At 73.0% G+C, this 55,730-nt stretch carries 42 protein-coding genes (1 of these 42 running past the window's edge); 21 read left to right on the top strand and 21 right to left on the bottom strand.

Annotated features, from left to right (window positions below; all coding sequences use genetic code 11):
• Window positions 1-127: 127 nt before the first annotated feature.
• Window positions 128-1,039, bottom strand: coding sequence for a CopD family protein (locus tag ABTY40_RS15435; protein WP_352059928.1), 912 nt, complete (start codon window positions 1,037-1,039; stop codon window positions 128-130).
• A gap of 69 nt (window positions 1,040-1,108) precedes the next feature.
• Window positions 1,109-1,324 (bottom strand): EF-hand domain-containing protein, encoded by a 216-nt coding sequence (locus ABTY40_RS15430; RefSeq protein ID WP_309051908.1) that lies wholly within the window; start codon window positions 1,322-1,324, stop codon window positions 1,109-1,111.
• A 73-nt stretch (window positions 1,325-1,397) separates the two neighbouring features.
• On the opposite strand from ABTY40_RS15430, the gene ABTY40_RS15425 reads away from it, so the two are divergent.
• Window positions 1,398-2,036, top strand: coding sequence for a GNAT family N-acetyltransferase (locus ABTY40_RS15425; protein WP_352059927.1), 639 nt, complete (start codon window positions 1,398-1,400; stop codon window positions 2,034-2,036).
• A gap of 323 nt (window positions 2,037-2,359) precedes the next feature.
• On the opposite strand, the gene ABTY40_RS15420 is transcribed toward ABTY40_RS15425, so the two are convergent.
• The 4 genes from ABTY40_RS15420 to ABTY40_RS15405 form a co-directional block, all read right to left on the bottom strand.
• Window positions 2,360-2,863 carry an ATP-binding protein gene (locus ABTY40_RS15420; protein WP_345285746.1) on the bottom strand — a complete coding sequence of 168 codons (504 nt, stop codon included), beginning with the start codon at window positions 2,861-2,863 and terminating at the stop codon, window positions 2,360-2,362.
• Window positions 2,864-2,987: 124 nt separating this feature from the next.
• A complete protein-coding gene (locus ABTY40_RS15415; protein ID WP_352059926.1) occupies window positions 2,988-3,755 on the bottom strand; it encodes an enoyl-CoA hydratase/isomerase family protein in 768 nt (255 codons plus the stop codon).
• Between the two features lie 84 nt (window positions 3,756-3,839).
• Window positions 3,840-5,096 carry a L,D-transpeptidase gene (locus tag ABTY40_RS15410; protein WP_352059925.1) on the bottom strand — a complete coding sequence of 419 codons (1,257 nt, stop codon included), beginning with the start codon at window positions 5,094-5,096 and terminating at the stop codon, window positions 3,840-3,842.
• A 257-nt stretch (window positions 5,097-5,353) separates the two neighbouring features.
• Window positions 5,354-6,583, bottom strand: a complete 1,230-nt coding sequence (locus ABTY40_RS15405) for a L,D-transpeptidase (RefSeq protein ID WP_352059924.1) — start codon at window positions 6,581-6,583, stop codon at window positions 5,354-5,356.
• Between the two features lie 164 nt (window positions 6,584-6,747).
• Here ABTY40_RS15405 and glgX point away from each other — a divergent pair, with 164 nt between their 5' ends.
• From glgX to ABTY40_RS15375, 6 genes are all read left to right on the top strand, one after another.
• Complete coding sequence (gene glgX / locus ABTY40_RS15400; protein WP_352059923.1) at window positions 6,748-8,949, top strand: glycogen debranching protein GlgX; 2,202 nt, start codon at window positions 6,748-6,750, stop codon at window positions 8,947-8,949.
• 148 nt (window positions 8,950-9,097) lie between these two features.
• Complete coding sequence (locus tag ABTY40_RS15395) at window positions 9,098-10,924, top strand: ABC transporter ATP-binding protein (protein ID WP_352059922.1); 1,827 nt, start codon at window positions 9,098-9,100, stop codon at window positions 10,922-10,924.
• A complete protein-coding gene (locus tag ABTY40_RS15390; protein WP_352059921.1) occupies window positions 10,921-12,801 on the top strand; it encodes an ABC transporter ATP-binding protein in 1,881 nt (626 codons plus the stop codon). The genes ABTY40_RS15395 and ABTY40_RS15390 overlap by 4 nt, the downstream gene beginning before the upstream one ends.
• A 460-nt stretch (window positions 12,802-13,261) precedes the next feature.
• Window positions 13,262-15,298 carry a M4 family metallopeptidase gene (locus ABTY40_RS15385; protein WP_352059920.1) on the top strand — a complete coding sequence of 679 codons (2,037 nt, stop codon included), beginning with the start codon at window positions 13,262-13,264 and terminating at the stop codon, window positions 15,296-15,298.
• 78 nt (window positions 15,299-15,376) lie between these two features.
• Window positions 15,377-16,054: a response regulator gene (locus ABTY40_RS15380; protein WP_352059919.1), complete on the top strand. Its 678-nt coding sequence runs from the start codon at window positions 15,377-15,379 to the stop codon at window positions 16,052-16,054.
• The gene (locus tag ABTY40_RS15375; protein ID WP_352059918.1) at window positions 16,047-17,567 is read left to right on the top strand and encodes a sensor histidine kinase; all 1,521 of its coding nucleotides are present in this window, start codon (window positions 16,047-16,049) and stop codon (window positions 17,565-17,567) included. Before ABTY40_RS15380 ends, ABTY40_RS15375 begins: the two co-directional genes overlap by 8 nt.
• A gap of 13 nt (window positions 17,568-17,580) precedes the next feature.
• Here the strand turns inward: ABTY40_RS15375 and glgP are convergent, their stop codons facing one another.
• Entirely contained in the window at window positions 17,581-20,151 is a 2,571-nt protein-coding gene (gene glgP, locus ABTY40_RS15370; protein ID WP_352059917.1) for an alpha-glucan family phosphorylase, read from the bottom strand.
• 367 nt (window positions 20,152-20,518) lie between these two features.
• Between glgP and ABTY40_RS15365 the strand changes: the two genes are divergently transcribed.
• The 4 genes from ABTY40_RS15365 (at window position 20,519) to glgB (ending at window position 28,265) form a co-directional block, all read left to right on the top strand.
• The gene (locus ABTY40_RS15365; RefSeq protein WP_352059916.1) at window positions 20,519-22,513 is read left to right on the top strand and encodes an alpha-1,4-glucan--maltose-1-phosphate maltosyltransferase; all 1,995 of its coding nucleotides are present in this window, start codon (window positions 20,519-20,521) and stop codon (window positions 22,511-22,513) included.
• Window positions 22,510-24,222 carry a maltose alpha-D-glucosyltransferase gene (treS, locus tag ABTY40_RS15360; RefSeq protein ID WP_352059915.1) on the top strand — a complete coding sequence of 571 codons (1,713 nt, stop codon included), beginning with the start codon at window positions 22,510-22,512 and terminating at the stop codon, window positions 24,220-24,222. Before ABTY40_RS15365 ends, treS begins: the two co-directional genes overlap by 4 nt.
• A 231-nt stretch (window positions 24,223-24,453) precedes the next feature.
• Window positions 24,454-25,806, top strand: a complete 1,353-nt coding sequence (locus ABTY40_RS15355; RefSeq protein ID WP_352059914.1) for a maltokinase N-terminal cap-like domain-containing protein — start codon at window positions 24,454-24,456, stop codon at window positions 25,804-25,806.
• A gap of 200 nt (window positions 25,807-26,006) precedes the next feature.
• Window positions 26,007-28,265, top strand: a complete 2,259-nt coding sequence (glgB, locus tag ABTY40_RS15350) for a 1,4-alpha-glucan branching enzyme (RefSeq protein WP_352059913.1) — start codon at window positions 26,007-26,009, stop codon at window positions 28,263-28,265.
• A 24-nt stretch (window positions 28,266-28,289) separates the two neighbouring features.
• Here the strand turns inward: glgB and ABTY40_RS15345 are convergent, their stop codons facing one another.
• The 4 genes from ABTY40_RS15345 to ABTY40_RS15330 all read right to left on the bottom strand — a co-directional run bounded on the left by ABTY40_RS15345 (window position 28,290) and on the right by ABTY40_RS15330 (window position 32,085).
• On the bottom strand, window positions 28,290-30,524 hold the full coding sequence (locus ABTY40_RS15345; protein ID WP_352059912.1) for a HelD family protein: 2,235 nt from the start codon (window positions 30,522-30,524) through the stop codon (window positions 28,290-28,292).
• A 152-nt stretch (window positions 30,525-30,676) separates the two neighbouring features.
• Window positions 30,677-31,015: a thioredoxin family protein gene (locus ABTY40_RS15340; protein WP_352059911.1), complete on the bottom strand. Its 339-nt coding sequence runs from the start codon at window positions 31,013-31,015 to the stop codon at window positions 30,677-30,679.
• Window positions 31,012-31,467, bottom strand: coding sequence for a MerR family transcriptional regulator (locus ABTY40_RS15335; protein ID WP_352059910.1), 456 nt, complete (start codon window positions 31,465-31,467; stop codon window positions 31,012-31,014). The genes ABTY40_RS15340 and ABTY40_RS15335 overlap by 4 nt, the downstream gene beginning before the upstream one ends.
• 78 nt (window positions 31,468-31,545) lie before the next feature.
• Window positions 31,546-32,085 carry an Lrp/AsnC family transcriptional regulator gene (locus ABTY40_RS15330; RefSeq protein ID WP_352059909.1) on the bottom strand — a complete coding sequence of 180 codons (540 nt, stop codon included), beginning with the start codon at window positions 32,083-32,085 and terminating at the stop codon, window positions 31,546-31,548.
• A gap of 68 nt (window positions 32,086-32,153) precedes the next feature.
• Here ABTY40_RS15330 and ABTY40_RS15325 point away from each other — a divergent pair, with 68 nt between their 5' ends.
• Window positions 32,154-33,050 (top strand): NAD-dependent epimerase/dehydratase family protein, encoded by an 897-nt coding sequence (locus tag ABTY40_RS15325; protein ID WP_352059908.1) that lies wholly within the window; start codon window positions 32,154-32,156, stop codon window positions 33,048-33,050.
• Window positions 33,050-33,943 (top strand): aldo/keto reductase, encoded by an 894-nt coding sequence (locus tag ABTY40_RS15320; RefSeq protein WP_352059907.1) that lies wholly within the window; start codon window positions 33,050-33,052, stop codon window positions 33,941-33,943. Before ABTY40_RS15325 ends, ABTY40_RS15320 begins: the two co-directional genes overlap by 1 nt.
• 207 nt (window positions 33,944-34,150) lie before the next feature.
• On the opposite strand, the gene ABTY40_RS15315 is transcribed toward ABTY40_RS15320, so the two are convergent.
• Complete coding sequence (locus tag ABTY40_RS15315) at window positions 34,151-35,503, bottom strand: cation:dicarboxylate symporter family transporter (protein WP_352059941.1); 1,353 nt, start codon at window positions 35,501-35,503, stop codon at window positions 34,151-34,153.
• Between the two features lie 178 nt (window positions 35,504-35,681).
• Between ABTY40_RS15315 and ABTY40_RS15310 the strand changes: the two genes are divergently transcribed.
• From ABTY40_RS15310 to ABTY40_RS15300, 3 genes are all read left to right on the top strand, one after another.
• Window positions 35,682-37,382 (top strand): sensor histidine kinase, encoded by a 1,701-nt coding sequence (locus ABTY40_RS15310; protein ID WP_352059906.1) that lies wholly within the window; start codon window positions 35,682-35,684, stop codon window positions 37,380-37,382.
• Window positions 37,379-38,080, top strand: a complete 702-nt coding sequence (locus tag ABTY40_RS15305; protein WP_352059905.1) for a response regulator — start codon at window positions 37,379-37,381, stop codon at window positions 38,078-38,080. The genes ABTY40_RS15310 and ABTY40_RS15305 overlap by 4 nt, the downstream gene beginning before the upstream one ends.
• A gap of 146 nt (window positions 38,081-38,226) precedes the next feature.
• Complete coding sequence (locus tag ABTY40_RS15300) at window positions 38,227-38,835, top strand: helix-turn-helix domain-containing protein (protein ID WP_352059940.1); 609 nt, start codon at window positions 38,227-38,229, stop codon at window positions 38,833-38,835.
• A gap of 126 nt (window positions 38,836-38,961) precedes the next feature.
• On the opposite strand, the gene ABTY40_RS15295 is transcribed toward ABTY40_RS15300, so the two are convergent.
• Window positions 38,962-39,990, bottom strand: coding sequence for an RICIN domain-containing protein (locus ABTY40_RS15295; protein WP_352059904.1), 1,029 nt, complete (start codon window positions 39,988-39,990; stop codon window positions 38,962-38,964).
• A 251-nt stretch (window positions 39,991-40,241) separates the two neighbouring features.
• Window positions 40,242-41,267 carry an ATP-dependent 6-phosphofructokinase gene (locus ABTY40_RS15290; protein WP_345285465.1) on the bottom strand — a complete coding sequence of 342 codons (1,026 nt, stop codon included), beginning with the start codon at window positions 41,265-41,267 and terminating at the stop codon, window positions 40,242-40,244.
• Window positions 41,268-41,578: 311 nt separating this feature from the next.
• On the opposite strand from ABTY40_RS15290, the gene pta reads away from it, so the two are divergent.
• The 3 genes from pta (at window position 41,579) to pyk (ending at window position 46,480) form a co-directional block, all read left to right on the top strand.
• Entirely contained in the window at window positions 41,579-43,699 is a 2,121-nt protein-coding gene (pta, locus tag ABTY40_RS15285) for a phosphate acetyltransferase (protein WP_352059903.1), read from the top strand.
• Entirely contained in the window at window positions 43,696-44,961 is a 1,266-nt protein-coding gene (locus ABTY40_RS15280; RefSeq protein WP_352059902.1) for an acetate kinase, read from the top strand. The genes pta and ABTY40_RS15280 overlap by 4 nt, the downstream gene beginning before the upstream one ends.
• Window positions 44,962-45,049: 88 nt before the next feature.
• On the top strand, window positions 45,050-46,480 hold the full coding sequence (gene pyk, locus ABTY40_RS15275; RefSeq protein WP_352059901.1) for a pyruvate kinase: 1,431 nt from the start codon (window positions 45,050-45,052) through the stop codon (window positions 46,478-46,480).
• A gap of 73 nt (window positions 46,481-46,553) precedes the next feature.
• Here pyk and ABTY40_RS15270 read toward each other — a convergent pair whose 3' ends face one another.
• The 4 genes from ABTY40_RS15270 to ABTY40_RS15255 all read right to left on the bottom strand — a co-directional run bounded on the left by ABTY40_RS15270 (window position 46,554) and on the right by ABTY40_RS15255 (window position 50,806).
• On the bottom strand, window positions 46,554-47,930 hold the full coding sequence (locus ABTY40_RS15270) for a hypothetical protein (RefSeq protein ID WP_352059900.1): 1,377 nt from the start codon (window positions 47,928-47,930) through the stop codon (window positions 46,554-46,556).
• Window positions 47,920-48,495 (bottom strand): DUF6114 domain-containing protein, encoded by a 576-nt coding sequence (locus ABTY40_RS15265; protein ID WP_352059899.1) that lies wholly within the window; start codon window positions 48,493-48,495, stop codon window positions 47,920-47,922. Before ABTY40_RS15265 ends, ABTY40_RS15270 begins: the two co-directional genes overlap by 11 nt.
• An 89-nt stretch (window positions 48,496-48,584) precedes the next feature.
• Complete coding sequence (locus tag ABTY40_RS15260; RefSeq protein WP_352059898.1) at window positions 48,585-49,253, bottom strand: DUF6230 family protein; 669 nt, start codon at window positions 49,251-49,253, stop codon at window positions 48,585-48,587.
• A 587-nt stretch (window positions 49,254-49,840) separates the two neighbouring features.
• Window positions 49,841-50,806: a tetratricopeptide repeat protein gene (locus ABTY40_RS15255; protein ID WP_352059897.1), complete on the bottom strand. Its 966-nt coding sequence runs from the start codon at window positions 50,804-50,806 to the stop codon at window positions 49,841-49,843.
• Window positions 50,807-51,124: 318 nt separating this feature from the next.
• Here ABTY40_RS15255 and ABTY40_RS15250 point away from each other — a divergent pair, with 318 nt between their 5' ends.
• A complete protein-coding gene (locus ABTY40_RS15250; protein WP_352059896.1) occupies window positions 51,125-51,757 on the top strand; it encodes a TetR/AcrR family transcriptional regulator in 633 nt (210 codons plus the stop codon).
• Window positions 51,758-51,818: 61 nt separating this feature from the next.
• Here the strand turns inward: ABTY40_RS15250 and icmA are convergent, their stop codons facing one another.
• The 3 genes from icmA to ABTY40_RS15235 all read right to left on the bottom strand — a co-directional run bounded on the left by icmA (window position 51,819) and on the right by ABTY40_RS15235 (window position 54,548).
• On the bottom strand, window positions 51,819-53,519 hold the full coding sequence (icmA, locus tag ABTY40_RS15245; protein WP_352059895.1) for a coenzyme B12-dependent isobutyryl-CoA mutase large subunit: 1,701 nt from the start codon (window positions 53,517-53,519) through the stop codon (window positions 51,819-51,821).
• 75 nt (window positions 53,520-53,594) lie between these two features.
• Window positions 53,595-53,927, bottom strand: coding sequence for a DUF3817 domain-containing protein (locus ABTY40_RS15240; RefSeq protein WP_345285483.1), 333 nt, complete (start codon window positions 53,925-53,927; stop codon window positions 53,595-53,597).
• Window positions 53,928-54,038: 111 nt separating this feature from the next.
• Window positions 54,039-54,548 (bottom strand): MarR family winged helix-turn-helix transcriptional regulator, encoded by a 510-nt coding sequence (locus tag ABTY40_RS15235; RefSeq protein WP_309051548.1) that lies wholly within the window; start codon window positions 54,546-54,548, stop codon window positions 54,039-54,041.
• 209 nt (window positions 54,549-54,757) lie between these two features.
• Between ABTY40_RS15235 and ABTY40_RS15230 the strand changes: the two genes are divergently transcribed.
• On the top strand, window positions 54,758-55,730 hold the 5' portion of the coding sequence (locus ABTY40_RS15230; RefSeq protein ID WP_352059894.1) for a glycoside hydrolase family 6 protein. 50 nt of this gene lie beyond the right edge of the window; only the first 973 of its 1,023 coding nucleotides appear in the window; its start codon is at window positions 54,758-54,760; its stop codon lies beyond the right edge, outside the window.

The following is a 55,730-nucleotide window of genomic DNA, read 5'->3' as shown; positions in this document are numbered from 1 at the left end:
CATCAAGACCATGAAGGAGACCGGCGCGGACATGAGCGTCAAGTACAAGGAGACGGCCCGCGGCGGCCTCGCGGTCAACATCATCGAGTGCTGAGCGGTCCTGCCCTCCCCCTGGGGTCCCCGGGTCTCAGGGGGTGAGCCAGTGCGGGTCGGGCACGACCGTCAGGAGCGCCGAGATCACCATGACGGACCCCAGGACCCCCAGCTCGGTGCGGGCCGGCGGCTCGGGATCGCCGCCGGTCAGGAGGCGTGAGCGGGCGGCGAGGGCCATCAGGCTGGCTCCGGCGAACAGCAGCAGCTTCACCATCAGGACGCGGCCGTAGGCGGTGGCGAGCACGGCGTCGAGCGGCAGCCTGCGCAGCGTGGAGACGGTGCCGGTGACGGCGAGCGCCCCGTAGACGCAGGCGGCCATCCGGGCGTACCGGAGCAGCACCTCGCGCCCGCCCGCGCGCAGCCGCAGGGTGCGGAGCACGTACAGGAGCGTGCCGCACCAGAGCGAGGCGGCGGTGAGGTGGACGAGGGTGAGCCCGGTGCCGATGCCGAAGCCGGGGGTCTCGGGGTGGGCGCGCAGGGCCTCGGCGCCGACGGCCACGGCCAGGGGCAGGGCGGCCAGCCCGGGTCTGCGGGAGGCGGCGCACAGGGCCGCGAGGGCGAAGGCGTTGGCCGTGACGAGGAGCAGGCGGCCCTCGCGGAGCCCGTACACGACGGGGAGGCTCAGTCCGCTGACGGCGGCGAGGAGCAGCAGGAGGGCGGCGGAGGCGGCCGCGGCGAGGAGGGCTGCGGGGGCGGACCAGCGGCGGGGCAGGGGGTCCGCCGCGCCGGCGATGCGGGTGCCGGCGAGCTCGCCCACGTGGACGGCGAGGCCGGTCAGGACGAGCAGGCGGAGCAGCGTGGTGGTGCCGGCCGCGGGTATGCGGAGTTCGCCGGTTCCGGTCTGGGCCAGGCCCGCGCCGAGGAGCGCGACGGCGAGGACGGCCGCGGCGGCGAGGACCGCCGCGGTCAGACGGCTCGGCGTACCGAAAGGTCCGGGAAGCGTCACCGGACGATCGTCACCGAGCCCCGGACGGGCGGCAACTCAAGGGGGTGCCGCCCGTCGGAGCGGGCTTGGTCAGGCCTTGCTGTAGTGGCCCCAGAACTCGTCCCAGGACAGCAGGCCGTCGCCGTTGTCGTCGCGCTGCTTGATGAGCGCCTCGGCGACCGTCTCGGTGACGTTGAAGTCGCCCAGCTGCGCCATCACGCTCTTGTACTCCGCGGCGGTGATGAAGCCGTCCCCGTCCACGTCGTACCGGTTGAATGCCGTGCGTGCCGACTCGATGTCCGCCACTGCTTCCGCCCCTTCATGGTGCTTCTCTGACGGGGCCAGATTAGCGGGCGCGGCGCTGCCGGATGATGGGGGTATGAGCAGCGAAGTGGCACGGATACTGGCGGCGGCGGCGCGGGGGGAGTTCCCGCCGCCGGACGGGCGGACGCGGGTGGTGCCGCAGCCGGGCCCGCGGGACGCGGGGGTCCTGGCGTTCACCGCCCATTCCGTGGTCTTCACGGACGAGGACCCGGAGTGGGTGCGGGCGGAGCTGGCGGCCACGGCGGCGGACCCGCTGGCGGCGAGCATGAATCCGGCGTTCCTGGTGGCGCTGATGGCGCGGACGGGCCGGCGCATGCACACGATAGACCTGCTGACGGTGGCGGACGCGCTGCCCGGGCCGCCTCCGCTGCCGCTGCGGGAGATCGAGGACCCGGAGCATCCCCGGGTGGCGCGGGCGCGGAAGTACCGCGACGACGTGCGGGTGTGGGCGGCGGACGGCGGGGTGCTGATCCTGGGCCGGGCGGTCGGGGGCCGCTGGGAGGCGGCGATCGAGGTGGACGAGGCGGTACGGCACCGGGGGCTCGGCCGCGCGCTGGCGCTGGCGGCCCGGCACCTCACCCCGGGTGAGGTGGTCTGGGCGCAGCAGTCGCCGGGCAACGCGCGGAGCGTGCGGGTCTTCCAGGCGGCGGGGTACCGGCCGGTGGCCTCGGAGGCGCTGCTCATCGCCCACTGAAGGCGTCCAGCATGCGGACGATCCCGGGAAACAATCGATGAACCGCATAATCATTCATGGTTTGCAAGGTGAGTGCTGGATGTCACCAATGATTCATCGGCAAACTATCCCGATCTGCCCGATTCTCGCCCGATAAGGTCTTTTGGCGGCAAGGCCCCCCGTCTGCCATAGTCGGGGACACGACCCCCATTGACCCGGGCGAGGTCGACCCGGCGACCGTGGACACACCCCCTTCGTCCACCGGCGCCCCACCAGGAAGCCCCCAGCGCCGCACCACGGCGAACGGGGGCTTCCGTGCGTCCGGGGCGGCCCGGAGGCACCACCTAGCGGTCCGTGACGCGCATCTCGAACCAGGTGGTCTTGCCCCGGGGCGCGAGGTCGGCGCCCCACCGGTCGGAGAGCTTGTCCACCAGGAAGAGGCCGCGCCCGCTGATGTCGAGTTCGCGCACGGGCAGCAGGCAGGGCAGCCCGCGCGAGGGGTCGCGGACCTCGATCCTGATCCGGCCGGGGCGGCGGTGCATCCGCAGGGTGAAGACCCGCGCGCCGGTGTGCCGGACGGCGTTGCCGACGAGTTCGGAGACGAGCAGGACCGCGTGCTCGGCGATCTGCGGGCCGAGGCCCCACTGCCGGAGCACCACGTACTGGGTGAGCCGGCGCGCCAGCCGCGCGGACTCGGGGAGGGAGGGCAGGCCGACGTCGCCCTCGGCCGGGTTGCCGTACAACTCGATCGCTTCGAGGGCCTGTTCGTCCTCCACGGCCGGTGTCCACCGTGCGGCGACGGCGCTGCCGCCCTGCCGCGGTTGTTCCCTACCCTCCAGGCCCGCCATGCCCCCCATCATGGCCGCAGCGGGCGGCCTCCGGGTGCCGTTCCCCGGGAATCGGCACCCTCGGGGGGGACATTTTCCGGACGTACCCCCGGCATATGCCGGGGGCTGTCCGTTCGGGGCGGTCTTATACGAACTTCGCCTTGCCCGGGCCCTCCTCGACGAAGCTCTTCATGCCGCGCTCCCGGTCCTCGGTCGCGAACAGGGCCGCGAACCAGGTGCGTTCGATCGCGAGGCCGGTGTCGATGTCGGCCTCCAGGCCCTGGTCGATCGCCTCCTTCGCGGCCCGCAGCGCCACCGCGGGACCCTGGGCGAGCCGGGCGGCCCAGGCGTGCGCCTGCTCGTAGACCTCGGCGGCGGGGACGACCCGGTCCACCAGTCCGAGGGACAGGGCCTCGTCCGCCTTGACCATCCGTCCGGTGAAGATGAGGTCCTTGGCGCGGGAGGGGCCGATCAGCCGGGAGAGCCGCTGGGTGCCCCCCGCGCCGGGGATCAGGCCGAGCAGGATCTCCGGCTGGCCCAGCTTCGCGTTGTCGGCGGCGATGCGGTAGTCGGCGCAGAGGGCCAGCTCGCAGCCCCCGCCCAGGGCGTAGCCGGTGACCGCGGCGACGACGGGCTTGGGGATGCGGGCGACGGCGGTGAAGGCGTCCTGGAGCGCGCGCGAGCGCTTGACCATGGCCACGTGGTCCATGACCTGCATCTCCTTGATGTCCGCGCCGGCCGCGAACACCTTCTCGCCACCGTAGAGGACCACGGCGCGCACGTCGTCGCGGTCGGTGGCCTCCTGGGCCAGCTCGCGCAGCCGGTCCTGGGTGGCGATGTCGAGAGCGTTCATCGGGGGGCGGTCGAGGCGGATCGTACCGACGCCTTCGGCGACTTCGAGGTTCACAGTCATACCGGAAGGTTAGTGGGCGTTAACGGCGCGGGACCCGGTGCTGTTGCTCACAGCACCGGGTCCCGCGCGGAGTTCAGGGGCGGACTACTTGATCCACTCCGACCAGTCCATGTTCCAGCCGTTCAGGCCGTTGTCCGGCTTGATCTGCTTGTCCTTGGAGTTCTTCACGATCACGACGTCACCGATGATCGAGCTGTCGTAGAACCAGGCGGCCGGCATGGAGCTGTCGCCCGCGCCCCGGCGGTCCTGGAGGCCGACGCAGCCGTGGCTGACGTTGGCGGAGCCGAAGGTGGACGCCGAGGCCCAGTAGTTGCCGTGCACGAAGGTGCCGGAGGTGGACAGGCGCATCGCGTGCGGCACGTCCTTGATGTCGTACTCGCCGCCGAAGCCGACCGTGGCGCCGTTCATCCGGGTCACCTTGTACTTCTCGCTGATGACCATCTGACCGTTGTACGTGGTCGTCGACGGCGCGCCGGCGGTGATCGGCAGCGTCTTGACGATCCTGCCGTCGCGCTCGACCTTCATCGTCTTGGCCTCGGCGTCGACGGTGGAGACCTGGCGGCGGCCGATGGTGAAGGAGATCGTCTTCTTCTGCTTGCCGTAGACGCCCGGGCGGCCCTCGACGCCGTCCAGGTTCAGCTCGACCTTCACCTTGGTGCCGGCCTTCCAGTACTGCTCCGGGCGGAAGTCGAGCCGGTCGTTGCCGAACCAGTGGCCTTCGATCCGCACGGCCGGCTCGGCCGTCACCTTGATGGCCTTCTCGACGGCCTCGGGGTCGGTGATGCCCCGGGTGAAGTTGATGGAGACCGGCATGCCGACGCCGACGGTCGAGCCGTCCTCGGGCGTGTAGTGGCCGATGAAGGTGTTCTTCGGGACGAGGGTCGTGAAGGTGGTGTCCTTCGCCGACTCGCGGCCCTCCGCGTCCTTGGCGACGGCGTGGACCTTGTACTGCGTGCCCGCGGACAGGTGCGCGGTCGGCTCCCAGCTGGCGCCGTCCGCCGCGATCCGCCCCTCCACCGGGGTGCCCTTGGAGTCGGCGACGGTCACGGTGGTGAGCTTGCCCTGCGAGGCGGTGACCTTGAGGGCCCCGCTGGTGGCCACCGAGTCGGCGCCGTCCTTCGGAAGGATCGACACGACGGCCTGCGAGGCGGCGTTGTCGGACCGGGCGCTGCCCCCTGCGGCGTTCGCACCCTTGCCGTCGGCCGCCGGGTCACCGCCGCCGCAGGCGGTCAGCGCCAGCAGCAGTGCCCCCGTCGCGAGGGCTCCCAGGCGGGCGCCCCCACGCCGCCGGCGCAGGCCCGCGCCCCCTACCGATGCCCCCGATATCGGCTGCCCGTTCACTGTGGTCGTCTCCCCTCGCACGGCCCGGCATCGCCACGGCCCCACCCCCGTGCGCAACCTGGCGTGCACACGCCCGCTAGATAATCACACCGCAGGACACGAAACTTCCTCGTGAATGTCACCGTTACGTCGCAGTTGACCTGCCGGTGAACGGTGGGGGCGCGAGGGCCGGGGCGGCACGTCCGGGGGGCGCGGGGAGTGACCGGTGGGAGGGGCGTGAGGGGACGAGCGACCGGGGTGAGGACGGCGACGGGGCGTCAGCGCAGGGCGGAGCCGGCCTTCCAGCGGTTCCAGTCCAGGTTCCAGCCGCCCAGCCCGTTGTCCGGGGCGACCTGCTTGTCCTTGGAGTTGACGACCTCCACCACGTCGCCGACGAGGGTCCGGTCGAAGAACCAGCCCGCCGGGGAGTCGGGGCTGCCGCCCTTGTCGTCCCGCAGCCCCACGCAGCCGTGGCTGACGTTGGCGGTGCCGAAGGTGGACGGCGGCGCCCAGTAGTTGCCGTGCAGGAAGGTCCCGGACTCGGTGAGCCGCATCGCGTGCGGCACGTCCTTGATGTCGTACTCGCCGCCGAAGCCGACCGTGGCCCCGTTCATCCGGGTCACGTCGTACAGCTCGGTGACGACCATCTTCCCGTTGTACGTGGTGGTCTTCGGCGCGCCCGCGGTGATCGGGACGGTGGCCAGGAGCCGGCCGTCCCTGCGGACCTCCATGGTGTGCGCGGCCGCGTCCACCAGGGACACCTGGGAGCGGCCGACGGTGAAGGAGACCTTCTTGCGCTGGATGCCGTACACGCCCGGGGCGCCCTCGACGTCGCGGAGGGCGAGGTCCACGGTGACGACGGTGCCGGGCCGCCAGTACGCCTCGGGCCGGAAGTCCAGCCGCTCGCGGCCGAACCAGTGGCCGGCGATCTCGACCGGCGGCTCGGAGGTGACCCTGATGGCCCGTTCGACGGCGGCCCGGTTCTCGATGGGCCGGTTGAAGCCGAAGGAGACGATCATCCCGGTGCCGACCGTGGAACGGTTCTCCGGCTTGAAGTAGCCGATGAACCGGTGCTCGGGCACGACGGTGGTGAAGGTGCCGTGCCGGGCGGAGCGCCGGCCGTGGCCGTCGAGGGCGACCGCGTCCACGCTGTACTTCGCGGAGAGCGCGAGCCGGGTGCCGGGGCGGGGCCGCCAGCGCAGCCCGTCCGCCGAGATCGCGCCGGGGACCTCGGCCCGCTGGGCGTCCTCGACCCGGACGACGGTCACCCGTTCCAGGCGTCCGCTGTCCACCCGTACTTCGACCGGCCCCTCGGCCGGGACCCCGCGGCTGCCGTCGTCGGGGGTGATCCGGATGACGTCTCCGGGGGCCCGCGCCTTGCCCGGCAGGGAGATGCCGGCGCCCCCGATCCCGCCCGTTCCGGTGCAGCCCGCGAGGCCCGTGAGCGCCCCCGTCAGCAGTCCCGCCACCACGAGGGCGCGTCCCGCCCGTTTCCATACAAGTGCCATGCCCGGCCAACGACCGCCACCCTCCAGGGGAAACGTCCGTACGGGGCATGTTGGGAGCACGGCCGTGCGGGCAGAAGAGAGGGGAGAACGACGCGCGGGAGCGGGGCCGGGACGCCACCGCTCCCGCGATGTGCGTGCCCGACGGAGCCGCAGGAGGCCGGGACGTGTCGAGCGCAGCCGAGCAGGAGGCGGTACCGGAGCGTGCCCTGGAGCGGTCCGGGCCGCCGGTGTGGCCGGGGGCGCCGACGCCCCTCGGAGCCCGTTGCCGGGTCGGCCCCGACGGGGTCGCGGGGACCAACTTCGCCCTGTGGGCGGGGGGTGCGGAGGCCGTCGAGCTGTGCCTGTTCGACGCGGACGGGACGGAGCGGCGGCTGCCGCTGACGGAGCTGACGCACGAGATCTGGCACGGCTTCGTGCCCGGGATCGGGCCGGGGCAGCGGTACGGCTACCGGGTGCACGGCCGCTGGGACCCGTGGACGGGTGCCCGCTGGAACCCGGCGAAGCTGCTGCTCGACCCGTACGCCCGGGCGGTCGACGGCGAGTTCTCGCTGCCCGCCGAGGTGTACGGGCACGTACGGGACTGGCCGCAGCAGCACGTGGCCGACACCGTGCGCGACGAGCGGGACTCGGCGCCGTTCGTGCCGAAGGGGGTGGTGGTGCAGGACGACGACGACTGGTCGGACGACCGCAGGCCCAAGACGCCCTGGCCGGACTCGGTCATCTACGAGCTGCACGTGAAGGGGTTCACCCGGCTGCACCCGGGGGTGCCCGAGCACCTGCGCGGCACGTACGCCGGCCTCGCGCACCCGGCGGCGATCGAGCATCTCGTACGGCTCGGGGTGACGGCGGTCGAGCTGCTGCCGGTGCACCAGTTCGCGCACGAGGACCACCTGCTGCGGCGGGGCCTGCGCAACTACTGGGGCTACAACTCCATCGGCTACTTCGCCCCGCACGCCGGGTACTCCGCGTCCGGGACGGCCGGGCAGCAGGTGGGCGAGTTCAAGCGGATGGTGCGGGCCCTGCACGCGGCCGGCATCGAGGTCATCCTGGACGTCGTCTACAACCACACGGCGGAGGCCGGCGAGCTCGGCCCCACCCTCTCCCTGAAGGGCATCGACAACCGGGGCTACTACCGGCTCCAGTCCGACGCCCGGCGGTACGCCGACTACACCGGCTGCGGCAACACGCTGCACGTGGTGCAGCCGCAGGTGCTGCGGCTCATCACCGACTCGCTGCGGTACTGGGTGACGGAGATGGGCGTCGACGGCTTCCGGTTCGACCTCGCGGCGGCGCTCGCGCGTTCCTTCCACGACGTCGACATGCTCTCGCCGTTCCTGGCGGTGATCGCCCAGGACCCGGTGCTGCGGCGGGTGAAGCTGATCGCCGAGCCCTGGGACGTGGGCAACGGCGGCTACCAGGTCGGCGCGTTCCCGCCGCTGTGGACCGAGTGGAACGACCACTACCGGGACACGGTGCGGGACTTCTGGCGCGGCGCGCTGCCGGACGTGCGGGACCTCGGCTACCGGCTGTCCGGCTCCAGCGACCTCTACGCCTGGGGCGGGCGGCGGCCGTACGCCTCCGTCAACTTCGTCACCGCGCACGACGGCTTCACCCTGCGCGACCTCGTCACGTACGAGCGGAAGCACAACGAGGCCAACGGCGAGGGCAACCGGGACGGCACGCACGACAACCGGTCGTGGAACTGCGGTGCGGAGGGCGAGACCGACGACCCGGAGGTCAACGCCCTGCGCCTGCGGCAGCTGCGGAACCTCCTCACCACGCTGCTGCTGTCGACCGGTGTGCCGATGCTCGTGGCCGGCGACGAGATGGGCCGCACGCAGGGCGGCAACAACAACGCCTACTGCCAGGACAACGAGATCGGCTGGCTCGACTGGTCGCTGCCCGAGGACCCGGGCCGGGCGCAGCTCCTCGCGCTCACCCGGCGGCTGCTCGACCTGCGCCACCGGCATCCGGTGCTGCGCCGCAGGGCCTTCTTCTCCGGCCGGCCGCAGCGGGCGGACGGACTGCGGGACCTGGCCTGGTTCGGCGCGGACGGCACGGAGATGTCCGAGGGCGACTGGTACGCGCCCTCGGCCACGCTCGGGCTGTATCTGTCGGGCCGTGACATCCCGGGGCGGGACGACCGGGGCGAGCGGATCACCGACGACAGCTTCCTCGCCGTGCTGCACGCGGGCGCCGAGCCGCTGGAGTTCCGGCTGCCCGGGCCGCCGTGGGCCGCGTCGTACGAGCTCGTCCTCGACACCGCCCGGGAGGACCAGTCCGCGGCGCCGGCGACCCGGCACGCGGGCGGGGAGACGCTCACGGTGGGGGCGCGGTCGGTGGTGCTGCTGCGGGTCGGCGACTGAGGGGCGGGGACCGTACGGGGCCGGGGCCGCGGACGCGGGCGGTCGGGCTCAGGACGGTTCCGTTCCGGCGGAGGCCCCCGGGCTCCGGACGGTTCCGGCCGGAAATCGGGATGAGCCGTGTCAGTGGTGAACCGTATGGTCGGACCTGATGCCCGAGAATCCCCTCGCCCCAGAGTCCTCCCCTCCCGGCCGCTCGGCGGTGCGGGCCCTCCTCCGGCTGTGGCCCTACGTACGGCCCGTACGCGCCCGGCTGTTCACGGCCGCCGCCGTCGCGGTCGTCGCCTCCTGCCTCTCGCTCGTCATCCCGCTCGTCCTGAAGTGGATGGTGGACGGCCCGGTCGCGGACCGGGATCCGGGCGGGGTGTGGCTGGGCGCCCTGTACCTGCTGCTGCTCGGCGTCGCCGAGGCGCTCCTCTTCGGTCTGCGGCGCTGGCTGGTGGCCCGGCCGCTCGCCTCCGTGGAGGCGCGGATGCGGGGCGAGCTGTTCGGGCGGCTCCAGCGGCTGCCGATCGCCTTCCACGACCGGTGGGCGTCCGGGCAGCTGCTCTCGCGCGGCACGACCGATCTGATGCTGGTCCGGATGTTCCTGGCCTTCCCGCTGACCTTCCTGGTGGTCAACGGGGTGACGATCCTGGTCGGTTACGTACTGCTGCTCGCCCAGGACCGGGCCCTGGGCCTGGTGCTCCTCACCCCCGTGGTGCCGCTGGTGGTGGTCTGTTCCCTCTTCGAGAGCCGGTACGCGCTCGTGGCGCGGCGGGCCCAGGACCAGGTGGGCGATCTGACGACGGTCGTCGAGGAGAGCGTGCTCGGGATCCGGATCGTGAAGGGCTTCGGGCGTCACCGCAGCCAGGCGGAGGCCTTCCGGGCGCTCACCGCGCTGCTGCGGGGCACGGAGCTGGCCAAGGCGCGGCTCCTGGCGGCGATCTGGGCGCTGATCACCTTCCTCCCGGAGCTGGCGATCGGTGCGGCGCTGGTGCTCGGCACGGTGCGGGTCGCCGACGGGGAGCTGTCGGCGGGCACGCTGGTCGCCTTCCTGTCGACGGCGCTGGCCCTGCGCTGGCCGGTGGAGTCCCTCGGTTTCCTCATCGCGATGAGCCAGGAGGCGGCGACGGCGACGGAGCGGTACTTCGAGGTGATGGACGCGGAGGAGGAGGCGGACCGGAGCGGGCGCGCCGGGCGGGAGCCGGTGGGCGGCGGGGCCGCGGACGGGGTCCGCTTCGAGGGGGTGACCTTCCGCCACCCGGACGCGCCGCCGGACGCTCCCCCGGTCCTGGACGGCGTCGATCTGCGCATCCGGCCCGGTGAGACGCTGGCCCTGGTCGGCGGCACGGGTTCCGGCAAGACCACGCTCACCGCGCTCGTCCCCCGGCTGCACGAGGTGACGGCGGGCCGGATCCTCCTCGACGGGGAGGACATCGCGCTGATGGACCGCGCTCGGCTGCGGTCCCTGGTGGCGGTGGCCTTCGAGGAGCCGACGCTCTTCTCGGCGAGCGTCGGGGAGAACGTCCTGATGGGCGCGGGTGACGGGGCCGGGGAGCCGGAGCTGCGGCGGGCCCTGGCCGTGGCGCAGGCGGACGGGTTCGTGGACCGGCTGCCGGAGGGCGCGCGGACACAGGTGGGCGAGCAGGGGCTGAGCCTCTCGGGCGGTCAGCGGCAGCGGCTGGCCCTGGCCCGGGCGGTGGTCGGCCGGCCGCGTTTCCTCGTCCTTGACGACCCGTTGTCGGCCCTTGACGTGCACACGGAGGCGCGGGTGGAGGCGGCGCTGCGCGAGGTGCTGCGGGAGACGACGGCGCTGGTGGTGGCGCACCGGCCGTCGACGGTGATGCTGGCGGACCGGGTGGCGCTGCTGTCCGGGGGCCGGATCGCGGCGGTCGGCACCCATCAGGAGCTGCTGCGGAGCAGCGCGGAGTACGCCTGGCTGATGTCGGGTGACGGCAAGGCCGGCGGGGCCGGCCGGAGGGACGGGGAGCGATGACGGACACCACCCTCGCGCAGGCGGCCGAGGAGGAGCGGCCGGACGGGCCCGGTCCGGCGGGCGCACCGGGGGCGGGGGCACCCGTCGACCCCTTCGACCGGGACGACCTGCCCGCGCCGCGCGGGGCGACGGGGGCGCTGCTGCGCTCGTTGCTCGCCGCGCACCGGGTGCGGGTCGCGGGGGCGGCGCTGGTGCTGCTCCTGAAGGAGGCCGCGGTCCAGGCGGGCCCGCTCCTCGTCGCGTACGCCATCGACCGGGGGGTGCCGGCGCTGCGGGCCGGGGACCACGGGCCGGTGGTGGCGGTGGCGGCCGGCTATCTGCTGTGCGCGGGACTGGGCGGGCTGCTGCAGTACGTCTTCGTGCGGGGTGCGGCCCGGATCAACCAGGACGTCCTGCTGGACCTGCGGGGCCGGATCTTCCGGCACGCGCAGGTGCTGAGCGTGGACTTCCACGAGCGGTACACCTCGGGCCGGCTGATCTCCCGCTCGACCACGGACGTGGAGTCGCTGCGGGAGCTGCTGTCGGAGGGGCTCCAGGAACTGATCGGGGTGGTGCTGTCCTTCGTCTCGATCTCGCTGATGCTGCTCTGGCTCGATCCGGCGATCGGGGCGGTGGCGGTGGGTTCGTTCGTCCCGCTGCTGCTGCTGGTGCGGCTCTACCGGCGGCGGGCGGGCCGGGTGTACGGGGAGAAGTCCACGGCCATGGCGGGCGTCATCGTGAAGTTCGCGGAGACGATGAACGGCATCCGGCCGGTGCGGGCGTTCCGCAGGGAGCGGGCGAACGACGCGGAGTTCGCGGTGCTCAACCGGCGCCACGAGCGCAGCAACGGCGACGCGCTCCTGGAGATGGCCCGGTACGTGGTCGGTTCGCGGCTGGTGGCGAACACGGCGGTGGCGGGCATGTGCCTGTGGGGCGCCTACCGGGTGGCGGGCGGCACGCTGGCGCTGGGCGTGCTGGCGGCGGCCGTGCTGTACATGCGCCGGCTGTACGACCCGATCGACCGGCTGGGGATGTTCCTCAACTCGTACGAGTCGGCGGCGGCCTCCCTCGCGAAGATCGCGGGCCTGCTCGCGCAGGAGCCCGGCGTGCCGGAGGCGGCGGCCCCGCGCGAGCTGCCGCCGCGCCGGCCGGGGGCGCCGGGCCGCGAGGTGGTCTTCGAAGGGGTGCGGTTCGCCTACCGGACGGGCGGCGAGGTCCTGCCCCGCTTCGACCTGACGATCCCGGCGGGCCGGACGGTGGCCGTGGTGGGGGCGACGGGCGCGGGCAAGTCGACGCTGGTGAAACTGCTGGCCCGGTTCTACGACCCGACCGAGGGCCGGGTGCTGCTCGACGGGGTGGACCTGAGGGAGCTGGCGACGCCGGAGCTGCGGCGCGGTGTGGTGATGGTGACGCAGGAGGCGTTCCTGTTCTCCGGGACGGTCGCGGAGAACATCGCGATCGGGCGTCCGGACGCGACGCGCGAGGAGATCGAGGCGGCGGCGCGGGCGATCGGCGCGCACGAGTTCATCACGGGCCTGCCCGACGGGTACGACACGGACGTACGGAAGCGGGGCGGCCGGATCTCGGCGGGGCAGCGGCAGCTCGTCTCCTTCGCGCGGGCGCTGCTCGCCGATCCGGCGGTGCTGATCCTGGACGAGGCGACGAGTTCCCTGGACGTGCCGGGTGAACGGGCGGTGCAGCGGGCGATGGACACGGTGCTCGCGGGCCGCACGGCGGTGGTCGTCGCGCACCGGCTGTCCACGGTGGAGGTGGCGGACCGGGTGCTGGTGATGGAGGCGGGACGGATCGTCGAGGACGGGGCGCCCTCGCGGCTGGTCGCCGGGGACGGGCGGTACGCGGGGCTCCACCGGGCCTGGCGGGAGAGCCTGGTGGGGTGAGCCCGGGGCGGTGGCGCGGGGCGGCGCCGCGAGCCCGGACGGGGGTGGCGCGGACTTGCCGAACTCCCCCGGCGGCCCGGGAGAAGGATCGCGCCAGGGTCGGCGGGGGTCGCGGCGGCCCGCGGTCCCGGGAGCGTGCCGCGCCGGGTGCCCGCGCGAGGGGCGGGCGGCCCCGGAGCCGAACGGGGGCCCGGCCTCCCGGCGCACGGTGAACAACGGAAGGCCGGGCTTCCAAGATCACTGAAACGTCCGGTCAACGAACACGCCTGTACGGGCACCGGACGATTTCTGGCCAACTTGCCGACACGGTCCTGACAGGTCCATGCCCTGGCTGTCAGTCTCTCAGCGGTTCTTCGCACCACTGTTCACCGCATCACCCGAACGTGCTGCACAGCTCTGTTTGCTCCGCCCGGAGGGCATCCCCCAGCGCTCCGGTACCCCCCTCGCAAAAGGAGTCTGCGTGAGATCCACGCCCAGCCGTCGCGCCACCGCGACCGGCGCCCTGATCGCTGCCGCCGCCATGCTCGCCGTGAGCGTCCAGACGGGAGCCGCCACCGCGGCGGACGGCCCGCTGGGTGCGGCCGCCGCCCCCAAGGCCCAGAACGCCATCGCCACCAACCCCGGCAAGCTCCCCGCCGACCTCACGCCGGCCGAGCGCACCGCGCTCATCAAGGCCGCCGACGCCGACAAGGCGGACACCGCCAAGGCGCTCGGCCTGGGCACCCAGGAGAAGCTGGTCGTCCGGGACGTCGTGAAGGACCGCGACGGCACCACCCACACACGCTACGAGCGCACCTACGCCGGACTCCCCGTCCTCGGCGGCGACCTGATCGTCGCGGAGAACAAGGCCGGCACCCCCACCGGTGTGGTCAAGTCCTCCCGCGCGGAGCTGAAGAACGTCGACCTCACGGCCTCGGTCGCCCCGGCCGCCGCCGAGAAGCAGGCCCTGGGCCTCGCCCGCGCGGAGGGTTCCGAGAAGACCGCCGCCGAGCGCGCCCCGCGCAAGGTCGTCTGGATGGCGCAGGGCGCCCCCGTCCTCGCGTACGAGACCGTCGTCGGCGGCCTCCAGCACGACGGCACGCCGAACGAGCTGCACGTCGTCACGGACGCGAAGACCGGCGCCAAGCTGTACGAGTGGCAGGCCGTGCACAACGGCACCGGCAACACGCAGTACAGCGGCCAGGTCACGCTGGGCACCGCGCCCTCGTACACGCTGACCGACACCGCGCGCGGCAACCACAAGACGTACAACCTCAACCGCGGCACGTCGGGCACCGGAACGCTGTTCTCCGGCTCCGACGACATCTGGGGCGACGGCACCCCCCAGAACCTGGAGACCGCGGGCGCCGACGCCCACTACGGCGCCGCGCTCACCTGGGACTACTACAAGAACGTGCACGGCCGCAACGGCATCCGCGGTGACGGCGTCGCGCCGTACTCCCGGGTCCACTACGGCAACGCGTACGTCAACGCCTTCTGGCAGGACTCCTGCTTCTGCATGACGTACGGCGACGGCTCCGCCAACGCCAAGCCGCTCACGTCCATCGACGTGGCCGCGCACGAGATGACCCACGGCCTCACCTCGAACACCGCGAAGCTCGTCTACAGCGGTGAGTCCGGCGGCCTGAACGAGGCCACCTCGGACATCTTCGCGGCGGCGGTCGAGTTCTACGCCAACAACGCCCAGGACCAGGGCGACTACCTGGTCGGCGAGAAGATCGACATCCGCGGCAACGGCACCCCGCTGCGCTACATGGACAAGCCCAGCCGTGACGGCTCGTCCAAGGACTACTGGTACTCCGGCATCGGCTCGGTCGACGTCCACTACTCCTCGGGCCCGGCGAACCACTGGTTCTACCTGCTCTCCGAGGGCAGCGGCGCCAAGACGGTCAACGGCGTCGCCTACGACTCCCCGACCTCCGACGGCCTGCCCGTCACCGGCATAGGCCGGGACAAGGCCGCGCTGATCTGGTTCAAGGCGCTCACCACCAAGTTCACCTCCAGCACCAACTACGCCGGCGCCCGCACCGGCACCGTCGCGGCGGCCACGGAGCTCTACGGCGCCGGCAGCCCCGAGGTGCTCGCGGTCGAGCACGCCTGGGCCGGCGTCAACGTGGGCACCCGCCCCGGCGGCACCGAGCCGCCCACCGGCAAGGTCTTCGAGAACACCGCCGACGTGTCCATCCCGGACAACGGCGTCGCGGTGACCTCCACGGTCAACGTCACCGGCGTCACCGGCAACGCGCCCTCCACCCTCAAGGTGGACGTCAACATCGTCCACACCTACGTCGGTGACCTCGTCGTCGACCTCGTCGCCCCCGACGGCACCGTCTACAACCTGCACAACCGCACCGGCGGCAGCGCCGACAACATCGTCCAGACCTACACCGTGAACGCCTCCTCCGAGGTCGCCAACGGCGCCTGGAAGCTCCGCGCCCAGGACAAGGCCCGGGTCGACACCGGCTACATCAACAGCGTCAAGCTGACCTTCCCGTAAGGGAGGCGACGCCCGGCCGGGGCCCGGAGGGAACCTTCCCTCCGGGCCCCGGCGCGTGTGCGCTCTAGGCTGGTCCGCATGATCAGGGTGCTGCTGGCGGACGACGAGGCGATGATCAGGGCCGGGGTGCGGGCCATTCTCGCCACCGATCCCGGGATCGAGGTCGTCGCGGAGGCCGGCGACGGACGGGAGGCCGTGGGCCTCGCTCACCGGCACCGCCCCGACGTGGTCCTCCTCGACGTGCGCATGCCCCGTCTGGACGGGCTCGCCGCCGCCGAGGAGCTGCGGGCCACGCTGCCCGGGACGGCGGTGGTCATGCTCACCACCTTCTCGGAGGACGCCTACATCGCCCGCGCCCTCGGCTGCGGGGTCGGGGGTTTCCTGCTGAAGTCCGGCGACCCGCGCGAACTGATCGCGGGGGTACGGGCGGTGGCGGCGGGCGGCGCCGCCCTCTCCCCCACCGTCGCCCGCCGGGTCATCGACACCCTCGGCGGTGAGCGTCTCTCTCGCGCGGCCGGGGCCCGCTCCCGTCTGGAGCCGCTGACCGGCCGCGAGCGCGAGGTCGTGGCGCTGCTCGGCGCCGGCCTGTCGAACCAGGAGATCGCCGGCCGGCTCCATGTCGTGGAGGGCACCGTCAAGGCCCATGTGAGCGCTGTCCTCGGCCGCCTCGGCCTGCGCAACCGGGTGCAGCTCGCGATCCTCGCCCACGAGGCGGGTCTGGTCCCCGACGGCGCCCAGGGCCCGCCCGGTGCGTGAGACCACCCCGCTCCGCGCCCGCCTCTTCGACCTCGGGCTGTGGCTGCTGCTCTGCGTCCCGGTGCTGCTGCGTTCCGACCCGGCCGACGGCGGCTCCTGGACCCAGGTCGCCCTCGGTGTCGTCCTGCTCGGCGGCTGTGTCGCCGTCAGCCGCCGCCTGCCCCTGCTTCCCCTGGCCGTGACCGTCGCGGCGAGCCTGCCCGCCACCCTGGAGCTGTTCACCCCCTCGTACAGCCTCGCCCTCGTCGCCTTCGGCTATCTCGCCGGCCGGCGGCAGGAGCACAGCCGGGGGGCGCTCTGGCTGTTCGGCGGGGTCGCGGCCGTCGGGCTGCTGCTCACCCGGCTCACCAGCACCTCCCTCGGCCCGTGGTTCACCCTGCTGCTCGCCGTCGCGCTGGCGATCGTCGCGCCCTGGCTGGTCGGCCGGTACGTGCGCCAGTACGACCGGCTGGTGCGCAGCGGCTGGGAGCTGGCCGACCGGATGGAGCGGGAGCAGGCGGCCGTCGCGGACCGGGAGCGGCTGCGCGAGCGGTCCCGGATCGCGGGCGACATGCACGACTCGCTCGGCCACGACCTGGCCCTGATCGCGGTCCGCGCCGGCGCCCTGGAGGTGGACCCGGCCCTCGGCCCGGAGCAGCAGCGGGCCGCGGGCGAGCTGCGCCGGGCGGCCGCGGGCGCCACCGAACGGCTCAGGGACGTGATCGGGGTGCTGCGGGAGGAGGGCACGGCCGCGCCGACGGCCCCGCCGGGCGAGACGGTTCAGGAGCTGGTCGACCGGGCCCGCGCCTCCGGTCTCGACGTGACCCTCACCGGCGCCCCGGTCCCGGAGCCGCCCGGGATGGCGGGCCGGGCGCTGCACCGGGTCGTGCAGGAAGGGCTGACGAACGCGGCCAAGCACGCCCCGGGCGCGGCCGTGACGGTGACGGTGGAGCAGAAGGGCGGGTCGGTCCGGGTCCGGGTCGCCAGCGGGCCGGGCGCCGGAGGCGAGCCGCTCGCCTCGGGCGGTACCGGGCTCGTGGGCCTCGACGAGCGGGTCCGGCTGGCCGGCGGCACCCTCGCCCACGGCCCGGCCGGGGACGGCGGTTTCGTCCTCACCGCGGTCCTGCCCCGGCGCGGGACGGCCGCGCGGCCCGTGGTGGCGGCCCCGACCTCGGCGCGGGAGCTGGACCGGGCCCGCCGCGAGGTCCGCCGGGACCTGGCGCGGGCGATCTGGATCCCGCTGGCGCTGCTCGCCGCCCTCACGGTGCTGACGGCCGGCGTGGCCCTGTGGACGCAGTCCCGTTCCTATCTGGAGCGGGACAACTACGCGCGCCTGCTGGTCGGCCGGCCGTACGCGGAGATCGCCGAGGACCTCCCGGACCGTCCGCTGGCGGCGCCGCCGCCGGGGCTCGGGGCCGCGCCGCCGGGGATGGACGAGTGCCGGTACTACCGGGCCACCGTGTTCGCGGCGGTTCCGGTGTACCGGCTCTGCTTCGCCCAGGGGCGCCTCGCCACGAAGGACGAGGTGGGCTGAGCGGCCCGGCCGGTCAGCGCAGCAGGACGCCCGGGGCCTCGGCGGCCGGTTCCGGCGGGAGGGCGACGAGGCCCAGTTCGGCGGGGTGGGCCAGCAGCGGGTGGGCCGGCAGGACGCGGACCGTGCAGCCGAAGGGGCCCGTCCGGTCCAGCTCCAGGGTGCCCGCGTAGGGCTGGCGGCCGTCCAGGTCCTCGCCGCCGGCGGGCTTGAGCGCGCAGGTGCGGGTGGCGGTCAGGGTGTCGTCGGCGTCGACGCGGCCGGTGACCGCCTGGACCTCGACGTCGTCGGGGCTCAGCCCGCCGAGCGAGACCCGGACCCGGACGACCGGGGTGGCGCCCAGTTCGGCGTCCGCGCCGGTGAGGTCGCCGCCGGCGCCGGCACCGTCACCGAGCTCCACGTGGCCGACGGAGACCTCCGGCCAGGCGGCGCGGACCCGGGCCTTCCAGGCGGCGAGTTCCCGCGCCCGGTCGGGGGTGAGGGCCCGGCGGGCCTCGGCGGCGGGGACGTAGAGGCGGGTCACGTACTCGCGGACCATCCGGTCGGCGAGCACCTTCGGGCCGAGGTCGCCGAGGGTCCTGCGGACCATGGCCGTCCAGGCGGCGGGGACGCCGTCGGGGCCCCGGTCGTAGAAGCGGGGGGCGACGCGGCGTTCGATCAGCTCGTAGAGCGCGGCGGCCTCCAGGTCGTCGCGGCGCTCCTCGTCGGCGGCGGTGCCGTCGGCGGTGGGGATGGCCCAGCCGAACTCCGGCGCGTACCACTCGTCCCACCAGCCGTCCAGGACGGAGAGGTTGAGGCAGCCGTTGAGGGCGGCCTTCATGCCGCTGGTGCCGCAGGCCTCCAGGGGGCGCAGGGGGTTGTTGAGCCAGACGTCGCAGCCGGGGTAGAGGCCGCGGGCCATCTCCATGCCGTAGTCGGGCAGGAAGACGATCCGGTGGCGGACCCGGGGGTCGTCGGCGAACCGGACGAGTTCCCGCACGAGCCGCTTGCCGCCGTCGTCGGCGGGGTGGGCCTTCCCGGCGACGACGAGCTGCACGGGCCGCTCGGGGTGGAGCAGCAGCGCCCGCAGCCGCTCCTTGTCGCGCAGCATCAGGGTGAGCCGCTTGTACGAGGGGACGCGGCGGGCGAAGCCGATGGTGAGGACGTCGGGGTCGAGGACGGTGTCGGTCCAGCCGAGTTCGGCGTCGGTGGCCCCGCGCTGCCGCCAGGAGGCGCGGAGCCGGGCGCGGACGTCGGTGACGAGCCGTTCGCGCAGGGTGCGGCGCAGCTCCCACAGTTCGCGGTCGCTCGCGTCGGGGGAGAGCCGGCCGACCTCGGGGGCGACCCAGGTGGGGGCGTGGACGCCGTTGGTGACGGAGGTGATGGGCACCTCCTCGGCGTCGAAACCGGGCCAGAGGCCGGCGAACATGGCGCGGCTGACGGCGCCGTGGAGGGTGGAGACGCCGTTGGCCCGCTGGGCGAGCCTGAGGCCCATGGCGGCCATGTTGAAGACGCCGGGGTCGCCGCCGAGGGGGGTCTCGTCGCCGAGGGCGAGGACCCGGTCGAGGTCGACGCCCGGGAGGGCGCCGTCCTCGCCGAGGTGCCGGGCGACCTGGGCGCGGTCGAAGCGGTCGATGCCGGCGGGGACGGGGGTGTGGGTGGTGAAGACGGTGCCGGCCCGCACCGTTTCCAGGGCGGAGTCGAAGTCCAGTCCCTCGGCGAGGAGTTCGCGGACGCGTTCGAGGCCGAGGAAGCCCGCGTGGCCCTCGTTGGTGTGGAAGACCTCGGGGGCGGGCGCGCCGGTGAGCCGGCTGTACGTGCGCAGGGCGCGGACGCCGCCGATGCCGAGGAGCATCTCCTGGAGGAGCCGGTGCTCGCTGCCGCCGCCGTAGAGCCGGTCGGTGACGTTGCGTTCGCCGGGGGCGTTCTCCTCGACGTCGGAGTCGAGCATGAGGAGCGGGATCCGGCCGACCCGGGCGGTCCACAGGTGGGCGTGGAGGCTGCGGCCGCCGGGCAGGGCGAGGGTGACGCGGGCGGGGGTGCCGTCGGGCTCGCGCAGCAGGGTGACCGGCAGCTCGCCGGGGTCGAGGACGGGGTACTGCTCCTGCTGCCAGCCGTCGCGGCCGAGGGACTGGCGGAAGTATCCGTGCCGGTAGAGCAGGCCGACGCCGGTGAGGGGGACGCCGAGGTCGCTGGCGGACTTGAGGTGGTCGCCGGCGAGGATGCCGAGGCCGCCGGAGTACTGGGGCAGGGCGGCGGCGACGCCGAACTCGGGCGAGAAGTTGGCGATGCCGGCCGGGGGTTCGGCGGCGCCGAGCTCCCGCTGGTACCAGCGGGGGGCGTGCAGATAGGTGTCGAGTTCCTCGGCGGCGGCGCGCAGCCGGGCCAGAAACTCCTCGTCGGCGGCGAGGGCGGTGAGCCGGGACCCTTCGAGGGAGCCGAGGATCCGGACCGGGTCGGCGCCGGAGAGGCCCTCGGGTGCGAGGGAGTCGAAGAGGGCGCGGGTGGGCTCGTGCCAGGACCAGCGCAGGTTGTGCGCGAGGCCGGCGAGGGGCCGCAGGGGGTCGGGGAGGACGGGACGCACGGTGAATCGACGAATGGCCTTCACGGGACCACCTTCGCGCGCGGAACCGACGGAGCGGGCGCACCACGCGGTGCGCCCGGCGTGGCGGCCCGGTTCCCGCCGGCCCTTGGCCGAACGGCGCCCATCCGGTTGCGCCCCGGTACTTGACGCCCTAGTAGTTAACAAAGGACCGGATTGCCCTCGCACGTACCGTGGAAGGCTCCTCCGGTAACGGCTCCGCGCATCCTGAACCCGTCCGTCCTCCAGCCCCTTCATCCCTGTGGACACGCCATCCGAGTGAACGCGGACGGGAGCGGCGGTGCCCGCCATGCACCGGCCGTCGGCGGAGCTAGAAAGAGCGCACCACCACCCGCACCCCGTAACCCCGTCAGGTGATGCTGTGAATCCGCTCATGGGACGCATTCCCGTTCTGGACGTCCGTCCGTTGGTCGACTGTGGCCGGCGCCCCGCGAAGGCGGTGGTCGGTGAGACCTTCGAGGTGACGGCGACCGTCTTCCGCGAGGGTCATGACGCCGTCGCCGCCAATGTCGTGCTGCGCGGGCCGTCGGGCCGCCCGGGCCCGTGGACCCCGATGCGTGAACTCGCTCCGGGCACCGACCGGTGGGGTGCCGAGGTCACCCCGGACACCGAGGGCCTGTGGACGTACACCGTGGAGGCGTGGAGCGACCCGGTCGCGACCTGGCGTCACACCGCCCGGATCAAGATCCCGGCCGGGATCGACTCGGAGCTGGTCCTCGCGGAGGGGGCCGAGCTGCACGAGCGGGCCGCCAAGGGCGTGCCGAAGAAGGGCGGTGGCCGCGAGGCGGTGCTCGCCGCCGTGGACGCGCTGCGGGACGAGTCGCGTCCGGCGGCCGTGCGGCTGGCCGCCGCTCTGGCCCCCCGGGTGGTCGAGGCGCTCGACCGGCATCCCTTGCGCGAACTGGTCTCGGCGTCCCCGGCGTTGCCGCTGGTGGTGGAGCGGGAGCGGGCTCTCTTCGGTTCCTGGTACGAGTTCTTCCCGCGCTCGGAGGGGGTGCGGAAGGTCCGGGGCCGTACGGTGCAGGGGACGTTCCGGACGGCCGCCGAGCGGCTTCCGGCCATTGCCGCGATGGGTTTCGACGTGGTCTACCTGCCGCCGATCCACCCGATCGGCGAGACGCACCGCAAGGGCCCGAACAACTCGCTGTCGGCCGGTCCGAACGACGTCGGCGTGCCGTGGGCGATCGGTTCGCCGGAGGGCGGGCACGACGCCGTGCACCCGGGTCTGGGGACCATCGAGGACTTCGACGCCTTCGTGGCGCGCGCCCGTGAGCTGCGTCTGGAGGTGGCGCTGGACTTCGCGCTCCAGTGCTCGCCGGACCACCCGTGGGTGGAGAAGCACCCGGAGTGGTTCCACCACCGGCCGGACGGTTCGATCGCGTACGCGGAGAACCCGCCGAAGAAGTACCAGGACATCTACCCGATCGCGTTCGACGCGGCCCCCGACAACATGGACGGGATCGTCGCGGAGACCGTGCGGGTGCTGCGGCACTGGATGGACCACGGGGTGCGGATCTTCCGGGTGGACAATCCGCACACCAAGCCGGTGGTGTTCTGGGAGCGGGTGATCGGGGAGATCAACCGGGCGGACCCGGACGTGATCTTCCTGGCGGAGGCCTTCACCCGGCCGGCGATGATGCGGACGCTCGGCGCGATCGGCTTCCAGCAGTCGTACACGTACTTCACCTGGCGCAACACCAAGGAGGAGCTCACGGAGTACCTCACGGAGCTGACCGGGGACGTGGCGGCGCAGATGCGGCCGAACTTCTTCGTGAACACCCCGGACATCCTTCACGCCTACCTCCAGCACGGCGGCCGGCCCGCCTTCGAGGTGCGGGCGGTGCTGGCGGCCACCCTGTCGCCGTCCTGGGGGATGTACGCGGGGTACGAGCTGTGCGAGGCCACCGCGGTGCGGGAGGGCAGCGAGGAGTACCTGGACTCGGAGAAGTACGAGCTGCGGCCGAGGGACTGGGAGGCGGCGGAGCGGGCGGGGACCACGATCACCCCGCTGATCACCACCCTGAACCGGCTCAGGCGCCGTCACCCGGCGCTGCGCCGGCTGCGGAACCTGACCTTCCACGAGACGGACAACCCGCAGGTGATCGCGTACTCCAAGCGCACCGGTTCGAACACGGTTCTGATGGTCGTCAACCTCGACCCGCACCACACCCACGAGGCGACGGTCTCGTTGAACATGCCGGAACTCGGCCTGGACTGGCACGAGACCGTGCCGGTGCGCGACGAGCTCACCGGCGAGACCTATCACTGGGGCAGGGCCAGTTACGTGCGTCTGGAGCCGGGTGTCAGGCCCGCGCACGTCCTCGTCCTGCGACCGTCCCCGCAGACCGGAGGGTCACCCACCTCATGACTGTCAACGATCCCGTCCCCGACACCTTCGAGGACACCCCCGCCCAGGACCGCGACCCCGAGTGGTTCAAGCGGGCCGTCTTCTACGAGGTCCTCGTCCGGTCCTTCCAGGACAGCAACGGCGACGGCGTGGGCGACCTCAAGGGCATCACGTCCCGGCTCGACTACCTCCAGTGGCTGGGGGTGGACTGTCTCTGGCTGCCGCCGTTCTTCAACTCCCCCCTGCGGGACGGCGGCTACGACGTGTCGGACTACACCTCGGTACTGCCGGAGTTCGGTGATCTCGCCGATTTCGTGGAGTTCGTGGACGCGGCCCACCAGCGCGGGATGCGCGTGATCATCGACTTCGTCATGAACCACACGAGCGACCAGCACCCGTGGTTCCAGGAGTCGCGGCGCGACCCGGACGGGCCGTACGGCGACTACTACGTCTGGGCCGACGACGACAAGCAGTACGCGGACGCCCGGATCATCTTCGTCGACACCGAGACCTCCAACTGGACCTTCGACCCGGTGCGCAAGCAGTACTACTGGCACCGCTTCTTCTCGCACCAGCCGGACCTCAACTACGAGAACCCGGCGGTGCAGGAGGAGATCCTGTCGGCCCTGAAGTTCTGGCTCGACCTGGGGATCGACGGCTTCCGGCTGGACGCGGTGCCGTACCTGTACCAGCAGGAGGGCACCAACTGCGAGAACCTGCCCGCCACCCACGCCTTCCTCAAGCGGGTCCGCAAGGAGATCGACGACCACTACCCGGACACGGTGCTCCTCGCGGAGGCCAACCAGTGGCCCGAGGACGTGGTCGACTACTTCGGCGACTTCCGCTCGGGCGGCGACGAGTGCCACATGGCGTTCCACTTCCCGGTGATGCCCCGGATCTTCATGGCCGTGCGGCGCGAGTCGCGCCACCCGGTCTCCGAGATCCTGGCGAAGACCCCGGAGATCCCCTCCGGCTGCCAGTGGGGCATCTTCCTGCGCAACCACGACGAGCTGACCCTGGAGATGGTCACCGACGAGGAGCGCGACTACATGTACGCCGAGTACGCCAAGGACCCGCGCATGCGGGCCAACATCGGCATCCGGCGGCGCCTGGCCCCGCTCCTGGACAACGACCGCAAGCAGATGGAGCTGTTCACGGCCCTGCTGTTCTCGCTGCCGGGCTCGCCGGTCCTGTACTACGGCGACGAGATCGGCATGGGCGACAACATCTGGCTCGGTGACCGGGACGGGGTGCGCACCCCGATGCAGTGGACGCCCGACCGGAACGCGGGCTTCTCCTCCTGCGATCCGGGGCGGCTGTTCCTGCCGGCGATCATGGACCCCGTCCACGGCTACCAGGTGACGAACGTCGAGGCGGGCATGGCGTCGCCGTCCTCGCTGCTGCACTGGACGAAGCGGATGATCGAGATCCGCAAGCAGAACCGGGCGTTCGGCACCGGCACGTACACCGAACTCCCGGCGTCCAACCCGGCGGTGCTCGCCTTCATCCGGGAGTCCGCCCCCGAAGAGGGAATGGACGCCGATCTGGTCCTCTGCGTGAACAACTTCTCGCGGTTCGCGCAGCCGACCGAGCTCGACCTGCGGCGCTACGCCGGGAGCCACCCGGTGGAGCTGATCGGCGGGGTGCAGTTCCCGGCCATCGGCCAGCTTCCCTACCTCCTGACCCTTGCGGGACACGGGTTCTACTGGTTCCGTCTCAAGACGAGCTGACCTCAGGTCGGTTCGTCCGGCCCGGGGCGGGGCGGTTTCCCCCGCCGTGCCCCGGGCACCGTCACCACCGCACGATCCAGGTCCGTCCGGGCCCCCACCCGGACCCGTACGGATCTTCCCTTTCCGACACGTCCCGCACATCCGGACAGCCACAGCCGCAATCCGGGACAATCTGCGCATTTGAATACCTACGACAGTCATCTGCGCACCCCGGGGAAAGGACGCGATGCCATGCCGGAGACCGCATCCACGACCCGGGCCACGGACGCCCTCCTGCCGTCCCTCACACCCCTGCTCCACGAATGGCTGCCCCGGCAGCGCTGGTTCGCGGGCAAGGGCCGCCGGGTCACGGGATTCGCCCTGGACACGGCCACCGAGCTGTTGCCCCTGGACGGCGCCGGCCCGGGCCTCCTCCATCTGCTCGTCCGGGTCGAACAGCCCAGCCGCCCGAGCGGCACCCCGGCCGACTGCTACCAGATCCTCCTGGGGGTACGCAGCCAGCTGCCGCCCCGGCTCGCCCCCGCCCTGATCGGCCGCGTCCGGCAGGGCCCGCTCGCCGGACGCGCCGTCTACGAAGGACTGCGCGACCCCCGGCTCGCCGGACTGCTCTACGAACGGCTGCGCACCCCGGGCCGCATCGGCACCCTGCGCTTCCACGCCACCACCGCCCTGCCCGGGGCCCTCGCCCCCCGGGTCCTGGACGCCGAGCAGTCCAACTCCTCGCTCGTCTACGGGGACTCGTACATCCTGAAGATCTTCCGCAGGGTCAGTCCCGGCGCCAACCCGGACCTGGAACTGCCCCTCGCCCTCGGCCGGGCCGGCTGCGCCCGGGTGCCCGCCCCGGTCGCCTGGTTCGAGTCGGGGGCCGCCACCCTCGGCGTGCTCCAGCCCTACCTGGCGGACTCCCGGGACGGCTGGCGGCTCGCCCTCGACGCGCTCGCCTCCGGGCAGGATTTCACCCGCCAGGCGCTCGCTCTGGGCCGGGCCACCGCCGAGGTGCACCTCGCCCTCGCCGAGGCCCTGCCCACCGAGCGGCTGCGGCCCTCCGACACCGAGCACCTCGCCTCCGCGATGGACCGGCGGCTGCACACGGCGGCACAGGCCGTGCCGGCGCTGCTGCCGTACGTACCGGGCCTGCGCGCGGTCTTCGCCGCGGCGAGCGGGGCGGCCGGCGCGGGCATCGTCCAGCGCATCCACGGCGACCTGCACCTCGGGCAGACGCTGCGGGGCGCCGACGGCGCCTGGGCGGTGATCGATTTCGAGGGCGAACCGGCGAAGCCGCTCGACGAACGGCGCCGGCCGCAGCCCACGGTCCGGGACGTGGCCGGCATGCTCCGCTCCTTCGACTACGCGGCCCGCACCCACCGGCCGTGGAACGCCGACTGGGCGTCCCGCTGCCGGGCCGCCTACTGCACCGGCTACGCGCAGGTGTCCGGGACCGATCCCCGGGCCGATCCGGCGCTGCTGCGGGCCTACGAGACGGACAAGGCCGTGTACGAGGTGGTGTACGAGGCCCGCCACCGCCCCGACTGGCTGCCGGTGCCGATGTCCGCCATCGAGCGCCTGGCCGCCTCCGTCCCGTGACCCGGCCGGGCCCGGATCCCCGGTGCCCGGCAGGCCGTACCACCCGTTCGGGGCAGCGCGGTGTCCTGCCGTCCGGCCCTCCGCCTGCGCGAAGGCCCGCGCGCCCCGTTCGGCCGAGTGTCCCCGGCCCCCCGGGGGCCGTTCAGTACCCGTATCCCCTCACTCCGTCCCCCGTCCCCCGCCCCCCAGGAGGCATCCCTGTGACCGCCCGCCCCGCAGGCAAGACGGCCCCCCGCACGAAGACCCCCGCGCCGGACCGGACCGCCGTACGGAAGGCGCCACCCCTCGACCCCGGCGACCGGGCCCGGCTGCTGGCCGGTGAGCACCACGACCCGCACGCCCTGCTCGGCGCCCACCCGGTCCGCGGCGGCGTGGTGATCCGCGTGCTCCGCCCCTGGGCCCGGGAGGTCACCGTCCTGGCGAAGGGCCGCCGGATCACGCTCCACGACGAGGGCGACGGCCTCTTCTCCGGCCTGCTGCCGCTGCTGCGCAAGGTCCCCGCCTACGAACTGCGGGTGCGCTACGACGGCGACGAGATCGCGCTCCACGACCCGTACCGCTTCCTGCCGTCCCTCGGCGAGCTGGACCTGCACCTCATCGGGGAGGGCCGGCACGAGGAGCTGTGGACGGCCCTCGGCTCCCGGATCATGACGCACGAGGGCGTGGCGGGCACCCGCTTCGCGGTGTGGGCGCCGAACGCCCGCGGCGTGCGGGTCACCGGTGACTTCGCGCACTGGGGCACCGGCCTGCCGATGCGTTCGCTCGGCGGGACCGGGGTGTGGGAGCTGTTCGTGCCGGGCCTCGGTGAGGGCACCGTCTACAAGTACGACATCACCCGGCCCGACGGCTCGCACACCCTGCGCGCGGACCCGCTGGCCCGCCGCACCGAGTGCCCGCCGAACACGGCGTCGATCGTCACCGAGTCGCACTACGCGTGGGGCGACGCCGAGTGGATGGAGCGGCGCGGCCGGCGCCCCCACCACGAGTCGCCGCTCTCCGTGTACGAGGTGCACCTGCCGTCCTGGCGGCCGGGGCTCACCTACCGCCAGCTCGCGGAGCAGCTGCCGGCGTACGTGCGGGACCTCGGCTTCACACACGTGGAGTTCATGCCGGTCGCCGAGCATCCCTTCGGCGGCTCCTGGGGCTACCAGGTCACCGGCTTCTACGCGCCGACGGCCCGGATGGGCACCCCGGACGACTTCAAGTACCTGGTGGACGCGCTGCACCGGGCCGGGATCGGCGTGCTCATGGACTGGGTGCCGGCGCACTTCCCGAAGGACGACTGGGCGCTCGCCGAGTTCGACGGACGGCCGCTGTACGAGCACCCGGACCCGCGCCGCTCGCACCACCCGGACTGGGGGACCCTGGAGTTCGACTACGGCCGCAAGGAGGTGCGGAACTTCCTCGTGGCCAACGCGGTCTACTGGTGCCAGGAGTTCCACATCGACGGGCTGCGGGTGGACGCGGTGGCCTCGATGCTCTACCTGGACTACTCGCGCGAGCACGGCGACTGGGTGCCGAACGAGTACGGCGGCCGGGAGAACCTGGACGCGGTGGCCTTCCTGCAGGAGATGAACGCGACGGTGTACCGGCGCTGCCCCGGGATCATCACCTTCGCCGAGGAGTCCACGGCCTGGGACGGGGTCACCCGGGCGACCGACCAGGTCGGGCCGGGCGGCTTCGGGGGCCTGGGCTTCGGCATGAAGTGGAACATGGGCTGGATGCACGACTCCCTCCAGTACGTGCAGAAGGAGCCGGTGCACCGCAAGTACCACCACCACGAGATGACCTTCTCGATGGTGTACGCGTACAGCGAGAACTACATCCTGCCGATCTCGCACGACGAGGTGGTGCACGGCAAGCGGGCGCTGGTGTCGAAGATGCCGGGCGACTGGTGGCAGCAGCGCGCCAACCACCGGGCCTACCTCGGCTTCATGTGGGCCCATCCGGGCAAGCAGCTGCTCTACATGGGGCAGGAGTTCGCCCAGGGAGCGGAGTGGTCGGCGGACCACGGGCCGGACTGGTGGCTGCTGGACCCGGCGTACGGGGCGGAGCCGGACCACCGGGGCGTGCGGGACCTGGTGCGCGACCTGAACACGGTGTACACGGCGACCCCGGCGCTCTGGGAGCGGGACACCGTCCCGGACGGTTTCGAGTGGGTGGTGGGGGACGCGGCCGACGACAACGTCTTCGCCTTCCTCCGCTTCGACGGCTTCGGCTCCCCGCTGCTGGCCGTCTGCAACTTCTCCCCGGTGGTGCGGCACGACTACCGCCTCGGGGTGCCGGACACGTTCGCCGCCTGGTCGGAGGTCCTGAACACGGACGCGGCCCGGTACGGCGGCTCGGACGTGGTGGGCACCGACCCGGTGAAGACCGAGTCGGTGCCGTGGCACGGCCGGGGGTCGAGCGTGCGGATGACGCTGCCGCCGCTGGCGACGGTGTGGCTCAGGCCTGCCTGACCGGCGGCCCGGGCGGGGGTGTGGTCAGGCCCGCCTGACCACACCGAGGCGCTGCGTGGCCCGGGTCAGGGCCACGTACAGGTCGTTCACGCCGTGCGGCCCGCCGGCCCGGATGGCGTCGGGGTCGGCCACGAGGACGGTGTCGAACTCCAGGCCCTTGGCCTGCCGCGGGTCGAGGAGGACCACCGGCCGGGTGAGGTCCGGTGCCGGGCCGTGCGCGGCGCCGGGCAGGGCGGCGCGGAGCGCGGGGTGGAGTTCCGGCGGGGCGATGACCGCGAGCCGGCCCTCCTCCCGCAGTTCGGCGGCGACGGCCGCCGCGGTCTCCTTCACCGGGTCCGCGGCGGTCCGCTCCCACGGCTCGACGCCGGTGGAGCGGACGGAGCGGGGCGGCTCGAATCCGGGGTCGGTCTCGCGGCGCACGGCGGCGGCCACCGCCATGATCTCGGCCGGGGTGCGGTAGTTGACGCCGAGCCGGACCAGCTCCCAGCGGTCCTCCACGTACGGGCTGAGGATCTCCTCCCAGGAGCCGACGCCGGCCGGGTCCCCGGTCTGCGCCGGGTCGCCCACCAGGGTCATGGAGCGGGTGGGACTGCGGCGCATGAGGAGCCGCCACAGCATGGCGGACAGTTCCTGCGCCTCGTCCACGATGATGTGGCCGAAGGCCCAGGTGCGGTCGGCGGCGGCCCGTTCGGCGGCGGTGCGGTGGTCGGCCTCCTCGTGCCGCTCGGCGAACCGCTCGGCGTCGATGATGTCGTGGGCGGACAGCACCTCGGAGGCGTCCTCGTCGACCTCCTCCTTGTCCTCGAACTCGTAGGTGCGCGAGGCGTAGCTGACGTCGAGGACGCCCTGGGCGTACTGGATGCGCCGCTGGCGTTCGGCCTCCTCGGCGGCGCGGGCGGCCGAGTCGTCGTGGCCGAGGAGTTCGGCGGCCTCGTCCAGGAGCGGTACGTCGGCGGGCGTCCACGGCCCGCCGTCGCGCCGGATCGCGGCGGCGTCCTCCTCGGGGAGGTGGGTGGGGTCGGCGAGGTAGTCGGCGAGGAAGTCCTCGGGGGTGAGGGCCGGCCAGAGGGTGTCGATCGCCGCGTGGACGTCGGCGTTGGCGGCGACGCCCTTGGCGAGGAGCGCGCGGTCGTCGGGGCCGAGGAAGTTGGGGCCGCCGTAGGGGTCGGCGCCGATGCGGTCGGCGAGCTGTTCGGCGAGCGCGTCGAGGAGGCGGAAGACGAAGGACGGGCGGGCGAGGTTGTGCGGCAGGGCGGTGTCCCGGGCGTGGTGGCGGGCCTCCAGGGCCATGTCCCAGTCGATGACCAGGTCGCCGTCCTCGTGCGGGACGACCAGCGGCTCGCCGCGCTCGGGGACCCGCTGCCGGTCGCGTACGGCGGCGGCGAGCGCCCCGGCCATGGCGGCGGCGCCCTTCACGGCCGCGGCGCGGGGGGTGTCGGTGCCGGTGGCGCGGACGCCCGGGTACAGCTCGGCGGGGGTGGCGAGCAGGACGCCGGTCTCGCCGAGGGAGGGCAGCACGTTGCCGATGTAGCCGAGGAAGGCCGGGTTGGGGCCGACGATGAGGACGGCGCGGCGGGCGAGCTGCTCGCGGTGGGCGTAGAGGAGGTACGCGGCCCGGTGCAGGGCCACGGCGGTCTTGCCGGTGCCGGGGCCGCCCTCCACGACGAGGACCCCGCCGTGCGGGGAGCGGATGATGGCGTCCTGCTCGGCCTGGATGGTCTGCACGATGTCGTGCATGCGGCCGGTGCGGGCGGCGTCGAGGGCGGCGAGCAGCACCTCGTCGGCGTCCCGGCTCTCGTGGCCGGTGCGCGTGGTGTCGGTGAGGTCGAGGACCTCGTCGTGGAGGGAGAGCACCTCGCGGCCCCGGGTGGTGATGTGCCGGCGGCGGCTGAGGCCCATGGGCTCGTACCCGGTGGCGAGGTAGAAGGGGCGGGCGATCTCGGCGCGCCAGTCGACGACGAGGGGCGTGCGGTCGGTGTCGTCCTCGCGGATGCCGATGCGGCCGATGTGATGGTCGCGGCCGTCGCGGAAGACGAGCCGACCGAAGCAGAGTCCGCTCTCGCCCGCGTCGAAGGCGGCGAGCAGCCCGGACTGTTCGGCGACCAGGACGTCCCGCTCCAGACGCGACTGGGCGCTTCCGGTCCCGGGCGTGGCCAGCGCCCGGGCGACGCCGGCCTCGGCCTGGTCCCGCAGGTCGTCGAGCCGCGCGTAGAGCGAGGTGATGAATTTCTGCTCATCCCGAATTGGCTCGGTTGACAATTCCACTCCCAGCGCGATACAGTGCGTTTATTGAATCCTTCCGAGCCCCCTTCACAGGCGAGCCGCACGGAGACACGGAATTCATCAATATACGCGACACAAAGCCCCGGATGCCAATTCTCTCATCCGGGGCTTTTCCGTGCCCGCGGGATTCAGCCGAGCACGTCGGCCAGCTCCTCGCGAAGGCGCCGCCCGGGTCGGGCGCCGACGAGCGACCTCACCGGTTCGCCCGCCCGGAAGACCATCAGCGTCGGGGTGGACAGCACCCCGTAGCGCAGGGCCGTCGCCGGATTGCGGTCCACGTCGATCTCCACGACCCGCAGCCGCTCCACCTCCTCGGCGGCGAGGGCGCCGAGGACGGGCCTCAGCTGCCGGCAGGGCCCGCACCACTCGGCCGTGAACTTCACCAGGACCGGCCGGTCCGCGCCGAGCACCTCCGCGGCGAAATCCGCGTCCGTGACCTCGGCCACCCCGTGCGCGTACGTCGTCATGCCGTCACTCCTGTCTCGTGGGTCTCGTGGGTCTCGTCGGTCTCGTCGGCGCCGCCCGGGTGGGCGCCGAGGGCGCAGCGGGGTTCCGGGCCGTGCGGGAGTTCCGCCTCGGCCCGCAGCAGCTGGGCGCCCACCTGGGCGCGCACGGTCCCGAGCTGTTCGATCAGCCCGTCCAGCTCGTCGAGTTTGCGCCGGTAGACCTCGATCGAGGCGGGGCACGAGTCGCCCGCCGGGTGGCCCGCCCGCAGGCATTCCACGAACGGCCGCGTCTCCTCCAGCTCGAAGCCGAAATCCCGCAGGGTCCGGATCTGCCGCAGGAGCCGCAGGTCGGCCTCGTCGTAGGTGCGGTGTCCCCGTTCCGTACGGCGGGCGGTCAGCAGACCGCGGGACTCGTAGTACCGCAGGGTCCGCGTGGTCGTTCCGGCCCGCTCGGCCAGCTCTCCGATGCGCATGTCCCCGACCGTAGGCCTTGACGCCGACGTCAGGGCAAGAGCCGAGGGGCCGGCCCCTTCGAGGGGACGGCGGCGGGATCAGGCGGAGGCGCCCGCTCCGGACCCCGGCGGCAGGACCGGCTTGCGCTCGACCGGGGAGGAGAGCACGACGGAGGTCGTCGTCCGGCCGAGCCGCGAGGTCTGCTCCAGGATCTCCTCCAGGTGCGCGGTGTCCGTGACCGCGACCTTGAGGATCCAGCAGTCCTCGCCGACCACGTGGTGCGCCTCCAGGATCTCCGGGCGGCCGGTCAGCTCCAGGGCCCGGGGGTGCCGCAGGCTGTAACCGGCGTGCGGGTTCACCCGGACGAAGGCCTGGATGCCGTAGCCGAGCCGGGCCGGGGAGACGTGGGCGCCGTATCCGGTGATCGCCCCGCTCGCCTCCAGGCGGCGCAGCCGCTCCGTGACCGCCGCGGGACTGAGCCGGACCCGGCGGCCCAGCTCGCTCAGCTTGATCCGTCCGTCGGTCTGGACGATGCCGAGGATCTGCCGGTCGATCGCGTCCACGGCGCCCACCGGGGTTTCCTCGGCGGCGGACCGCGGATGCCGTGGTTCTTTCCGCGCGGCGGCCTGAACTCCCATGTCTCCCCCTTCAACCGGCGAGCGGTCAACGTAACACTTGACGCACCGCACAAGGGAGTTGGGATTTCATGGACGTACTGGTCATCGGCGGGAACCGCTATTTCGGAAAGCGGCTCGTCACGCTTCTCTCGAATTCCGGGCACCGGGTCACGGTGCTCAACCGGGGCTCTTCCGGAACGCCGGAGGGGGCGGAACTCCTCGTCGCCGACCGCGATGACGAGACGTCCCTGCGTTCCGCTCTCACGGGCCGTTTCTTCGACGTCGTCCTGGACCAGGTCTGCTACACACCGCGCCAGGCGGAGATCGCCCGCCGGGTCTTCGCGACCCGCACCCGCCGCTACGTGATGACGTCGACGGTGGAGGTGTACGAGTACGAGGACTCGGCGGTGCCGGTCACCGAGGACGTGCTCGACCTGCGGACGGTCACGGTGGACACGGGCCTGCCCTGGGAGGACCCGGAGTTCCGGGACGCGCACTACGGGGAGGGGAAGCGGCAGGCGGAGGCGGTCTTCGCGGACGGGACGGCGTTCGCCTGGGCCTCGGTGCGGGTCGCCCACGTACTGGGCGGCGCGGACGACTTCACCGGCCGGCTCGACCACTACGCGCGGCGCGTGCGGGCCGGGGAGCCGATCGCAGTCCCGGTGGTGAACCGCCCGGCGACCTATGTGTACGTGGAGGAGATCGCCGCGTTCCTCGCCTGGGCGGCGGAGGCGGAATTCACCGGCCCGGTGAACGCGCATTCCCACGGCCCCCTCACCACCGCCGACCTCTGCGCGGAGATCGAGCGCCGGGTGGGCGGCCGGACCGTCTTCCAGGAGGTGGAGGTCGGCGAGGTCTCGCCGTTCTCCTTCGCCCGTTCCTACGCCATGGACAACTCCCGGGCCACGGCTCTCGGTTATGCCTTCTCGCATTCCTCCGACTGGCTCGCCCAGGCCGTTTCCGAGACCGTCGGGGGAATCCGCTGATGCGCCACCGCATGCTGGGAGACGTCCGGGTCGGGGCCGTCGGCCTCGGCACCATGCCGCTCTCCATCGAGGGCCGGCCCGACGAGGCACGGGCCTTCGCCACCGTCCACGCGGCCCTGGACGCGGGCGTGACGCTCCTCGACACCGCCGACTCCTACCACCCGCCGGGCGGCGACCCCGGCGAGGGCGAACTGCTCGTGGCCCGCGCCCTCGCCGCGTACGGCGGGAACACGGACGACGTGCTGGTGGCCACGAAGGGCGGCCGGGGCCGCACGGCCGACGGCGGCTGGACGGTCGACGGCCGGCCCGAGCACCTGCGGCGGGCGGCTCAGGCCTCGGCCCGGCGGCTGGGCGGCGGGGCGATCGGCCTGTACCAGCTGCACAAGCCGGACCCGGCCGTGCCGTACGCGGAATCGCTCGGCGCGATCCGGGAGCTGCTGGACGCCGGCACCGTCCGGCTCGCCGGGATCTCGAACGTGGACACCGGACAGATCCTGCTCGCCCGGGAGATCCTCGGCGACCGGCTGGTCTCGGTGCAGAACCGCTACTCCCCCGCCGTCCGGGAGAGCGAGCCCGAGCTGCGGCTCTGTGCCGGACTCGGCCTGGCGTTCCTGCCGTGGAGCCCGCTGGGCGGCATCTCGCAGAGCTCCCTGGACGGCGCCTCGGCCCAGGAGGAGGACCCGGCGTTCGGGGCCTTCCACCGGGTGGCCCGGGCCCGGGGGGTGAGCCCGCAGCGGGTGGCGCTGGCCTGGCTCCTGTCCCGCTCCGGCACGGTCCTGCCGATCCCCGGCGCCGGCCGCCCGCAGAGCGCCCGCGACTCGGCGGGCGCGGCGGACCTGGAGCTGTCGGCGGAGGAGCTGAGCGCCCTGGAGGGCTCACGGCCGGTGGGGTGAGGGGCACGTACGGGTGGGGGCGTACGAGCGAGAGGGCGCGGGCTGTCCGGGCGGGGACTGTACGGGGCCGGGGAGCGGGCCCCCGGCCATGGGCGTACGGGCGCGGCGGGCGGCGCCGTGCCCCGTGAGGCCCCGGCGGGCCGTCCTCCCGGGCCCGGATCCGGCTCAAGGCCCGGGAACGGGAGGACGGCGGCCAGGCCCGGCGGGTCAGACGCCCGCGCGGGCCCGCTCCTCGCCCTCCTCGGCGGTCCGGCCCGCGGCCGGCGCCGGGGCGTGGTCGTCGACGAGGGTCTTCTCGTCGAAGGGGGCGCGGCCGGCCAGCACCTCGGCCACCCGCTCCTTGTCGATCTCCTTCGTCCAGGTGCCGACCAGCACCGTGGCGACCGCGTTGCCCGCGAAGTTGGTGAGGGCGCGGGCCTCGCTCATGAAGCGGTCGATGCCGACGATCAGGCCCACCCCGTCCACGAGCTCGGGCCGGTGGGACTGGAGGCCGCCCGCGAGGGTGGCGAGCCCCGCGCCGGTGACGCCGGCCGCGCCCTTCGAGGCGATGATCATGAAGACGAGGAGGGAGATCTGCTCGCCGACGGAGAGCGGGTCGCCCATGGCCTCGGCGACGAAGAGGGAGGCCATGGTCAGGTAGATCGCGGTGCCGTCGAGGTTGAAGGAGTAGCCGGTCGGCACGGTGATGCCGACGACCGGCTTGCTGACGCCCAGGTGCTCCATCTTCGCGATGAGGCGGGGCAGCGCCGACTCGGACGAGGAGGTGGAGAGGATCAGCAGGAACTCGCGGCCCAGGTACTTCAGGAGCGTCCAGATGTTGATCCCGGCGACCAGCCTGAGCAGCGCGCCGAGCACGACGAAGACGAAGAGACCGCAGGTCAGGTAGAAGCCGATCATGATCACGGCGAGGGACTTGAGGGCGTCGAGGCCGGTCGCTCCGACCACGGCCGCGATCGCGCCGAAGGCACCGACCGGGGCGGCCCACATGATCATGCCGAGGACGCGGAAGACGAGCCGCTGGATGTGCCCGATGCCGCGCAGCACCGGCTCGCCGCTCTCGCCCATCGCCTGGAGCGCGAAGCCGGCCAGCAGCGCGACGAGGAGGGTCTGGAGGACCTCGCCCTCGGTGAACGCGGACACGAGGGTGGTCGGGATGATCCCGAGGAGGAAGTCGGCCGTGGACTCGCTCGCGCCCTCCGCCTGCTTGGCGCCGGCCTCGGCCAGCTCCTTGGTGAGGTGGAGACCGGAGCCGGGCTCCAGGAGGTTGCCGACCACCAGGCCGATCGCGAGGGCGACGGTCGACATGACGAGGAAGTAGCCGAGGGCGAGGCCGCCCACCGCGCCGACCTTCGCCGCCTTCCGGACCGAGCCGACCCCGAGCACGATCGTGCAGAAGATGATCGGCGAGATCATCATCTTGATCAAATTGACGAAGCCGGTGCCCAGCGGCTTCAGCTCGACGGCGACGCCCGGCGCCAGGAAGCCGACCGCGATGCCGAGCAGGACGGCGGCGATGACGGCCAGATACAGATAGTGGGTACGGTCCCGTCGTGCGGCCACGGGCTCCTCCTCGTGCTGATGGGTGTCCACGTCCCGGTGGATCCCCGCGACTATCCACCAGCCTGTGACCCGGGTCACGATTGCGTACGTTTCGTTCACGGCCGAACCGTCCCCGGGGAAGAGAACGATTCGGGAACGCGGGCCGGTGGCGCGAATCCGTGCGTGCAGACTGGACCGCATGCGTTTCCCCCTCCCCCGCCCGCGCAGCCTCGCCGGCCAGCTGTTCGCCATGCAGGTCGTGCTGGTGGCGGCCGTGGTGGCGGGGTGCGCGGTCTTCGCGTACGTCACCGACCGGGCACAGGCCGAGGAGACCGCCCGCCGCCAGTCCACGGCGACCGCCACGGCCGTCGCCCACGCCCCCTCCGTGCTCGCCGCCGTCCGCTCCGCCGACCCGTCGGCGGTGCTCCAGCCGTACACGGAGGCGCTGCGCCGGGGTGCCGGGGTCACGTTCGTGGTGGTGATGGCGCCGGACGGCACCCGCTGGACCCACCCGGAACCGGCCGAGATAGGGCGCACCTATCGCGGGCACATCGAGGCGGCGGTGCGCGGCGAGACCTTCTCCGAGACCCACCTGGGCGTGCTCGGTCCGTCCGTCCGCACGGTGACGCCGGTCCTGGACGAGCACGACCGGGTCGTCGCCCTGGTCAGCGCGGGCATCACGATCGACCGGATCAGCGAGCAGGTGCGGGAGCAGGTGACCGCCCTCCTCGGCATGGCCGGCGCGGCGCTCGCGCTCGGCGGCGCCGGAACGTACGTGATCAACGCCCGGCTGCGCCGGCACACCCACGGCATGAACGCGGCCGAGCTGAGCCGGATGCACGACTACCACGAGGCCGCGCTGCACGCGGTGCGCGAGGGTCTGGTGATGCTCGACGGGCAGCGGCGGATCGCGCTGATCAACGACGGGGCGCGGGAGCTGCTGGGGCTCGACGAGAAGGTCGTCGGCCGTCCGGCCGTGGACCTCGGTCTGCCCGCTCCGCTGACGGGAGCGCTGCTCTCCTCCGAGCCCCGGGTCGACGAGACGCATCTGACCGACGAGCGGGTCCTCGTCGTCAACACCCGCCCGGTGGTGGGCGGGGAGCGCCGGGGCACGGTGGTGACGCTGCGGGACCGGACCGAACTCCAGGCGCTCTCCGGTGAGCTGGACTCGGAGCGGGGCTTCACCGAGGCGCTGCGCTCGCAGGCGCACGAGGCGGCGAACCGGCTCCACACGGTCGTCTCGCTCATCGAACTGGGCCGCGTGGAGGAGGCGGTGGAGTTCGCGACGGCGGAGCTGGAACTGGCGCAGGCCCTCACGGACCGGGTGGTCGACGCGGTCGGCGAACCGGTCCTCGCCGCGCTGCTGCTCGGCAAGGCGGCGCAGGCGAACGAGCGGGGCGTGGAGCTGGTGCTCACCGAGGACAGCCGCATCGACGACGGGGTGGTGCCGGCGGCGCTGCCCGCCCGGGACCTGGTCACCGTCCTCGGCAACCTCGTCGACAACGCGGTGGAGGCGGTGAGCGGCACCCCGCAGGCCCGGGTGACCGTCACGGTCGCCGCCCGCGCGGGCGAGGGCGAACTGCTGCTCCGCGTCACCGACAACGGCCCCGGTGTCCGCCCGGCCGACCGGGACGCCATCCTCGGCCGCGGCTGGTCCACCCGGGGTCCCGGGCGGGGCCTCGGCCTCGCCCTGGTCGCCCAGGCCGTCACCCGCGCCCACGGCACCCTCACCCTCACCTCCCCGCCCGGCGGCGGCGCCCGCTTCACCGCGCGCCTGCCGCTGCCGGAGGGGGAGGCGGGGACGGGGGGTGTCCCGGGCTCCGTCCCGGCGGTCGCGGTGGGCGCCGTCCCGGGGGCCGTCCCGGCCGGGGCGCCCGGCGGCGGACAGGAGCGCGCGTGAGCACCGGACCCGCTCCCCTCCGGGTGCTCGTCGTCGAGGACGACCCCGTCGCCGCCGACGCGCACGCCCTGTACGCCGGGCGCGTGGAGGGCTTCGAGGTCGTCGGCGTGGCCCACTCTCGGGCCGCCGCCGTGCGGCTGCTCGAACGGCGGCGGGTGGACCTGATCCTGCTCGACCTGTACCTGCCCGACGGACACGGGCTCGGACTGCTCCGGGCCCTGCGCGCCGCCGGGTACTCCGCCGACGTCATCGCCGTCACCTCGGCGCGCGACCTGGCGATCGTCCGCGAGGGCGTGTCGCTGGGAGTCGTCCAGTACGTCCTGAAGCCCTTCACCTTCGCCACGCTGCGGGACCGCCTCGGGCGGTACGCCGAGTTCCGCGCGGCCGCCGGGGAGGCCTCCGGACAGGACGAGGTGGACCGGGCCCTCGCCACCCTGCGCGCCCCGCACCCCGCCGCCCTGCCGAAGGGGCTGAGCGCCCCCACCCTGGAGGCGGTCACCCGTGCGCTCCGTGAGGCACCGGACGGGCTCACCGCGGCGGAGGCCGGGGCCGCCGTCGGCATCTCCCGGATCACCGCCCGCCGCTATCTGGAGCACCTGGTGGCGGACGGCCGGGCGGGGCGGGCCCCGCAGTACGGGCAGGTCGGCCGCCCCGAGCTGCAGTACCGATGGCTCGGCGCGGGGGGCCGCGGTTACTGATCGGTTCCCATCTTCCTACGACCTGCCACGTCGGACGAACAGACCGTAGCCAGCCGTCACCCCCCACACCTACCGTGGCTCGGGTGCACCAACCCTCCCCACCCTTCAACGCCCCGGCCGCGCGACGACTGCGCGAGGGCCTCGGCATGACCCACGGCCATGTCGCGTACGGGCTGCGCGCCCAGTACGGCATGTTCGTCACCCCCGACACGGTCGCCGCCTGGGAACGCGGCCGGCTCGCCCCCACCGAACAGGAGCTGACCGCCCTCGCGGGCGTCCTGTGGTGTTCCCCCGCCGATCTGATCGCCGCCGCCACCACCCTCCGCGAGCACCGGATGGCCCGTGGGCTCTCCGCCGAGGAGCTCGCACGGCGCGTGGGCATCACCGCCCAGGCGTACCGGCGCATGGAGGACGAGGGCCGCTGGCGCGGTACCGAACGGCAGACGGCCGCCCTCGCGGAGTCCCTCGGGCTCGGTCCCCGCGCGCTGATCACCGCGACCGGAGGTGACGAGCGGCTCGCGGCGCTGCTGCGGGACGCCGCCACCACGCGCTGGCAGGCCTACGTCAAACCGGCGGTGAAGATGCTGCCGCTGTCCAAGTCCGTCGTCGAGTCCGCGCTCCAGCGGCTGCACGCCGAGTACCACGCGCGGATGGCGGCCACCAGCAGCTGGGGCGCCTCCGGGGCGACCGGGGACGCGGGCCGCGCCTACCTGGAGGAGATCACCGAGCACTTCTGGGCGGCCGTCGGCGGGTAATCCCTCACCGATCGGCGGGCCGCCCACCCCGGGCCGTGCCCCGTACCGACCGGGGTGCGGCCGGGCAGGACAGGGCGTACCGACACGGCGGGACGGCCCCGGGGGGGGAGCCGCCGCTCCCGCCCCTCAGCGGCGGTCGAAGGCGAACAGCTGGCCCGCGGCGTCGGGGACGCACGGCGCCTGGGCCAGCCTCGACCCGGCGGCGGCGCGGTCGCCGACCACGGTGACGCAGCTGCCGGGCGTGGCCGAGCCGGCCGGGACGATGCGGTGGCCCCGTACCGGGCTCCCGTACGGCTCCAGGGTGAAGCTCTCCACCCGGGTCGGGTCGCCGCACTCGGAGTCCTCGAACGCGGCGTCCGGTATCCGGCCGCCCGAGGGAATGCCGGAGCAGCCGAAGCCGAAGTCGGGGTGGTCGGAGACGATCCGCCACCGCCCGCCGCCCAGCTCCTTCAGCGAGTAGCGGGGCACCTCCGCCTCCGCGCAGGGAAGCTGGTGGATCTGGCCGCTGCGCGTACCGCGCCGCTCCCCCAGGCAGAAGTCCGGGCCGACCACGCGGATGCTCACGTCACCGGCGGCGGGCGCGGGGCCGGGACCGGACCGCGGGTGGGCGGCGCCGCCGTCCCGTACGAAGGCGATCACACTGACGGCGGCGAGCAGCAGACCGGCGAGGCCGACGGCCCCGACCAGCACCCGGGCCATCCGGGCCCTGGCGGGCGCCGGCCCCTGCCCGGTCTCCACGGCTTCACCGGTCTCCCCGGCCTCGCCGGTCCGGGGGGTCTCCGGACCTTCCCGGGCCTCAGAGGTCTCGGAGGTCTCCAGGTCCCCGGGGGCGCCGGCGAACGGCTCCTGTGGCCCGGGCTCGTACACGCCGCGTACCGCCAGCTCCTTCCGTACCGCCAGCCAGTCCTCCAGAGCGCCGGGCGGGGCTCCGCAGGCGCGGACGAAGACGGAGAGGAGTTCCTCGCGGGGCAGGGTGGTGCGGGCCAGCATGTTGGCGACCGTGGAGCGGGGCAGCACGTCCCCGCGCTCGTCGGCCCGGGCCGACAGCTCACGGTAGGTGAGACCGGACCAGTCCTTGAGCGCCTGGAGCCGGGCGAGGAAGTCGGCGGTGCTGCGTGCCTCCCGCGGATCCGGAGCCCGTTCCCCCGAGGTCATGCGCCTCTCCCCCTTCCACCGGACAGGGTTGGGACATGTCCGGGACAAGCCCCAAGCCTTGTTGATCGAACGCGCGGGCTCAAGAGTGGAATCAGGTATTTCCGGCCGGCCCGGAAGTGCCGTGCGGAAAGCGGAGTGGCCCCGACCGTCCACGGGGGTACGGTCGGGGCCACTCGACGCGGAGGATCCGGAGGGCCGGCGGGCTCGGGACACGGCCGGGGCGCGCGGGTCCTGTGCCGGAGGACCGTCCGTCAGAAGACCGACTCGGCCTCGCGCATGCGGTCCTCGGGAACCGTCTTCAGGCGGGTCACCGCCTCCGCCAGCGGCACCATCACCACGTCCGTGCCGCGCAGGGCCGTCATCCTGCCGAAGTCACCCCGGTGGGCGGCCTCCACCGCGTGCCAGCCGAAGCGGGTCGCGAGGACGCGGTCGTACGGCGTGGGCGTGCCGCCGCGCTGCACGTGCCCGAGGATGACCGGCCGGGCCTCCTTGCCGAGGCGCTTCTCCAGCTCGACGGCGAGGCGGTTGCCGATGCCCTGGAAGCGCTCGTGGCCGTACTGGTCGATCTCGCCCTTCTGGTAGTCCATCGAGCCCTCGGCCGGGTGGGCGCCCTCGGCGACGCAGATGACGGCGAACTTCTTGCCGCGCGCGAAGCGTTCCTCGACCATCTTGACCAGGTCGTCGACCTCGAAGGGACGCTCCGGGAGGCAGATGCCGTGGGCGCCGCCGGCCATGCCGGACTCCAGCGCGATCCAGCCGGCGTGCCGGCCCATCACCTCGACGACCATCACGCGCTGGTGGGACTCGGCGGTGGTCTTGAGGCGGTCCATGGCCTCGGTCGCGACGCCGACGGCGGTGTCGAAGCCGAAGGTGCGGTCGGTGGAGGAGATGTCGTTGTCGATGGTCTTCGGGACGCCGACGACGGGCATGCCGGCGTCGGACAGCATCCGGGCGGCGGTCAGGGTGCCCTCGCCGCCGATCGGGATGAGGACGTCGATGCCGTAGGTGCGGGCCAGGTCGGGGGCGGACTCGGCGGCCTCGCGGAGCCGGTTGCGCTCCAGCCGGGCGGAGCCGAGGATCGTGCCGCCGCGGGCGAGGATGCCGCTGACCGCGTTGAGGTCGAGGGGCCGGTAGTGGCCGTCGAGGAGTCCCTTGAACCCGTCCTCGAAGCCGATGACCTCGTCGCCGTGGCCGGTCAGCGCCCGGTGCACGACCGACCGGATCACTGCGTTCAGGCCGGGGCAGTCGCCGCCTGCGGTGAGAACTCCGATGCGCATCGTGCTGTGTCTCCTGCTCGGTCGCGGTCCTTTGAGCCACCGCAATTCTCACACGCCGGGCCTGAGGGCCGCCTTCGGCGCGGCGGCGCGCGCCCCCCACCGCGGCCCCGTCCCGGCCCCCTAGCCTTCCTCGTGGAGGGCTCCGGGAGGCCTTGTGGCCCAAGGTTCGGGGCCTTTCGTCCGGCGGGCGTCGTACCGAGCTGCGGGGGTATTGTCAAGGGGGTAATGCCGCCCTATCGGTGTGTTCTGCGCACCGGAGATTGACCCAGGGGACGAGCCCCGTACCGCAGGACTGGACAGGAGACCACGGCGTGACGCGCAGCGTGTACGTGACCGGGATCGACCGCGGGGACGGCCGCCAGGTCGTCGAGCTGGGAGTCATGGAGCTCCTCACCCGCCAGGTGGACCGGGTGGGGGTGTTCCGGCCGCTCGTGCACGACGGACCCGACCGCCTGTTCGAGCTGCTGCGGGCGCGCTACCGGCTCTCCCAGGACCCCGCGACCGTCTACGGCATGGACTACCACGAGGCCTCCGCGCTGCAGGCCGAGCGGGGCACCGACGAACTGGTCTCCCGCCTCGTCGACCGCTTCCACGCGGTGGCCCGCGACTACGAGGTCGTCCTCGTCCTCGGTACGGACTTCGCGGCCACCCAGCTCCCCGACGAGCTGGCGCTCAACGCCCGCCTGGCCAACGAGTTCGGCGCCTCGGTCATCCCCGTCGTGGGCGGCAAGGGCCAGCCGGCCGAGTCCGTGCGGGCCGAGGCGCGCAACGCCTTCCGGGCGTACGACGGCCTGGGCTGCGACGTGCTCGCGATGGTCGTCAACCGGGTCGCGGCCGAGGACCGGGAGGCCCTCGCCGAGCGGCTCGGCACCCGGCTGCCCGTCCCCTGCTACGTCCTGCCGGACGAGCCCGCGCTCGCCGCGCCCACCGTCGCCCAGATCACCCACGCGCTCGGCGCCACCGTCGTCCTCGGCGACGACGCGGGCCTCGCACGGGACGCCCTGGACTTCGTCTTCGGCGGCGCGATGCTGCCGAACTTCCTGAACGCCCTGACCCCGGGTTGCCTCGTGGTGACCCCCGGGGACCGGGCCGACCTGGTCGTCGGCGCGCTCGCCGCCCACTCGGCCGGCACCCCGCCGATCGCCGGCGTGCTGCTCACGCTCAACGAGCGGCCGAGCGAGGAGATCCTGACCCTGGCGGCCCGGCTCGCGCCCGGCACGCCCGTCATCTCCGTACCCGGCAACAGCTTCCCGACCGCCGCCGAACTCTTCGCCCTCGAAGGCAAGCTGAACGCCGCCACCCCGCGCAAGGCGGAGACCGCGCTCGGCCTGTTCGAGCGGCACGTGGACACCGCCGACCTGCTCAAGCGGGTCTCGGTGGCCCGCAGCGGCCGGGTCACCCCGATGATGTTCGAGCACGAGCTGCTGGAGCAGGCGCGTGCCGACCGCCGCCGGGTGGTGCTCCCCGAGGGCACCGAGGAGCGGGTGCTGCGCGCCGCCGACGTCCTCATCCGCCGCGACGTCTGCGACCTGACCCTGCTGGGTGACGTGGAGACCATCCGCAGGAAGGCCGCCGACCTGAGCGTGAACCTGGGCGACACGCAGCTGATCGACCCGCAGACCTCGGAGCTGCGGGACGCGTTCGCCGAGAAGTACGCGGCGCTGCGCGCCCACAAGGGCGTCAGTGTGGAGCTCGCGTACGACGTCGTGTCGGACGTGAACTACTTCGGCACGCTCATGGTGCAGGAGGGGCTGGCCGACGGCATGGTCTCCGGCTCCGTGCACTCCACGGCGGCGACCATCCGGCCCGCCTTCGAGATCATCAAGACCAAGCCGGACGCGTCGATCGTCTCCTCCGTCTTCTTCATGTGCCTCGCCGACAAGGTGCTGGTGTACGGCGACTGCGCGGTCAACCCGGACCCGGACGCGGAGCAGCTCGCCGACATCGCCGTCCAGTCGGCGGCGACCGCGGCGCGCTTCGGCGTGGAGCCGAGGATCGCCATGCTGTCGTACTCGACGGGCACCTCCGGCTCGGGCGCCGACGTCGACAAGGTGCGGGAGGCCACGAAGCTGGTCCGGGAGTCCCGGCCGGACCTGCGGATCGAGGGCCCGATCCAGTACGACGCGGCGGTCGAGCCGTCCGTCGCCGCGACCAAGCTGCCGGAGTCGGAGGTGGCGGGGCAGGCGACCGTGCTGATCTTCCCGGACCTGAACACCGGCAACAACACGTACAAGGCGGTGCAGCGGTCGGCCGGCGCCGTGGCCGTGGGGCCGGTCCTCCAGGGCCTGCGCAAGCCGGTGAACGACCTCTCGCGCGGCGCCTTGGTCAGCGACATCGTGAACACCGTCGCCATCACGGCGATCCAGTCCCAGAATCCCGCCGCGTCCGCCCCGTCCGACCGTTCCGCCCAGGGTCAGGAGCTTCCCGCATGACCGCCCCCACTCCCGCCGCCCCCGCCGACTCCTCCCGGGCCCCGTCCTCCGGCGCCCCGACACGGGTCCTCGTCCTCAACTCGGGCTCCTCGTCGGTGAAGTACCAGCTGCTCGACATGGAGGACGGCGCGCGGCTCGCGGCCGGTCTGGTGGAGCGCATCGGCGAGGAGACCTCGCGGCTCGCGCACACCCCGCTGAAGGAGGGCGGCGAGCGGCGTGAGCGGACCGGTCCGATCGCCGACCACGCGGCCGCGCTGAAGGCGGTCGCCGAGGAGCTGACGGCGGACGGGCTCGGCCTGGACTCCCCCGAGCTGGCGGCGATCGGTCACCGGGTGGTGCACGGCGGACTGCGGTTCACCGAGCCGACGGTCATCGACGACGCGGTGCTCGCGGAGATCGAGCGCCTGGTGCCGGTGGCGCCGCTGCACAACCCGGCGAACCTGGTCGGCATCCGTACGGCGATGGACCTGCGCCCCGACCTGCCGCAGGTGGCGGTCTTCGACACCGCCTTCCACACGACGATGCCGGAGTCGGCGGCCCGGTACGCGATCGACGTCGAGACGGCGGACGCGCACCGCATCCGCCGGTACGGCTTCCACGGCACCTCGCACGCGTACGTCTCCCGGGAGACGGCGCGGCTGCTCGGCAAGGCGCCGGAGGAGGTGAACGTGATCGTGCTGCACCTGGGCAACGGCGCGTCCGCGTCCGCCGTGCGCGGCGGCCGGTGCGTCGACACCTCCATGGGCCTGACCCCGCTGGAGGGCCTGGTCATGGGGACCCGCTCGGGCGACGTCGACCCGGCGGTCACCTTCCACCTCAAGCGGGTGGCCGGGATGTCCGAGGACGAGGTCGACGTCCTCCTCAACAAGCGGTCCGGTCTGATCGGCCTCTGCGGCGACAACGACATGCGGGAGATCCGCCGGCGGGTCGAGGAGGGCGACGAGCGGGCGGCGCTCGCGTTCGACATCTACATCCACCGCCTGAAGAAGTACATCGGCGCCTACTACGCGGTGCTCGGCCGGGTGGACGCGGTGGCGTTCACGGCGGGGGTGGGTGAGAACGCGGCCGCGGTACGGGAGGCTGCCGTCGCGGGCCTGGAGGAGCTGGGGCTCGCGGTGGACGCGGACCTCAACGCCGTGCGTTCCGGCGGGGCACGGATCATCTCGCCGGAGTACGCGCGGGTGGCGGTCGCCGTGGTGCCGACGGACGAGGAGCTGGAGATCGCCCGGCAGACCTTCGCTCTGGTGGCGCCCGCGCCGTAGAAGTGAACGCCTGAGCGGGACCGCGCCCATTTGTACTTTCCGCCAGTCGGAATATTCCGCAGTGAAACAAACCGATAGGATCCGCCTCATGCGCCGTTCCAAAATCGTCTGCACGCTGGGCCCCGCCGTCGACTCGTATGAGCAGCTGAAGGCTCTCATCGAGGCCGGCATGAACGTGGCCCGCTTCAACATGAGCCACGGAACCCAGGCAGAGCACCAGGAGCGGTACGACCGCCTCCGCAGGGCGGTGGCCGACACCGGCCGCGCCGTCGGTGTGCTCGCCGACCTCCAGGGCCCCAAGATCCGACTGGAGACCTTCGCGGAGGGTCCGGTCGAGCTGGTGCGCGGTGACGAGTTCACCATCACCACCGAGGACGTCCCGGGCGACAAGTCCATCTGCGGCACCACCTACAAGGGCCTGCCCGGGGACGTCTCCAAGGGCGACCAGGTCCTGATCAACGACGGCAACGTCGAACTGCGGGTCGTCGAGGTCGAGGGCCCCCGGGTCAAGACGATCGTGGTCGAGGGCGGTGTCATCTCCGACCACAAGGGCATCAACCTGCCCGGCGCGGCGGTCAACGTCCCGGCCCTGTCCGAGAAGGACGTCGAGGACCTCCGCTTCGCGCTGCGCATGGGCTGCGACATGGTCGCGCTCTCCTTCGTCCGCAACGCCGACGACGTCAAGGACGTCCACAAGGTGATGGACGAGGAGGGCCGCCGGGTCCCCGTCATCGCCAAGGTGGAGAAGCCGCAGGCCGTCGAGAACATGGTGGACGTCGTCGCCGCCTTCGACGCGGTCATGGTGGCCCGGGGCGACCTCGCCGTGGAGTACCCGCTGGAGCGCGTCCCGATGGTGCAGAAGCGCCTGGTCGAGATGTGCCGCCGCAACGCCAAGCCGGTCATCGTCGCCACCCAGATGATGGAGTCGATGATCACCAACTCGCGGCCGACCCGCGCCGAGGCGAGCGACGTCGCCAACGCGATCCTGGACGGCGCGGACGCGGTCATGCTCTCGGCCGAGTCCTCGGTCGGCGCGTACCCGATCGAGACCGTCAAGACGATGTCGAAGATCGTCGCGGCGGCCGAGGAGGAGCTGCTCTCCAAGGGCCTCCAGCCCCTGGTCCCCGGCAAGAAGCCCCGCACCCAGGGCGGCTCCGTCGCCCGCGCGGCCTGCGAGATCGCGGACTTCCTGGACGGCAAGGCCCTGGTCGCCTTCACCAAGTCCGGTGACACGGCCCGCCGCCTGTCCCGCTACCGCGCCTCCCAGCCGATCCTCGCCTTCACGACGGACGAGTCGACCCGCAACCAGCTCACCCTGAGCTGGGGCGTCGAGTCCTTCCTCGCCCCCTTCGTGGAGACCACCGACGCGATGGTCGACCACGTCGACGCCGAGCTCCTGAAGCTCCAGCGCTACAACGAGGGCGACCTGATGGTCATCACCGCCGGCTCCCCGCCCGGCGTCCCGGGCACCACGAACATGGTCCGCGTCCACCACCTGGGCGGCGGCAAGCGCGACTGACGCGTGCGCCGAGACCGACCACGGTGGGCCGCACTCCCCGGAAAGGGGGTGCGGCCCACCGCCGTACGGACGATCAGTTGGGTTCGATCGTGTTGTGGAGGCCCTTGACCGTCAGGGTGCCGCCGAACTGGCCGGCCTGGCGGACCGTGACGTCGGTGAACATGGCGTACGGGACGTCCACCGGCGGCGGGGTCTCCGGGCTGAAGGTGACCGGGAAGATGCCGAAGAGGTTTCCCTTCAGCTCCTCGGTGTACATGGTCACCGTGCCCCCGGTGATGGTCGAGTCCGAGTCCCGCTCCGAACGGACGTGGCCGGTGAAGCCCGGCGAATGGACCGTCAGCTGGTGGAGGTCCTTGATCACGACGCCGTCGCTCGCGGTGAACTTCAGCGCCTTCTTGATCTTGCCGCTGCCGGTCTTCACCTCCACGATGCCGTGGTACTTCAGGCCCTTGAGGGTGAGCTTCGTGCTCTCCAGGCGCCAGGGGTCGTCCGGGAGCAGCGGGATCCCCGGCTCCAGTTCGGCCGCGGCGAGCGCCTCCGGGTCCGGCACGGGGCACGGGAACCGGGGCTTGGCGCCCTCGGGGATGTCCTCGTCCTTCTTGGGGTCGAGGCCCTTGGCGCTCTCCGGGAGCTCCTGGACGGCGGCGCCCGCCTCCCCGGCCGCCTTCTCGATGCCCTCCCTGACCGCGTCGGCCGCCGGGTCGGCGGTCCGCGTCGGCCGGGGAGCGGTCGGGGCGGGAGCGGTGGCCGTGGGGGCGGTCGTCCCCGGAACGGACGGTGCGTCGGGTTCCACGACCGGCTTCACGGGGGACGGAGCGGTCGTCGCCGGAGCCGGAGCCGGGGTCGTCGGCGCCGCCGGTGCGGTGGCCGCCGGCTTGGCCTGTGGACCGTCGAAAAGGTCCTTCAAGGCGTCGCCCACGCCCAGCGGGTCGAGCGGGTTGACCGACTTCGTCGGCGTCGGCGTCGGGGTGGGCGTGGCGGTCGGGGTCGGCGTGGCGGTGGGCGCCGGGGCCGTCGTGGCGGGTGCCCGCTCCCCCGCCCCCTGCGTCGTCACCGGTCCGGTCCGTGTCGGGAGCGGGGTGACGGAGGGGGCCGCCGTCGGCTCGGCGGACGGGGTGGCCGTCGCCGTCGCCGTGGGCCCGGTCGTCGGGGTGGCGGTCGGCGAGGGCGTCGCGCTCTGCGTCGGCTTCGCCGAGGGCGTGGCGGTCGTCCCCTCGGGGGTCGGTTCGTCGGAGCGGGTCACGCACGGGCCGGGCGCGAAGGGGATGTCCTTCTCGTCGGCGAGGGCGAGCTTGGGCGTGAGGCCCATGCCCACGAGCACCGCGGTCGGCATGGCGGCCAGCGCCATCGCCTTGCCCGCCGGGCCCTGGATCCTGTTCAGCAGCGTCTTGCGAGGGGCCGCGTGCCGCGGACCTTTCGCGAGCGCCGGCTGGGTCTCGTCACCCCGCACTGTTCCTCCCGCCCTTGGCGTCGGTCGTCGTGTCGGTCAGCGGCTCGCCGTACGCCTCGCGCTGCTCCGGGACACCGGCCGGCACCACGACCTGGGTCTCGGCCCCGGACGCGTGGGTGGCCTCCGCGGAGGCCTCCGGCCGGCCGTCGTGCTCCGCGTCGGCGGACTCCTCGATCGGCGGGGCGGGGGCCCAGGCAACGGACATGCCACCACCGATGAGGGCGAACAGGAACCCGATGACGAGACCGCCGAAGTTCGACACGGGAATGGAGACCAGCCCCAGGACGATCGTCGCGACACCCGCGAAGACCCGGACGATGGGCTGGTACCACATCGTGAGGCCGAGCGTGACGAGGAGGACGCCGATGATCAGCGCCCCGGATCCGGCGGTCGTCTTCATGGCGAGGGTGATGTTGCCGAGCCGCATGTCCCCGTACGGGAGATAGGCGATCGGCAGGCCACCGAGGATGGTGAACAGTCCCGCCCAGAAGGGCCGGGTCTGCCGCCAGACCTTGAACCGGTTCTCCTTGGGGACTTCGCGGGAAGCGGGGATCTCGGCGCTCATGGAAACAGCTCCCTGGAAGCGGTGTTGCTGAGAAAGAAGAGGGGAGAAGCGGGTGCGGGCCGCCGGAGCGGCCCGCACCTCAGGACCGGTCAGTCCTGGAAGCACTCCTTGGAGGTGCCCCGGTGCAGGGACAGGCTCAGGTCCGGGAGCTTGAAGGTGGCGGCCGTGGTGGCCCACGCCTTCTGCTTGACCTTGGTCAGCTCGACCGAGTCGGCGCGCTGGGCGAAGCCGAACTCCTTCGCCTCGGTGCCGGGCTGGATGCCCTGGCCGCCGTCCCGCTTGGGCAGCTGGCCGGCCGCGACGCCGATGTCGATGCTCTTGAAGTCGGCGTCCGCCTTCAGGGAGGAGACGTCGAGGTAGATGTCCTTGGCCGCGACCTTGTCGGCGTCGAGACCGCTCTTGGCGGCCTGGGTGCCGGCCTCCAGGCGCAGGGTGATGTCACCGAGCCCCAGGACCGGGGTGACGACGGACTGGCACATGTTGGTGATCTTGGCCGTGTCGAAGCCGGAGACCGCGACCGGGGCGGCGAACGGCTTGCCGTCCAGGGTGTTGCCCTTGGCGATGCTGCCGTACTGGACGAACTCGGTGCCCTCCAGCCGGTCGGTGGTGACCTTGAACTCCTGGCCGGAGATCGCGAACGAAGCCGCCAGCGCACCCTGCGCCAGACCGACACCGATCGCTGCCGTCGCCGCCACGCTGGGCACCATCACGACGGCGAAACGCTTCCATCTGGTCCCGCCACGAACCTGGGACTTCATGAGAATCCTCCTTCTCGGACGTACATCTCCGGGCGGGCCGGGGCCCGTCCTGGGATGGGAGAAGTGCTACGTCCTCGGGAAGGAGAGCGCCGAGGCATCAGGCGGCGCGACGCGCGTCCGAATCACCGGCGATCACCCCCGAGCGACAACCACGTGCCGCGCGGTGCGCGCGGCCTGATTGGACAGGCCCTGCCCGGTGGGAGCAGGAACCCCCCTGTCCACGACCGGCGCCCGGGGCGCCGGCCCGCTCGGTGGGGACCTCTCCGCGGGCCCGGTGGGTGCCGGGGTGCGGTTCGGACCGAGCGTGGCCGATCGTGGTGCATTCGCGGGCGCCGCACAAGGGGGTTCATTACTGACTAGTAACGGGTGGATAACCGGGCCATGGCGGGGCGGTACCGGACGGGCACGCAGGGTGGAGGCCCGTCGCGGCCGATAGCGGAGGATTACCGGGTGAATGCGGACAGAATCGCCGGTTCGATTTACTGCAAGTAACAGCGACCCCGCATTACCAAGTTTTGGTAAAGCGGAGCCGCTGTCCGTCGCTCTGTCGCCAAATCGTCAAGCGATCCGGCCACGCCGCGTACGGCTCAGAAAAGGACGCGCGCGAGAGCCTGGCGGGCCGCCGTCACACGGGGGTCGTCGCCGCCGATCACCTCGAACAGCTCCAGGAGCCGCACCCGTGCCGCGTCCCGGTCCTCGCCCGCCGTGCGGCGGACCGCCTCGATCAGGCGGCCGAAGGCGTCCTGGACGTGGCCGCCCACCAGGTCGAGGTCGGCCGCGGCGATCTGGGCGGCGACGTCGTCCGGCTTGTCGGCGGCGTTCTTGCGGACGGCCTGCGGGTCCAGGCCCTGCACGCGGCTCAGGAGCTCCGCCTGCGCGAGGCCCAGCTTGGCCTCGGGGTGGGCCGGGTCGTCGGCGAGCACGTTCTTGTACGCCTGGACCGCGCCGGCCAGGTCGCCCGCGTCGAGCGCGGACATGGCCGCCTCCAGCAGGCCGTCGTACGGGCCGGCGGGCCGCTGCGGGGAGTCGACGCCGTCGGCGTCGCCGTCCACGGTGAGGCCGGTGAGACCGAAGCGCTCCTCGCCGACCTGGATCAGCTGGTCGAGGGTCTGCCGGATCTGGGCCTCGGGCGCGGCGCCCTGGAACAGCGGCAGTGCCTGGCCGGCGACCACCGCGAAAACGGCCGGAATTCCCTGGATGCCGAACTGCTGCATCAGCATCTGGTTGGCGTCGACGTCGATCTTCGCGAGCAGGAAGCGGCCGTTGTACTCGACGGCAAGGCGCTCCAGGAGGGGGCCGAGCTGCTTGCACGGCTCGCACCACTCGGCCCAGAAGTCGAGGACGACCGGGACCTCGGCGGAACGCTGGATGACCTCGCGCTCGAAGCCGGCCTCGTCGACGTCGATCACCAGGGCGGAGGGCGGGACCGCCGCGGAACCACCCTGCCGGGCGGCCTCGGCGCGCGCCTGCTCCGCCTTCGCCTTGGCCTCTCCGGCCGCCTTCACCGCGGCGAGGTCGACGACGCCGCTCATGGACATGTTTCGGGGCTGCATGGGTACATCCTCCCCCTTCCGCGCGCGTAACCGGTAAGCCATGGCTGAACCGTGCCGCCCGCCGCCTCCCGCCGGTGATCTCGAGACGCGCGGGCACGGGCACGGTGTGTCAACTTCGGCGACCGGGTCCCCACCCGGCGCCTCGCACCGGGTCCCCACCCGGTGCCTTTCACTGGTTGTCGCTCAGGCCGCTCAATGCCTTTCGCTACGGGTCGTAGCGTAATGGCAGACGGCGTGCCGAGGCGAGACCCCGGCGGTGAACTGCCTCACATCGCCGCCCTCTGGCGCCGTACCTACCGGCGGGTATGGTCGACGTCCATGTGTAGCCGCACCAGCCCCCGCACCAGCCGTACCGGTCGCCCCCGCTCCACGGAGGCCGACGCGGCCATCCTGGAGGCGACCCGTGCCGCCCTGGTCGAACTCGGCTGGTCGAAGCTCACCATGGGGGACGTCGCCACGCGCGCCGGGGTTGCCAAGACCACCCTCTACCGCCGGTGGGCCAACAAGAGCGAACTCGTCGTGGACGCGGTCGCCGTCCTCTTCGACGAACTCGAACTGCCCGATCTCGGTTCCCTGCGGGCCGACATCGAGCACGTGGTGCTCCAGTTCGCCGCCCTCCTCGAACGCCCCGAGACCAAGACCGCCCTCATGGCGGTGGTCGCCGAGTCCACCCGTGACGAGCCGCTGCGCGAACGCATCCGCTCCTCGATCGTCGACCGCCAGAAGCGCCTGGTCCTGGACGGCCGCCGGCGGGCGCAGCTGCGCGGCGAACTCCCGGTCGACCGGGACCCGGAGACGGTGGAGGCCACCGACGGCCTCATTTTCGACGTGATCGCGGGCGCGGTGGTGCACCGCGCCCTGGTGAGCGCCGAGCCGGTGGACGCGGACTGGGTGGGCCGGCTCTCGGCCCTCCTGGTGGGAGGCCTGGGAGCAGTGGCCGCCGGCCCGTAGAGGGCACGTGCGCGAAGGGGCGGTACGGGAGACCCGTACCGCCCCTTCGGCAGGTGGCCGGTCAGAAGCCCGGGGGCTCCGTGTAGACGCCCCACTCGTCCCGCAGCGCGTCGCAGATCTCGCCGAGGGTGGCCTCGGCGCGTACGGCGTCGAGCATCGGGCCGATCATGTTCGAGCCGTCCCGGGCCGCCGCCAGCATGGCGTCCAGGCAGGCGCGCACCTTGGCGTCGTCGCGGTGGGCCTTGCGCTCGGCGAGCGCGCGGACCTGCTCGCGCTCGACCTCGTGGCTGACCCGCAGGATCTCCAGGTCGCCGGTGACGGAGCCGTGGTGGACGTTGACGCCGACGACCCTCTTCTCGCCCTTCTCCAGCGCCTGCTGGTAGCGGAAGGCGGACTCGGCGATCTCTCCGGTGAACCAGCCGTCCTCGATGCCGCGGAGGATGCCGGAGGTCATCGGGCCGATGGGGTGCTGACCGTCCGGGTGGGCGCGGCGGCCGCGCTCCTTGATCTGGTCGAAGATCTTCTCGGCGTCGGCCTCGATCCGGTCGGTGAGCTGCTCGACGTACCAGGAACCGCCCAGCGGGTCGGCGACGTTGGCGACGCCGGTCTCCTCCATGAGGACCTGCTGGGTGCGGAGCGCGATCTCGGCGGCCTGCTCGCTGGGGAGGGCGAGGGTCTCGTCGAGGGCGTTGGTGTGGAGCGAGTTGGTGCCGCCGAGGACCGCGGAGAGCGCCTCGACCGCGGTGCGCACGACGTTGTTGTACGGCTGCTGGGCGGTGAGGGAGACACCGGCGGTCTGGGTGTGGAAGCGGAGCCACTGGGCCTTGTCGGTCTTCGCGCCGTACACCTCCTTCATCCAGCGGGCCCAGATGCGGCGGGCGGCGCGGAACTTGGCGATCTCCTCGAAGAAGTCGAGGTGCGCGTCGAAGAAGAAGGAGAGGCCGGGGGCGAAGACGTCGACGTCCAGGCCGCGGGAGAGACCGAGCTCCACGTAGCCGAAGCCGTCGGCGAGGGTGTAGGCGAGTTCCTGCGCGGCCGTCGCCCCGGCCTCGCGGATGTGGTACCCGGAGACGGAGAGCGGCTTGTACGCGGGGATCCTCGCCGCGCAGTGCTCCATGAGGTCGCCGATGAGGCGCAGGTGGGGCTCGGGCTCGAACAGCCACTCCTTCTGCGCGATGTACTCCTTGAAGATGTCGGTCTGGAGCGTGCCGTTGAGGACGCCCGGGTCGACGCCCTGGCGCTCGGCGGCGACGAGGTACATGCAGAAGACGGGGACGGCCGGGCCGGAGATCGTCATCGAGGTGGTGACGTCGCCGAGCGGGATGTCCTTGAAGAGGACCTCCATGTCGGCGGCGGAGTCGATGGCGACACCGCAGTGGCCGACCTCGCCGAGCGAGCGGGGGTCGTCGGAGTCGCGTCCCATGAGGGTGGGCATGTCGAAGGCGACCGAGAGGCCGCCGCCGCCCGCCGCGAGGATCATCTTGTAGCGCTCGTTGGTCTGCTCGGCGTTGCCGAAGCCGGCGAACTGGCGGATGGTCCAGGTCCGGCCGCGGTAGCCGGTGGGGTGCAGGCCGCGGGTGAAGGGGTACTCGCCGGGCCAGCCGATCCGCTCGAAGCCCTCGTACGTGTCCCCGGGCCGGGGGCCGTAGACGGGCTCGACCGGGTCCCCGGACAGCGTCGTGAAATCGGCGTCGCGCTTGCGGGCCTTGTCGTAACGGGCCTGCCAGCGGCGGCGGCCCTCCTCGATCGCGTCAGCGTCCATACGATCGAATTTACTAGGACGTCCTAGTAAATGTCGATGGGCAACCGCCGCGCGCGGCGCGCGCGGCGGTGTGGATCACGCCTTGGCGGGCTCCGCGGCGGTGTTCCGGACCAGCGGCAGGGTCTCCGCGACGATCTTGCGCTCGACGAAGAAGGCGGCGAAGGGGATCGTCCCGGACAGCAGCACCCACAGGAGCTTGCCGAACGGCCACTTCGCCTTGGAGCCCAGGTCGAAGGCGAAGATCAGGTACAGGATGTAAAGGACGCCGTGGAGCTGGGAGACCGCGAAGGTCACGTCCTCGCCCGTGTCGAAGCCGTACTTGGCCACCATGCACCCGCACAGGACGAGGAGCATGACGGCGGTCACGTAAGCCATGACGCGGTAGCGGGTCAGCACGCTGGATTTCATGAAGTCGAGCGTAACCGCCCGTTCCGGGCGATCTTCGGGAGGGCCCGGCGAGGGCCTGGGCCGCCCTTCGGATCGGGCCGCGAGCCCGGCAGGATCCGAAAGGAGAGGCCCTCAGGACTCCTCGAAGTCGTGCGCGGCCACGCGCAGCGGCCGGAGCATCGCGAAGATCTCGGCGCACTCCTCGGCGTCGTAGGCGCCGAGGCCGAAGTCCATGTCCATCAGGTCGCGGGTGGCGGCCTCGACCACCTCGCGGCCCTTCTCGGTGATGGAGGCGAGGGTGCCCCGGCCGTCGTTCGGGTTGGGCCGCTTGGCGACGAGGCCGGACCGCACGAGCCGGTCGACCGTGTTCGTCACGGACGTGGGGTGGACCATCAGCCGCTCGCCGATCTTCGACATGGGCAGCTCGCCCGCTTTGGAGAAGGTGAGCAGCACCAGGGCCTCGTACCGCGCGAAGGTCAGCCCGTACGGCTTGACGACGGCGTCGACCTCCGCGAGCAGGATCTGGTGGGCCCGCATGATCGAGGTGATCGCGGCCATCGAGGGGACCGGCCCCCAGCGCTTCTGCCAGAGTTCGTCGGCGCGGGCGATGGGGTCGAAGGGGAGACTGAGCGGCTTCGGCACGCGTCGACCTTACCGACTGGTCATATGGCGGTCAGCACCGTCTCGCCCTTCGGTCGCGGGCAGCGGCGCGGTGTCGCAACCGGAGAGTGACCGGCCGCTGTGCCACGATGACCCGGTATGTCACGGATCGTGACGTCGTACCGCTCCGTTCGTGACGCACTGTCCCCGCTGCCCGTCCGTACCGTCCCGTACCCGACCCTGGGGGCCGGATGTCCCGCCGCTCTGCCGTCACCGCCGCCGCCCTGGCGCTCGTCTCCGCGCTGCTGCTGCCCGGCTGCTCCCCCGGCGAGGAGCCCCGCCGGACGCCCGTCGGGCCGCCGTCCGCCCCCGCCGCGTCGGCGGCCCCGGCGAGCGGCTCGCCCTTCTGGGTGGACCCGGAGAGCGACGCGGCCCGGCAGGTGCGGACGTACGAGGCGGAGGGCAGGGCCGAGGACGCCCGGGTCCTGCGGCGGATCGCCGAGCGGCCGGTGGCGGTGTGGCCGGCGGGTGACGACCCGGTGCCGGAGATCACGCGGGCGGTGCGGGGCGCCGCGGCCGGGAACCGGACGGCCGTCTTCGTCGCGTACAACATCCCGCACCGCGACTGCGGGATGTACTCGGCGGGCGGCGCGCGCGACGGGCAGGCGTACCGGGACTGGATCGAGGCCTTCGCCTCCGCGATCGGGGACGCGCGGGCGATCGTCGTCCTGGAGCCGGACGCGGTGCCGCACGTGGTGGACGGCTGCACCCCGGCGCAGTACCACGACGAGCGGTACGGGCTGCTCGCGGACGCGATCGTACGGCTCAAGCGGCAGCCGGGCGTGCGGGTCTACCTGGACGCGGGCAACCCGGCCTGGATCGAGGACCCGGGCAAGCTGGTGGAGCCGCTGCGGCGGGCGGGGGTGGCCCGGGCCGACGGCTTCGCGCTCAACGTGTCGAACTTCCAGACGAACGAGGCGGTGCGGAGCTTCGGCGCGACCCTCTCGGGGCTCCTCGGCGGCATCCACTTCACGGTGGACACCAGCAGGAACGGCGCCGGCCCCCTGCCGGGCGACCGGGCGGAGGCCTGGTGCAATCCGCCGGGCCGGTCGCTCGGCGTGCCGCCGACGGACCGGACCGGGGACGCGCTGATCGACGCCTACCTGTGGATCAAGCGTCCCGGCGAGTCGGACGGGCAGTGCCGGGGCGGTCCGGCGGCCGGGA

The sequence above is a fragment of the Streptomyces sp. NPDC126503 genome, from assembly GCF_040302405.1.
In the GTDB taxonomy this organism is placed as follows: domain Bacteria; phylum Actinomycetota; class Actinomycetes; order Streptomycetales; family Streptomycetaceae; genus Streptomyces; species Streptomyces gulbargensis.
This window is presented reverse-complemented; position numbering and strand designations above follow the sequence as displayed.

Excerpts from the sequence above, each read along its gene's own strand:
- ABTY40_RS15425 (WP_352059927.1), top strand. The coding sequence starts at position 1,398 with ATGAGCAGCGAAGTGGCACGGATACTGGCGGCGGCGGCGCGGGGGGAG.
- ABTY40_RS15420 (WP_345285746.1), bottom strand. The coding sequence starts at position 2,863 with ATGGCGGGCCTGGAGGGTAGGGAACAACCGCGGCAGGGCGGCAGCGCC.
- ABTY40_RS15415 (WP_352059926.1), bottom strand. The coding sequence starts at position 3,755 with ATGACTGTGAACCTCGAAGTCGCCGAAGGCGTCGGTACGATCCGCCTC.
- ABTY40_RS15405 (WP_352059924.1), bottom strand. The coding sequence starts at position 6,583 with ATGGCACTTGTATGGAAACGGGCGGGACGCGCCCTCGTGGTGGCGGGA.
- ABTY40_RS15395 (WP_352059922.1), top strand. The coding sequence starts at position 9,098 with ATGCCCGAGAATCCCCTCGCCCCAGAGTCCTCCCCTCCCGGCCGCTCG.
- ABTY40_RS15390 (WP_352059921.1), top strand. The coding sequence starts at position 10,921 with ATGACGGACACCACCCTCGCGCAGGCGGCCGAGGAGGAGCGGCCGGAC.
- ABTY40_RS15380 (WP_352059919.1), top strand. The coding sequence starts at position 15,377 with ATGATCAGGGTGCTGCTGGCGGACGACGAGGCGATGATCAGGGCCGGG.
- ABTY40_RS15365 (WP_352059916.1), top strand. The coding sequence starts at position 20,519 with ATGGGACGCATTCCCGTTCTGGACGTCCGTCCGTTGGTCGACTGTGGC.
- treS (WP_352059915.1), top strand. The coding sequence starts at position 22,510 with ATGACTGTCAACGATCCCGTCCCCGACACCTTCGAGGACACCCCCGCC.
- ABTY40_RS15355 (WP_352059914.1), top strand. The coding sequence starts at position 24,454 with ATGCCGGAGACCGCATCCACGACCCGGGCCACGGACGCCCTCCTGCCG.
- ABTY40_RS15340 (WP_352059911.1), bottom strand. The coding sequence starts at position 31,015 with ATGACGACGTACGCGCACGGGGTGGCCGAGGTCACGGACGCGGATTTC.
- ABTY40_RS15335 (WP_352059910.1), bottom strand. The coding sequence starts at position 31,467 with ATGCGCATCGGAGAGCTGGCCGAGCGGGCCGGAACGACCACGCGGACC.
- ABTY40_RS15330 (WP_352059909.1), bottom strand. The coding sequence starts at position 32,085 with ATGGGAGTTCAGGCCGCCGCGCGGAAAGAACCACGGCATCCGCGGTCC.
- ABTY40_RS15325 (WP_352059908.1), top strand. The coding sequence starts at position 32,154 with ATGGACGTACTGGTCATCGGCGGGAACCGCTATTTCGGAAAGCGGCTC.
- ABTY40_RS15320 (WP_352059907.1), top strand. The coding sequence starts at position 33,050 with ATGCGCCACCGCATGCTGGGAGACGTCCGGGTCGGGGCCGTCGGCCTC.
- ABTY40_RS15310 (WP_352059906.1), top strand. The coding sequence starts at position 35,682 with ATGCGTTTCCCCCTCCCCCGCCCGCGCAGCCTCGCCGGCCAGCTGTTC.
- ABTY40_RS15300 (WP_352059940.1), top strand. The coding sequence starts at position 38,227 with ATGACCCACGGCCATGTCGCGTACGGGCTGCGCGCCCAGTACGGCATG.
- ABTY40_RS15295 (WP_352059904.1), bottom strand. The coding sequence starts at position 39,990 with ATGACCTCGGGGGAACGGGCTCCGGATCCGCGGGAGGCACGCAGCACC.
- ABTY40_RS15290 (WP_345285465.1), bottom strand. The coding sequence starts at position 41,267 with ATGCGCATCGGAGTTCTCACCGCAGGCGGCGACTGCCCCGGCCTGAAC.
- ABTY40_RS15280 (WP_352059902.1), top strand. The coding sequence starts at position 43,696 with ATGACCGCCCCCACTCCCGCCGCCCCCGCCGACTCCTCCCGGGCCCCG.
- pyk (WP_352059901.1), top strand. The coding sequence starts at position 45,050 with ATGCGCCGTTCCAAAATCGTCTGCACGCTGGGCCCCGCCGTCGACTCG.
- ABTY40_RS15265 (WP_352059899.1), bottom strand. The coding sequence starts at position 48,495 with ATGAGCGCCGAGATCCCCGCTTCCCGCGAAGTCCCCAAGGAGAACCGG.
- ABTY40_RS15260 (WP_352059898.1), bottom strand. The coding sequence starts at position 49,253 with ATGAAGTCCCAGGTTCGTGGCGGGACCAGATGGAAGCGTTTCGCCGTC.
- ABTY40_RS15255 (WP_352059897.1), bottom strand. The coding sequence starts at position 50,806 with ATGCAGCCCCGAAACATGTCCATGAGCGGCGTCGTCGACCTCGCCGCG.
- ABTY40_RS15250 (WP_352059896.1), top strand. The coding sequence starts at position 51,125 with ATGTGTAGCCGCACCAGCCCCCGCACCAGCCGTACCGGTCGCCCCCGC.
- icmA (WP_352059895.1), bottom strand. The coding sequence starts at position 53,519 with ATGGACGCTGACGCGATCGAGGAGGGCCGCCGCCGCTGGCAGGCCCGT.
- ABTY40_RS15240 (WP_345285483.1), bottom strand. The coding sequence starts at position 53,927 with ATGAAATCCAGCGTGCTGACCCGCTACCGCGTCATGGCTTACGTGACC.